Source organism: Pseudomonas sp. NPDC087614 (genome assembly GCF_044743485.1).
Classification (GTDB): domain Bacteria; phylum Pseudomonadota; class Gammaproteobacteria; order Pseudomonadales; family Pseudomonadaceae; genus Aquipseudomonas; species Aquipseudomonas baetica_A.
Window position 1 is genome coordinate 1 of the sequence record NZ_JBIUWN010000016.1, and the last position, 55,274, is coordinate 55,274.

Here is a 55,274-nt window from a genome sequence, read left to right on the forward strand (position 1 = left end):
AGCTTGCCCGGGTGGTATTTGCTCTGTTGAAAAACCAGAGCGAATACTCCCCTAAAGCGGTTTAGGGGCTAGGCATGAACCATAGAATCTCCCACATTGGTTATCGGGTGTTCTTAATGGCCGTGACTACGGCCCACATGCGAATGCTCCACCTCCGTCGCCACCACCCCGCCACTCACTTCCAGCCGCTGCAAAATCCCGCATTGATCGGCCCCCGGCCTTTCGCCACAGCGTTGGCGCAGGTCGAGCAGTTGTGTCTGCAACGCCAATAACCCGTCAATTCGTGCCTTCACATGCTGGATGTGTTCATCGATCAGCGTGTTGACGCTTTCACACTGATCCTGCGGGCTGTCACGCATGGCCAACAGGCTGCGGATTTCTTCGAGGGTCATGTCGAGGGTGCGGCAGTTGCGGATGAAGGTCAGGCGTTCGGCGTGGGCCTGGGTGTAGACGCGGTAGTTGCCGTCGCTGCGGGCGGGCTCTGGCAGCAGGTTTTCGCGCTCGTAGTAACGAATGGTTTCGACGGCGCAATCGGTCAGCTTGGCCAGTTCTCCGATCTTCATGACGGCAATCTCCAAAAGGGTGCTTGACCCTATAGTGGCTACAGGGTCTTTACTTGGCAACAGGCACCTTCATGGACGCGACCAATGAGCGATTCCCTGCACTCCCACAAACCCCACGCGGGGCACGACCACAGCCATAAATTGCAGCCTGTGCATAAACATGACCACGGCGGCGACGCTTGCTGCGCATCGAAAGCCGCCGCACCTGCACGGGTGCTACTGAGCGAAAAGACCAGCGCCGACGCCCGGCTGAGCAGCTTTCGCATCGAGGCGATGGACTGCCCGACCGAACAGACGCTGATCCAGAACAAACTCGGCAAACTGGCCGGCGTCGAGCAACTGGAATTCAACCTGATCAACCGCGTGCTCGGTGTGACCCACACGCTGCCAGGCACCGAGCCCATCACTGAGGCAATCAAATCCCTCGGCATGCACGCCGAACCGCTGGAGGCGGGCGTCGAGTCGCCAGCCCCGGCCCCCGTGAAAAAACACTGGTGGCCATTGGCGCTGTCCGGCGTCGGTGCGCTCGCCGCCGAAGTGATCCACTTCACCAACGCCGCGCCGACCTGGGTGGTGGCGATCATCGCGCTGGTGTCGATCCTCAGCGGTGGCCTCGGCACCTACAAAAAGGGCTGGATTGCCCTGAAGAACCGCAACCTCAACATCAATGCGCTGATGAGCATCGCCGTGACCGGTGCCGTGTTGATCGGCCAATGGCCGGAAGCGGCGATGGTGATGTTCCTGTTCACCGTGGCCGAGTTGATCGAAGCACGTTCGCTGGATCGTGCGCGCAACGCGATCAGCGGTCTGATGCAAATGACCCCGGAGCAGGCGACCGTATTGCAGGCTGACGGTCGCTGGCTCGAACAGGAAGTGAAAAGCGTCGAACTCGGCGCCCGCGTGCGGGTAAAACCCGGCGAGCGTATTGCGCTGGACGGTGAAGTCGTCAGCGGCCGTTCGACCATCGATCAGGCGCCGATCACCGGGGAAAGCCTGCCGGTGGAGAAAACCGTGGGCGATAAAGTCTTCGCCGGCACCATCAACCAGGCCGGTTCGCTGGAATACACGGTGACCGCAGCGGCGAACAACTCGACCCTGGCGCGGATCATTCTCGCCGTCGAGCAAGCCCAGGGTGCACGCGCACCGACCCAGCGCTTCGTCGATCAATTCTCGACAATCTACACCCCAGCGGTGTTCGTCTTGGCCCTGGCCGTGGCGATCATCCCGCCGCTGTTCATGGGCGCGGTGTGGTTCGACTGGATCTACCGCGCGCTGGTGTTGCTGGTGGTCGCGTGCCCATGTGCCTTGGTGATTTCCACCCCGGTGACCATCGTCAGCGGCCTCGCGGCGGCGGCGCGCAAAGGCATTCTGGTCAAGGGCGGCGTGTACCTGGAGGGCGGTTTCAAGCTCGATTATCTGGCGCTGGATAAAACCGGAACCATCACCCACGGCAAACCGGTGCAGACCGATTACCTGTCCCTCGATCCGACGGCCAACGCCACCGCCCCGGCGATTGCCGCCGCGTTGGCCGGCCGTTCCGATCACCCGGTGTCGCTGGCCATCGCCAACGCCGCTGTGGATAAAAACCTCGCGGCGCAGATTGTGGATAACTTCGAAGCGCTGGCCGGCCGTGGCGTCAAAGGCGAGATCAACGGCCAGGTCTACTACTTGGGCAACCATCGTCTGGTTGAAGAGCTGAACCTGTGCTCCCCGGCGCTGGAAGAAAAACTCTTCGCGCTGGAGAAACAGGGCAAATCCGTGGTGCTGTTGCTCGACAAGTCCGGACCGCTGGCGCTGTTTGCGGTGGCCGACACCGTCAAGGAGACCAGTCGCGAAGCGATCCGCCAGTTGCATGCGCTGGGCGTGAAAACCCTGATGCTCACGGGCGATAACGTCCACACCGCGCAGGCGATTGCCGCGCAGGTCGGCATCGATCAGGCTCAGGGCGATTTGTTGCCGACCGACAAGCTGCAAGCCATCGAAGCGCTTTACGCACAGGGCCACCGGGTCGGCATGGTCGGCGACGGTATCAACGATGCCCCGGCATTGGCCCGCGCCGAGATCGGTTTTGCCATGGCCGCAGCGGGCACCGACACGGCTATCGAAACTGCCGATGTCGCCCTGATGGACGACGATCTGCGCAAGATCCCCGCATTCATCAGCCTGTCTCGCGATACCGCCAGCATCCTGAAACAGAACATTGCATTGGCGTTGGTGATCAAGGCTATCTTTCTTGGGGTAACCTTCGCCGGGCTCGCCACCATGTGGATGGCGGTGTTTGCCGACATGGGCGTGAGCCTGCTGGTGGTGTTCAACGGTTTGCGCCTGTTGCGCAAATAGACGATGAGGGGTGGTTGTGCTGAGTGCCGAGCTGAAGGCGTTTTACATGGTGGCCCGTCTGGGCAGCATCACTTTGGCGGCGAAAAAACTCGGCCTCAGCCAACCGACCGTGACCACGCAGATTCGTAACCTTGAAAGCCACTATTCGGTAGAGCTGTTCTACCGTGGCGGTCGCCGATTGAGTGTCAGCGACGAAGGCGCGCGGCTGCTGCCGATGGTCAAGGCGTTGTTGCAGCAGGAAGCCGATATCGAGTTTTTCCTGCGCAACAGCGGCCAGGTGCAAGGCACGTTGCGAATCGCCGCGACCGCGCCGTATTACATCCTCGATCTGGTGAAGACTTTTCGCGAACGCCTGCCGCAGGTGGACGTGTCGGTGGAAATCGGCAACTCGCAGCAGGTGCTCGAAGCGCTGGAGGATTACCGGGTCGATGTCGCCGCGTCGTCGCAGTTGCTGGATGATGCGCGGCTGATTCGTCGGGTACTCGGCACGGATCCGCTGGTATTGGCGGTGCATCGCAATCACCCGCTGGCGGTGCATGAGCATGTGTCGCTGAGTGCGTTGGTCGGGCATACGTTGCTGATGCGCGAGTCGGGTTCGACCACGCGGCGGTTGACCGAAGAGTTGCTGGCCAGCGCCGGGGTGAGTTTCGGGCCGCTGCTGGAGATCGGCAGCCGTGAATCGATTCGCGAGGCGGTGTTGCGCAACATTGGCATCAGCATCATTGCCCGCCAGGAAGTGCCGCATGATCCGCAGCTAAAGGTGCTGACCCTTGAGCATGCGCCGCAGATTCCCGAGTACCTGTACTGCCTCAAGGAGAGGAAGGGCGCGCGGTTGCCGGCGGCGTTTTTGGGGTTGGCGCAGGAAATGTCCCCGGCCTGAGATCTTTCAGTGCCTGTGCCGGCCTCTTCGCGAGCAAGCCCCACATTGGAATGCGTTCCCCCTGTGGGAGCGGGCTGCTCGCGAAGGGGTCAGTCGCCGCAGCAAAATCCGACAGGTAAATCCCCAATCTCTGTAGGGCACTAAACCCTTTCCAGCGCAGGTGTTTAAAGACACTCGGTGTTACGCCCGTCAGCCTACAAATCCTTGCGCCGCTGCCTACGCATGCACCAGAATCCGCCGGCTTGTGCGCCTTGGGCTGGCTGCGTAACTTGGTTCGCATCACTGATTTCCAGTGATCGGGTTTAGTAGCCCGGATCAGTTGACTTACGGCTGCACAAGAATCATCCAGTCGGGCGCTTGCTTGCACTTGATGGTGGCTGTGCGCATGGCATCTTCGGGTGCGCCGGGTCTTGAGTCTTCTGCCGGTCTACTAACTTGCGCACAGCTGCCACCCCTTTCGTTTAGTAGCGAGATGGCTGCGGCTCTACTGGAGAAAGACTCAATGTTCAAACTAACGCCAAACCCGCCGATCTCCGATCCGGCATCCCCCTACGAATCGCCCGATTCAAAGAAATTCCACGAAGCCGCCGAGCGCGCCCTCGACCACTATCTCTGCCCGCCGGCCGCCGCCATCATGGCCACGTCCTACACCCCCAACACGCTCTACATGGCACACCCTGAGGCTGACACCGAATCCCTGCTGGCCGACGCCAGTGAAACCCTCGGCTCCGCCACCGTCATGCTCCACAACCACGCAGCAATGGTTGAAGGCTCGAACCGCAAAACCCTGCAAGGCATCGCCCAGGTGGTGATGCTGGCCGAGCTGGCGGTCAATCGTGTGCTGGACAGGTTAGTGCCGACCGAGTGATCAACGCGCTCAGCGGCGCATGCCCATGTGCCACTGAGTGGAGGCTAGAGGTGTCGATCGCCTGAATCTTTTGGTGAATGTCTGGGCCTCTTCGCGAGCAAGCCCCACATTGGAATGCGTTCCCCCTGTGGGAGCGGGCTTGCTCGCGAAGGCGTCAGACCAGGCAATGCAGAACCTCAGCCCAAACCAAAATCCCCGAATACCACTATCAGCCGTTTTTGCCTCACAGCCACATGACGGACGCATTACAACGCTAGGATTTGCCTCATCTGCTTGATGAGGTCTGTCCCATGAATCCTGCCATCGCAACCACCCTGACTCACCCCGGCGCACCGATGAAAGTGCGCGGCGTGCAGAAGCGCTTTGGCGCGTTCACCGCACTGGATAACGTCTCCCTCGACGTCGCGGCCGGTGAACTGGTGTGCCTGCTCGGCCCGTCCGGGTGCGGCAAGACCACGTTGCTGCGTTGCATCGCCGGTCTGGAAAAGCAGGACAGCGGCGAGTTGTACCTCGGTGACCGCAATGTCTCGAATCTCGCCCCGCAGGCCCGGGACTACGGGATTCTGTTTCAGTCCTACGCACTGTTCCCCAATCTGACGGTGGAGGCGAACATTGCCTACGGCCTCGCCGGCAGCGGTCGCGATGAAGTGCGCCGCCGCGTCGGTGAGATGCTGGAACTGGTCGGCCTCACCGGCAGTGAGAAAAAGTACCCCGGCCAATTGTCCGGCGGCCAACAGCAACGGGTGGCACTGGCCCGCGCTCTGGCCCCGGCACCGTCGCTGCTGCTGCTCGACGAACCGATGTCGGCCCTTGACGCCCGGGTGCGTGAGCATTTGTGTACCGAACTGCGCCAACTGCAACGCAACCTCGGCATCACCACCCTGATGGTCACGCACAATCAGGACGAAGCCATGCTGATGGCCGACCGCATCGCCGTGATGAATAACGGCCGGGTCGAGCAGTACGCCACCCCGCAGGACATCTACAACCGCCCGGCCACACCGTTTGTGGCCGAGTTTGTCGGGCAGGGTAACTGGCTGCCGTTCCAGCGCAGCAGCGCCAGCCACGCCCGGGTGGGCGGGATGGATGTGCGTCTGGCGGATGGCAGCGTGAGCGGCGCCTCGGGCCGATTGTTCTGCCGCCCCGAAGCGATCAACGTCAATCCGCTGGTGCACGAAGAAAACCTGTTCCCGGCCAAAGTCCGCGAGATCACCTTCCTCGGCAACCGCTGCCGCATGAGCTTCGAACTCGATCAACTGCCCGGCCACGCGCTGCTCGCCGAACTGGCGCCGGAGGCCATGCCGCGCCTCGGCGCCCAGCAGATCATGGTTGCGTTGCCGCCGCGCAGCCTGCAGGTGTTTGCCTGATGAGCAGCCACCTCGCGCTGCCGCTCCCGCATAAGCAGGTGCGTCAGACTTCTCGTGCCGAGATCGGCGACCGCATCTTCGTCGTCGGCGGCAAACTCCTGCTGCTGGTACTGCTTGGCGTTGCGGTGCTGTTGCCGTTGCTGGCGATCTTCTGGCGCGGCTTCAGTAGCGAAGCCGGGCAGGGCGGTGGCTGGCTCGCCGCGAAAGAACTGGCGACCAGCGAGAACTTTCACTGGCTGCTCGGCAACAGCCTGAAAGTTTCCCTCAGCGTCGCGGCCATCGTCGTACCGCTGGCCTACCTGTTTGCCTACGCCCTGCAACGCACGTTGATTCCGGCCAAAGGCATCTGGCGCGGGATTTCCCTGCTGCCGCTGATGGCGCCGTCGATGCTGCCGGGGATCGCGCTGGTCTATCTGTTCGGCAATCAAGGCCTGTTGCGCGGGCTGCTCTCGGACAACATCTACGGGTTCTGGGGGATTGTGCTGGGTGAGGTGATCTACACCTTTCCCCATGCGCTGATGATTCTGCTGTCGGCGCTGTCGCTGGCCGATGCGCGGCTGTTCGATGCGGCGTCGAGCATGGGCGCCAGTCCGGCCAAGGCGTTTCGCAGCATCACCTGGCCGGCGACCCGACAGGCTGTGTTCGCCGCGTTCTGTCTGGTGTTCACCCTGACCATCACCGATTTCGGTGTGCCGGTGGTGGTCGGTGGCGACTATCAAGTGTTGGCGCTGGAGGCTTATAAAGCCGTGGTCGGCCAGCAGCAATTCGGCCGTGGTGCGTTGATCGGCATGGTGCTGTTGCTGCCGGCGCTGCTGAGCTTTGGCGTCGATGCGTGGTTGCGTCGACGTCACGGCGACTCCATGAGTGGCCGCGCCCAGGTGTTCAAACCGGCGCCGTCGAAAGTGCGTGATGGCTGCTATCTGGTCATCGTCCTGCTGATCTGCGCGGCGTTGCTGCTGGTGTTCGGCATGGCGGTGTTCTCCTCGCTGGTGAAGTTCTGGCCGTACAACCTGTCGCTGTCGCTCAACCACTATCAGTTCAACGAAACCGCCGGCGGTGGCTGGCTGGCCTACAGCAACAGTTTGAAGATGGCGCTGGGTACGGCGCTGATTGGCAGTGTGCTGATCTTCACCGGCGCGTATCTGATGGAAAAAACACGCACGCAACGCGGCCTCAATCTGGCGTTGCGCATGCTCAGTTTCGTGCCGATGGCGGTGCCGGGGTTGGTGCTTGGTCTGGGTTACGTGTTCTTTTTCAACCTGACCGGCAACCCGCTGCATGTGCTCTACGGGACGATGACCCTGCTGATCGTCTGCACCATTGCGCACTATCTGACCACCGCACAAATGACCGCAACCACCGCGTTGCGCCAGCTCGATGCCGAGTTCGAAGCCGCCGCGCTGTCGCTCAAGGCGCCCCTGTATCGGCATTACCTGCGCGTGACCGTGCCGCTCTGCCTGCCGGCGTTGCTGGACATCGTGCGCTACCTGTTCGTCTCGGCGATGACCACGGTGTCGGCGGCGATCTTCCTCTACAGCCCGGACACCATTCTTGCGGCGGTGGCGGTGCTGAACATGGATGACGCCGGCAACGTCGGCGGCGCGGCAGCGATGTCGACCCTGATTCTGTTCACCTCGGCGGGCGTGTCCTTGCTGCTGGCGTGGGCTTCGCGCGGTTTGCTGCGCCGTTCCCAGGCCTGGCGGCAAACCGCGCCCGGTCACTGATGTTTCCCGTAGCCCTCAACTCAAAAAGACAGGAAAACGATCATGTTCAAGCCTATGGCCCTGGCCGCTGCTGTGCTCGCCACTTTCAGCCTGAATGCCTTCGCGGCGAAAACCGAGTTGACGGTGTACACCGCCCTCGAAGCCGAGCAACTGAAGTCCTACAAGGACGCCTTCGAAAAGGCCAACCCGGACGTCGAGATCAAATGGGTGCGCGATTCCACCGGGATCATCACCGCCAAACTGCTGGCCGAAAAGGCCCGTCCGCAGGCTGACGCCGTGTGGGGCCTGGCCGCCTCGAGCCTGGCGATCCTCGACCAGCAAGGCATGCTGCAAAGTTACGCACCGAAGGATCTGGGCAAGATCGGCGCGAACTACCGCGACGCCGCCAACCCGCCGGCCTGGGTCGGCATGGACGTGTGGGCCGCGACCATTTGCTTCAACACCGTCGAAGCCGAGAAGCAGGGCTTGAGCAAACCGGTGAGCTGGCAGGACCTGACCAAGCCTGAGTACAAAGGCAAGATTGTCATGCCCAACCCGGCGTCGTCCGGCACCGGTTTCCTCGACGTCAGCGCCTGGCTGCAAACCTTCGGCGAGAAGCAGGGCTGGGCGTACATGGACGGCCTGCACCAGAACATCGGCCAGTACGTTCACTCCGGCTCCAAGCCTTGCAAACTGGCGGCGGCGGGCGAGTTCCCGATTGGTATTTCCTTCGAATACCCGGCCGTTCAGTTGAAGCGCCAGGGCGCGCCGCTGGACATCATCCTGCCGAAGGAAGGCCTGGGCTGGGAGATCGAGGCGACTGCCGTGATCAAAGGCACGCCGCATGAAGAAGCCGCGAAGAAACTCGCCGACTTCTCCGCCAGCGCCGAGGCGATGGATCTGTACAAGGAGAACTTCGCCGTACTCGCGCAGCCGGGGATTGCCAAGCCGCAGACCGAATTGCCGGCTGATTACGAGCAGCGTTTGATCAAAAACGACTTTGCCTGGGCCTCGAAGCATCGCGACGAGATCCTGGCCGAGTGGCGCAAGCGCTATGACGGCAAGTCCGAGAAAGTCGTCGCCAAGTAAGCTCTTTATCGACTGACAGGGCCGCTTCGCGAGCAAGCCCGCTCCCACATTGGATCTTCAGTGAACACACATTCTGTGGGCACCCAAAATCCCCTGTGGCAGCGGGCTTGCTCGCGAAGGCGGTCTCCCATTCAGGGAAAATTTCCATGACACAACACAACGACCTGCTGATCGTCGGCGCCGGCATCCTCGGCCTGTCCCACGCCTATGCCGCCGCCAAACGCGGTCTCAAAGTCACGGTTTTCGAACGCACGGCCACGCCCCTCGGCGCCTCGGTGCGCAACTTCGGCCAGGCACTGGTCACCGGCCAGCCACCCGGGCCAATGCTCGAACTGGCCAAGGCCAGCCGCGAGATCTGGGGCGACTGGGCGCAGCTCGCCGGCCTGCAAATCAAGCGTAACGGCTCGTACCTGTTTGCCCGCACTGAAGCTGAAGAACACCTGCTCGAAGCCTTTTGCGCCGGCCGCGCCGTGGAACACGGTTACAACGTCGACTTGTTGCGCGGCGCCGCGTTGCGCGACCTCTACAGCGGTCAGTTCAGCCATCACCGTGCAGCCTTGCACGGGAGGGACGATCAACAGTTGTATTCGCGTGAAGCGATTCCAGCATTGATCGATTACCTGCGCCGCGACCTCGGCGTCGAATTTCATTTCTCGACGCTGGTGCGCGATGTGGAGCCGGGGCGTCTGCACAGCACGGCCGGTTCGTTCACCGCCAAACAGATCATCGTCTGCTCCGGCCATGATTATCAGACGCTGCTGGCCGAACCGATTGCCACGCTCGACCCGCAAATCTGCCGCCTGCAAATGCTCCGCGCCAAACCGCACGTCGAGCTGAACCTGCAACACGCCTTGCTCACGGGGTTGAGCGGCGTGCACTACGGCGCCTTCGCCGACTTGCCGGAAGCGGCTGCGGTGCAGGCGCAGATCCTGCGCGAACAACCGCACCTGCATGAAAACGGCATTCACCTGTTGATCAGTCCGACACCGTATGGCGAGTTGATCATCGGAGATTCGCACCACTACGGCAGCGATCCGTCGCCGTTCAACGCCGAGCAAGTCGACACCTGGATGCTCGAACTGGCCGAACACACCCTCGGCTGCAAGGTGCAAGTGATCGAGCGCTGGCAGGGTGTCTATGGCGCCCGTGGGCCGGGGCCGTTTTCGTTCCTGCGCCCGGCACCGGGGCTGAGTGTGGCGCTGATGCACACCGGCGTCGGCATGAGCGTCGGTCCGGCCATGGCCGAGCGCAATGTCGCGCAGTTGCTGGGGGACATTTGATGGCAGGTCACAAGACCTTCATTCGCGAGCAAGCCCGGGGGAATGCGTTTTTCTGTGGGAGCGGGCTTGCTCGTGAAGAGGCCGGCTCAGGCGCTACAAATCCTCAGCCAAAGACTCAATTTGCTCCTGCCGCTGCGCCTGATTCAACTTCGCATGCGGGTTGAGCGACGACCATTGCGGATGCGCCCGCGCCTTGCTCAGCGCCTCCGGCAACTTGCCCTGTCGCCAGGTTTTGTCCTGCGGTGCGGCAACCTGAACCGCGTCCAGCGCCGCATGCCCGCGCTGATCCAGGGCCAGCAGCAACTGGCGCTGGCGCAACGCCAACAGCCGCAACACGGCGTCATCCACCGTCAACTCGCGCTGGCCTTTGATCTTGCCGAGCAAGCGACTGCCATAACTGCGCGCCGTTTGCAGCGCACCGCCAGCAATTGCCCCGGCCAATGCCGCCGCGCCGAGGGTGATGCCGCCCACCAGCAAATCCACGCCAGCCCCGGCGGCTGCCCCGGCAGCGATCCCGCCCCCCACACGCACACCGAGTTGCTTCAAGGTTTCCGGGTTGAACAGGTCATCGCCCCAGCGGCCATCGAGCAACGGTAGATCACTCGCCGCCGCATCCTGCGGGCGAAACGCATACAGCTTGAGCAGCGCTTCGACGCACTTCTGTTCGCGCTGGCGCACAGCCTTGCGCAGTTCGCTGATGGCTTGCTGTTCCTGCTCGGCTTCGCTGACCACGCTGCGGCGGCACGCGGCGCAGTCGATCAGCAATTCGGCAATCAACCGCGCTGCACTGTGCTGCCGGGCGAGTCGCTGTGCCTGCTGATCTGCAATCAAGCGTTCCAGTTGCGGCCGGGCGTTTTCCAGCAACAAGGCGAGGCTTTCATACAGCCGTCGCGCACCATCCTCGGGCGGCGCCACGCTGTCGAAACGCACCAGCGCATGCAGACCAAGACGCGCCAACGCGTCACGCCAATCCGGTTCGCGGTGGTTGGCGCTGCTGACGAAATTGAGCACCGGCAGCAGCGGTTTGCCGCAACTGGCCAACACTTCCAGTTCATCGCGGTACTTGGCCAGCACCGGCTCGCGGGCGTCGATCACATACAAACCGGCGTCGGAGGCGAGCAGTTGCCGCAACACTTTGGCTTCCTGTTCGAAGCGCTGGCGCGCCTCGCTGCCGTCGAGAAACCGCGCCAGCCGCGCCGGGCCGTCGAGGCGTTCGCCGGGGCGTTCCAGACGTTCGAGAAAATCCAGCAGGGCGATGGCGTCTTCCAGCCCCGGCGTGTCGTAGAGGTCGAGCAACGGCTCGCCGTCCACCGACAGTCGCGCGCCCTCGACATGCCGGGTGGTGCTTGGCCGATGCGAGACTTCGCCGAAACCGACATCGCGGGTCAGCGTGCGCAACAGCGAAGTCTTGCCAACGTTGGTGTGGCCGACCACGGCGAGTTTCAGCGGCGCTTTGAAGGCATCAGTCATGACCGTTCTCCAGCCAGTTCAACGGCGCGCAATCAGCAAAGGGTAGTTCCAACTGTTGCAGTGCGATGTGCCAGTCGCCGAGGCGTTCGGCGTCCAGCGCTTCACCGGGCGGCGCTTGCAGCAGCCAGACGCGGGTGGCGCTGGCGTTGCGCGCCAGTTCGGCGATCAGCGCGAGGCTGCCGCGATCCGGCGAGCGCCGTGGATCGCAAGCGATAACCAGACGTGCCGGGGGGAAGCGGCTGAGTTGTTCGAGCAGTTTGTTGCGTGACTCGCGGCTGTCGAGGATGCCGGCGTTGCTGACGTTTTTCGGCAGCGCCGGCGGCCATGGGCGTTGCTCGTCGAGTTCGATCGCCACCAGCAATGCGCCTTCGCTGGCGTGTTCGCTGACGCTGCTTTCGACGCGGTGCAATTGCTCAGGCGCGGCGTCGGTGACGCCCAGGCGTTCGCTGGTCGGCATCAGGCGTTCGCGCAATTGCGCGTAGCCGGGCAGGTTCAGGTCCAGACGCAGCGAGGCTTTGCCGCTGTTCCAGCGCCAAAAACAGAAAAGCGCCAGCAACAGACGCGGCAGCACGCCGTAGATGATCAGCACGCCGACCAGCCACGTTGCCCAGGCCTGACGGGCGCTTTCAATATCCAGTGCGCCGGCACCGCTGGCGCGGATCATCTCGACCGTCGGCACGTTGAAGCCAAGGAGCGCCGGCAGCGAACCGAGGGCCTGGGTCATGTTGATGAACGTGTCGGCGCTGAGAATCGTGGTTTCCCAGACGAAGCCGTAGCGCCGGGTCGCCATCAGGGTCAGCAGCAGCATCAGCGCGCTGAGCATCGCCAGCAGCCACAGGCCGTTGACCGTTGCGCCGAGGGCCCAGCCATTGAGTTTCTTGCGTTGCAGCATCAGCAGCAGGGCCGGCGCCAGTTGCGCGGCTTTGGCATCGCGGGCCAGTTTTTCGCTGAGCCATAGCCACAGGCGCCCGAGGGTGGCGCCGTGTTCGCCGGCAAAAATCAGCCCCGTCGCCCAACTCAGCAGCAGAATCAGATTCAGCCCGAGCAGGCTGCCCAAGGCCCAGAACACATTGACCGGGGTTTGCCCAAGCGCGGCGAAGGCCAGTCCGGCGCCGCTCAACACGGCGAACATCATCAGCAGCACCAGCGCCAGACGCGCGCCTTGCAGCCAGTGCTTGAGTGCGTTGGTCAGCCCGTCACGCTCGGCCAGCCACAAGGCACGGCGTTGAATACGGCTCGGCAGATCGCCGCCAGCCGCGCGGGCCAGACGATTGGCTTCCAGATCATCCAGAGGCCCCGCGTGTTCTTCGCGCAGGCGGATGGTTTCGGTCAGCCAGAGGTTTTGCAGTGGAGTCAGTTGTGTCACGCGGCATCCCGTCGCTCAATTGAGCCGTGAGCATAACCGCTGTGGCGCTTATCGGGTCAAGCGAGGCTCTGGTATCCTCGCCGGCATGACTAAAACACTCCCCTTAAGCCTGATCGCAGCCCTCGGTGAAAACCGCGTGATCGGCGTCGATAACAGCATGCCCTGGCACCTGCCGGGGGACTTCAAATACTTTAAGGCCACGACCCTCGGCAAGCCGATCATCATGGGGCGCAAGACCTGGGATTCCCTCGGTCGTCCGCTGCCCGGGCGCTTGAACATCGTGGTCAGTCGTCAGGCCGATCTGGTGTTGGAAGGCGCTGAGGTTTATCCATCACTCGAAGCCGCGGTGGTTCGCGCCGAGCAATGGGCGAAGGAACAGGGCGTCGATGAACTGATGCTGATTGGCGGCGCGCAGTTGTATGCGCAAGGGCTGGCGCAGGCGGATCGTCTGTACCTGACCCGTGTGGCGCTGAGCCCGGAAGGCGATGCGTGGTTTCCGGCGTTCGATCTTAACCAGTGGAAGCTGGTGTCGAATGTGCCGAATGCGGCCGAAGGCGACAAACCGGCGTACACCTTCGAGGTCTGGGAAAAAGCTTAAGAGCTTCGTCGGAACGCCGCCCCGAGCAAGCCCACACACACATTGGATCTGTGATCGACACAAATCCAATGTGGAAGAGGGCAGGTCAGGCAAAGAACAACTCAAGCCTGTGCCAACTGCCCATGCTCATCGGCATCGAGCAGTGCTTTATCGGTCTGCTGCATCACCTGACTGGTGATCGCACCGGCGGTGATTGCGCCACTCACGTTCAACGCTGTACGCCCCATGTCGATCAGCGGCTCAACCGAAATCAGCAAGGCTACCAGTGACACCGGCAAGCCCATCGCCGGCAGCACGATCAGCGCGGCAAACGTCGCACCGCCACCTACGCCCGCCACACCGGCCGAACTCAGGGTCACAATCGCCACCAGCGTCGCGATCCACAGCGGGTCCAGCGGGTTGATGCCTACGGTCGGCGCTACCATCACCGCCAACATCGCCGGGTACAGGCCTGCGCAGCCGTTCTGGCCGATGGTCGCGCCGAACGATGCGGCAAAACTGGCTACCGATTGTGGAATGCCCAGACGGCGGGTCTGCGCTTCGATGCTCAGCGGAATGCTCGCTGCACTGGAACGGCTGGTGAATGCAAACGTCAGCACCGGCCAGATCTTGCGGAAGAAACGCAGCGGGTTGATCCCGGCCGCCGACACCAGCAGGCCATGAACGACGAACATCAGGCCCAGACCGAGGTACGACACCGCCACGAAACTGCCGAGTTTGATGATGTCTTGCAGGTTGGAGCCAGCCACCACTTTGGTCATCAGCGCCAGTACACCGTACGGGGTCAGCTTCATCACCAGGCGCACCAGGCGCATCACCCAGGCTTGCAGGGTGTCGATGGCGTTGATCACTTTCTGACCTTTCTCGACGTCATCCTTGAGCAGTTGCAGCGCGGCGACACCAAGGAATGCGGCGAAAATCACCACGCTGATGATTGAAGTCGGTTTGGCCCGCGCCAGATCGGCGAACGGGTTCTGCGGGATGAACGACAGCAGCAGTTGCGGCACATTCAGTTCGGCGACCTTGCCGGCGTAGTCGGTCTGAATGGTTTGCAGACGGGCCATTTCCTGGGTGCCAGCCACCAGACCTTCGGCGCTGAGGCCGAACAGGTTGGTCAGGCCGATACCGACCAGCGCCGCAATCGCGGTGGTGAACAGCAGCGTGCCGATGGTCAGGAAACTGATCTTGCCCAGCGACGAGGCGTTGTGCAGGCGGGCCACCGCGCTGAGGATCGAAGCGAACACCAGCGGGATGACGATCATTTGCAGCAACTGCACATAACCGTTGCCGACCAGATCGAACCAGCCAATCGAGGCTTTCAGCACTGGATTGCCCGCCCCGTAAACGGCGTGCAGAGCAATACCGAACGTGACGCCGAGCACCAGCGCGAGCAGGACTTTTTTCGCCAGGCTCCAATGGGTGCGGCGGGTTTGTGCCAGACCCAAGAGCAGGGCGAGGAACACCAGCAGGTTGAGAATCAACGGTAGATTCATGAGAACTCCAGGAAAGACTTTGCCAGCAGCCTTGCGGGGCTGCTGCGAACCGGCAAGCCTAACAGTTTGATTTCAAATGAATTAATACCGAAAACGCAGGGTAATAGTCGCTTTTGGAATAAGTAGGCGTCGCTCTGGGAAATGCATCTGGCGTGATGGAGACGTGGACGGTCGCTGACAGATGAAAACGGTCACACTTATTTGTTACCGTCGGTCTCTTTGATCAGGGAGAAGGGCTTATGAAGTTTGCACCGAAATTTCTGGCTGTCGCACTGACTGTGGGGTTGGGCCTGGCCGGTCAGGCATTCGCCACCGATTTGAAACACTGGCCAGCCGATCAGGCCAAGGCGCTGGACGCGATGATTGCCGCCAATGCCAACAAAGGTAACTACGCGGTGTTCGACATGGACAACACCAGTTACCGCTATGACCTGGAAGAGTCCTTGTTGCCGTTCATGGAAAACAAGGGCCTGATCACCCGCGACAAACTCGACCCCTCCCTGAAACTGATTCCGTTCAAGGACACCGCCGACCACAAGGAAAGCCTGTTCAGTTACTACTATCGCCTCTGCGAAGTCGACGACATGGTCTGCTACCCGTGGGTGGCGCAGGTGTTCTCCGGCTTCACCCTCAAGGAACTCAAAGGCTACGTCGATGAACTGATGGCTTCGGGCAAACCCGTGCCGGCGACTTATTACGACGGCGATGTGGTCAAGACGCTCGACGTCAATCCGCCGAAAATCTTCACCGGGCAGCAAGAGCTCTACAACAAGCTGATGGAGAACGGCATCGAGGTCTATGTGATGACCGCCGCGTCTGAAGAACTGGTGCGCATGGTCGCCGCCGATCCGAAGTACGGCTACAACGTCAAACCACAGAACGTGATTGGCGTGACGACGATGCTGAAGAACCGCGAGACCAACGAACTGACCACCGCGCGCAAGCAGATCACCGCCGGCAAATATGACGAGAAGGCCAACCTCGGCCTCGAACTGACGCCCTACCTGTGGACCCCGGCGACGTGGATGGCCGGCAAGCACGCCGCCATTCTGACTTACATCGACGAGTGGAAAAAACCAGTATTGGTGGGCGGCGACACCCCTACCAGTGACGGATACATGCTGTTCCACGATGTCGACGTGGCCAAGGGCGGCATTCACTTGTGGATCAACCGCAAAGACAAATACATGACGCAGTTGAACGGCATGATGGCCAAGCACGCTGCGGCGCAGGCCAAGGAAGGGTTGCCGGTGACGGCAGACAAGAACTGGGTGATCGTCAAACCCGAAGACATCCAGTAAGCCCCGATCTTCTGTGGGCGCCCGGATTCAGGGTGCACTGACAGTCCCACAGTTTTGATCTTCAGTGTCTGGGGAATCTGGCCAGACAAAAAAATGCCTCGCACTTGGCGAGGCATTTTTGTTCCTGCGATTGACGCTTACAGCCCGTCAAGCATCGCCTTGTTACGCACAGCACCTTTGTCGGCACTGGTCGCCAGCAGGGCGTAAGCCTTGAGCGCGGTGGTCACTTTGCGTGGACGCACTTCCACAGGTTTCCAGCCTTTCTTATCCTGCTCGACCCGGCGAGCCGCCAGTTCTTCGTCGCTGACCAACAGATTGATCGAGCGGTTCGGAATGTCGATCAGCACTTTGTCGCCATCGCGCACCAGACCGATCGCACCGCCAGCAGCGGCTTCTGGCGAAGCGTGGCCGATGGACAGGCCCGAAGTGCCGCCGGAGAATCGGCCGTCGGTGAGCAAGGCGCAGGCTTTGCCCAGGCCTTTGGATTTCAGGTACGAGGTCGGGTAGAGCATTTCCTGCATGCCCGGGCCGCCTTTCGGACCTTCGTAGCGAATGATGACGATGTCGCCTTCTTTCACTTCGTCGGCGAGGATGCCGCGCACGGCGCTGTCTTGGCTTTCGAAGATCTTCGCGTTGCCTTCAAACACATGGATCGACTCGTCGACACCGGCGGTTTTCACCACGCAGCCGTCCATCGCGATGTTGCCGTACAGCACGGCCAGGCCACCCTCTTTCGAGTAGGCGTGTTCGAAACTGCGGATGCAGCCATTTTCACGGTCGTCATCCAGGGTTTCCCAACGGGTCGACTGGCTGAACGCAGTCTGGGTTGGAATGCCCGCCGGGCCTGCCTTGAAGAAGTGGTGCACGGCCTCATCGGTGGTCTGGGTGATGTCCCACTTGGCGATGGCTTCTTCCATGCTGCGGCTGTGTACGGTCGGCAGATCGGTGTGCAACAGGCCGCCACGGGCCAGAGAACCGAGGATGCTGAAGATACCGCCGGCGCGGTGCACGTCTTCCATGTGGTACTTCTGGATGTTCGGCGCAACTTTGCACAGTTGTGGAACGCTGCGCGAAAGACGATCGATGTCGCGCAGGTCGAAATCGATCTCGGCTTCCTGAGCGGCTGCCAGCAAGTGCAGGATGGTGTTGGTCGAACCGCCCATGGCGATGTCGAGCATCATCGCGTTCTCGAACGCCTTGAAGTTGGCGATGTTGCGCGGCAATACCGCCTCATCGTTGTCGCCGTAGTAACGCTTGCACAACTCGACGATGGTCCGGCCGGCCTGCAGGAACAGTTGTTCGCGATCGCTGTGGGTGGCCAGGGTCGAACCGTTGCCCGGCAATGCCAGGCCCAGGGCTTCCACCAGGCAGTTCATCGAGTTGGCGGTAAACATGCCGGAGCAGGAACCGCAGGTCGGACAGGCGCTGCGCTCGTACTCGGCAACCTTCTCGTCAGAAGCGCTGGAGTCGGCGGCAATCACCATGGCGTCGACGAGGTCGAGGCCGTGGGACGCGAGTTTGGTTTTGCCGGCTTCCATCGGGCCGCCGGAAACGAAGATCACCGGAATGTTCAGGCGCAGGGCGGCCATCAGCATGCCCGGGGTGATCTTGTCGCAGTTGGAAATGCACACGATGGCGTCGGCACAGTGGGCGTTGACCATGTATTCGACGGAGTCGGCGATGATTTCACGGCTCGGCAGCGAATAGAGCATGCCGTCGTGACCCATGGCGATACCGTCATCCACCGCGATGGTGTTGAATTCTTTCGCTACGCCACCGGCGCGTTCGATCTCGCGAGCGACCAGTTGGCCCAGGTCTTTGAGGTGCACGTGGCCCGGCACGAACTGGGTGAACGAGTTGGCAATGGCGATGATCGGCTTTTTGAAGTCGTCATCTTTCATCCCGGTGGCGCGCCACAGTGCGCGGGCGCCGGCCATGTTGCGGCCGTGGGTGGATGTTTTCGAACGGTAATCAGGCATTGAAGCACTCCGGGCGGCTAATCAGGTATCAAAGGGGAAGTGAGCTTCTATTGACGTCTGGAACACCCGGTAATGGCCGTGTGTCTGGAAGTGGCCGATGACGTTGCGGGATCGCCGCTGGTCTCAGCCTGAGCTCATAAACCCGCCGGGGGATGAATGGCGATGAATCTGGCGATTCTACACCGCTGGCGTCTGGAGGGAATGGCGCAAAGTGTTGTTGCAGTGCCAGCGGCGGTTGCGGGATGACGACTGGCAGGATTATTCGCCATCCGGTTGCGCGGTCGTGTTGATCTTGAGCATGTTGGCGCGGCGGCTCACCCTCCTGTTCAACGCCAGAGCCACGCCACTGAGCAAAACAAAGCAGTAACCCAGCGTGGATTGCAGGTTGGCCGGGCTCAGGCTGATCAATGCACTGATTATTCCGCCGCAAATGAAAATGATCGTGCTGCCAGCCGAAGCCGACGTGCCGGCGTTTTCGGGAAACAGGCCCATGGCCCGCGAGGTGGCTGCCGGTCGTGCGATGGTGGTGCCGGCCGTGCAGATCAGCATCGGAATCAGAACGGTGGCTGGGGCCAGTGCATGGTTGGCCGCCAGATAAAGCATCACCAAACCTGACAGCAGGATCAGACTCAGCCCGGTGATGATCTGCCGGCCCGGCGTGATGCGTCGGTTCAGTACGGTGGCGATGATGCCACCGACGACATACGCAGCGCCGTACACCAGCAGGATCAGCGAAAAATCATAGGCCGACAGTTGCAGTTGATCCATGAAGATCAGTGGGGAAATCACGATAAAGGAGAAATGACAGGCGAATGCGAAGGCTGAAATCAGCCAGTAGCCGACAAAGTCGAAATCTCCCAGCACCCGTCGATAGGCCTTGAGGAAACCCGGGTGCGTGCCGCTGACGACAGGGCGAGTGTTCTCCAGAAACAGCCATGCCTTGATCAGCACCGTGGCGGACAGCGCGATGAACACCCCGAAACTGCCGCGCCAGCCGAGGGTGGCTTGCAGAAAGGTGCCGGCCAGCGGCGACACGGAGATAAAAATCCCGGTGGCGGTGACCATCAGAATACGCAAGCGATCACGCTCCTCGCCTTCGAACAGGTCCTGCACCAGTGCCTGGGACAGCACAAAACAGCCGCAACCCAGTGCCTGCACCACCCGGAATATCAGGAACAGCGTGTAGTCGCCGGTCAACACGCAACCGAGGGCGCCGAGCATCGATACGCTCATACCGGCGAGCAGCAAGCCCTTGCGTCCGATCACATCGGATAGCGGGCCGATCAACAACTGGGCAAATGCGATGCCCACGGCGAACAGACTGATTGAAAGCGCGATGTCCGCCGGTGTGCTGCGGAAATGCGCCGCCAGTGCCGGAAATGATGGAAGCAGGACATCCAGTGGAAACACGCCCAGCAGCACCATGGCCAGTAAAAGGCCGACAGCCCCGCGACGCTGGCGTGTGATTACCGCGTACTTTCCGTTATCCATCGATCAGTCCTGCCTTGGCAAAAAGTGTCTGGTTATGGGGCGTTGCGAAAAATCCGGCCTTGCGCAGTGCATCCAGCGTAGCGATGGAGCCTGAACGTGCGCGCGCGCGGTTGGCCTGCACCGTTGCCATGCTGGCGACAATGTCCATCACGTCGCTGTCGGCAATGCCCGCACCGCGCAGGCTCTGTTGCAGCCAGCGTTCGTCGACCTCGAAGAAAAGCCCGATGATCTCCAGCAGCGTTCTGCTTGCAAACGTGCGCTGGCGACTGTTCATCGAAAGCCAGAAGTAATGGAACACTTCGGCAAAGTAGCGGCTGTGGCGGGCTTCGTCGGCCAGGTGATCGCGCAGCATGTCGTTCACGCTGGACACCAGACTGTCGCGACAGACGTCCAGCAGCTCCCGGGCAATGATGGTCTCCGAGACGAAGCCAAGCAGAAGCCATGCCAGTGCACGGTGCTTCTGCGGGGTGCGGACGATCAGTGCGTTCATGCGAGTGATCCGCTTCGGAATCGCCGGACGTGCGCTCATCCCGTAGAACCCGGCGATCTGCTCCGCGAGACGATTGGAGAACAACGCGTGGTAGCCCTCGTCGGTATAAAGTTGCAGCGCCGCGTGTTTCATTGGCAGAGGCACGTAGATAGGCAGTTCCCGATGAACGATGACCTCAACCGCGCGATTGACGATGCGATGTTCGAGCAGGGTGGTGTAATCGAGAAAGTGCACCAGATGGTTGGCCGTCAGTCGGTGTTGCACTTCGCGTCCGGCGGCCTCGATGGCCGGGTGGGCCAGATAAGGCAAAAAGGCCGGTGGAAACCAGTAGCGGGTTTGCAGTTGCTGCAGCACATCGTCCGGCAATTGATAGTCGTGGGTACTGCTGCGTACCGAGGCGCGGCTGTCCCAATCCCCCAGGGTGAATTTGAGCGCCCATGACACCGGTACTTCGTTCGAATCCGGGATAGGGAGGGTCATGCTTGTACCTCGCGCAAGAGATCACGCATTTCCTGGCACATCACCTGTCCGTCGCTTTCTCCGCAGCCAACAAAGAACAAAGGTTGTTCAGCGCTTCCCTCGATTTTGAGGAGCGTTTCGACCTGCTTGTCGGCAAATGCACCGGTCAACCAGGTGTTGAGACCCAGTGCTGTGGCGATCAGTTGAAAGGTCTGCGACAGATGACCCGCCTCAATGAATGCCATGCGATAGGCGCGTGAGTGCTCGTACTTCCACCAGAGCCGATCGAATCGAGCGGTGATGAACAATCCCAGCGGCAGGTTGTTGATGAAGTGCTGGCCGCCCAGCAAGTCGCCCAGCGCCGGTTGAGGCAAGGGATTGACCCGGCTAATGGTGTGTTCGGCAGGGTGGTAGGCGTAAATGCCGGGCTCCAGGTCGTCGACGTTGCGCACCAGCAGAAACCCTTCGCATGCATTCAGGCCACCACCGGACGGACTGCTGCGGCGTGCGCCAAGGTCTTGGGCAATGCTGTCGTCGCGATTGAGGTCGCGTTCATGGAGGTAACCGAGAGAAAGGTAAAGCAGGGTGCCGACGTCATCGAGCGTCATCGCTGCGCCGGTGTAGGAGCGACAGGTTTTGCGCTGGAGCAGTGCGTTACTCAGGCTGTCGTCGTTCAAACTGCGCGGGAGGGGCAAAGCGATGCGCTGTCCGGCCACATGCATGGGCCGGTCTGTTGCGGGAGCCGGGGTGGCCAATACTTCGTTGCAGTGCGCCAGATATAGCCTGGACCACTCATGAATATTCTGCGGGCTGTGTTCGCAGGGAATGTTTTGAGTGCCGATGTGATAGATCTTCGACAGTTCATCCCAACCCCATGGCGGGTTGTCTATTTTTGAAACGGTTAGAATGCCGGCGCTTAATAGTTGCGTGTCTATTATGTTGTGTGGGTCGAAGAGGTCTGGGTTGTTTATTAGTTGTGCAAGGCGGGTCGAATAGTTCAGGTCAAGTTCATGTTGGGTGTGCTCTTTGTAGTTCCAGACTATTTGTCCAGGTGAGCGCGGCAATATAAATAGATAAGGGTTTATGTGCATGGTATTCATTCACTCTGGATAAAGTCGAAAGGACGCCGCGTTGCCGGCACTCCACGGCGTCCTGACTCACTTAGCGGGCTTTAGGTGCAACCAGAAAAGCCAGGTTTGCGATTTTGTTGGTTTCCAGAGAAATGCTTTTCATGATGTGAACTCCTTGTTCGTTGATAGTTGAAGTCACCTCGTGGTGACAACTTCATAATAGTTTGTAATGGAATATTGGCAAGTGGATATTAAGTAGGAATGTTCCAGTAATTTTGTCGGAACTATCTTTAGCTGGAGTTGGACTTTGTAGGGTGTTTTTCAATAATTTAAGGGCGTAAGGAAATATCCTTCACGTTAGTAGGAAAGTCCGTGTAGGAAGTCGTGATTGTTGACGTAGAGGTGACGCAGAGTTCGCCAGGGGCAGGCGTAAAGCAAACGGGGAGCCTGCTGGCTCCCCGTCATCCGCATTGATCAGCTGTTAGGCAGCAGGCGGCAGGTGATGCTCTTGATGTAGCGGGTTTCGTTGATCGCCGGGTGTACCGGGTGATCCGGGCCTTGGCCGCCGCGCTCCAGCAACTGGATGTTGCGATCCAGGTGACGTGCACTGGTCAGCAGGATGTTTTGCAGGTCATCTTCCGGCAGGTGCATCGAGCACGAAGCGCTGACCAGGATGCCGTCCTTGTTGAGCAGGCGCATGGCTTGTTCGTTCAGGCGACGGTAGGCGCCTTCACCGTTTTTCATGTCTTTCTTGCGTTTGATGAACGCCGGCGGGTCGGCCACGATCACGTCGAAGCGTTCTTCACTGGCCTTGAGCTCTTTCAAGGCTTCGAAAACGTCACCTTCGATGCAGGTCATTTTGTCGGCGAAGCCGTTCAACGCGGCGTTGCGCTCGACACCGTCAAGGGCAAAGGCCGAGGCATCGACGCAGAACACTTCGCTGGCGCCGAACGCTGCAGCCTGCACGCCCCAGCCACCGATGTAGCTATAGAGGTCGAGGACGCGTTTGCCTTTGGCGTAAGGCGCCAGGCGTGCGCGGTTCATGCGGTGATCGTAGAACCATCCGGTTTTCTGGCCTTGAATGACCGGGGCTTCGAACTTCACGCCGTTCTCTTCCAGTGCCACCCACTCCGGCACCAGGCCGAATACCGTTTCGACGTAGCGGTTGAGGCCTTCGGCGTCACGGGCGGCGGAGTCGTTCTTGAACAGAATGCCGCTTGGCTTGAGCACTTGAGTCAGTGCGGCGATCACGTCCTCTTTATGCGCTTCCATGGTCGCCGAGGCGATCTGCACGACCAGGATGTCGCCGAAACGGTCGACCACCAGGCCTGGGAGCAGGTCGGAATCGCCGTAGACCAACCGATAGAACGGCTTGTCGAACAGACGCTCGCGCAGGGACAGAGCCACGTTCAGGCGGTGCACCAGCAGCGATTTGTCCAGTGCTACCTTGATGTCGCGCGACAGCAGTCGGGCGCAGATCAGGTTGTTCGGGCTCATTGCCACGATGCCCAGCGGCTTGCCACCCGCCGCTTCGAGGATGGCCTGATCGCCGGCATTGAAGCCATGCAGTGGCGTGGCGGTCACGTCGATTTCGTTGCTGTAGACCCACAAGTGACCGGCGCGCAGGCGACGGTCGGCGTTGGCTTTGAGGCGCAAGCTAGGCAGGGACATGACGTCGCTCCGGAAAAAAGAGCGGGAGTATACCGTGTTGCGAGTTATGTCGGGTTTGATGAGCGATGAAACGCCGATGCGCCTTCGAGAGCCGCGAATTTGCCACCGAGCGGGTTTCGATTATCCGGTCGGTATCAAAAAGTCCGAAGCCAGGGCTTGAATGAAAGTTCCTGACAAATGCCCACCGAGGTGTCGTCTTGCGGTTTTTAAGCGTTAGAATCGCCGCCTGTCCCAGAGTGTGTACTTATGTCCCAAGAGCTGACCACCGAACAGATTCAACAATCCCTGCAAGGCATCAGCGTGCCCGCGCAGCCGCAGATCATGGTGGATCTGCAAATGGAGCAGTACATGCCCGATCCGGACCTGGAGGTGATCGCCAGACTGATCTCCCAGGATCCCGGCCTGTCCGGCTCGCTGCTGAAAATTGTCAACTCGCCGTATTACGGCTTGAGCAACAAGATCACTTCGATCCAGCGCGCGGTGAATCTGCTGGGCAGCCGTTCGATCGTCAATCTGATCAACGCGCAGTCGATCAAGGGCGAGCTGAACGACGACACCATCGTCACGCTCAATCGTTTCTGGGATACCGCCCAGGATGTGGCGATGACTTGCCTGACGCTGGCCAAGCGCATCGGCATTCAGGCCAGTGACGAGGCCTATGCCTTGGGCCTGTTTCACGACTGCGGTGTGCCGTTGATGCTGCAGCGCTTCCCCCATTACATGTCGGTACTGGAAAAGGCTTACGCCAATGCCAGTGCCGAATGTCGGGTGGTGGACACCGAAAACAGCGAATTCAACACCAATCATGCGGTGGTCGGTTATTACACCGCCAAATCCTGGCGTCTGCCGGAGCATGTCAGCGCGTCAATCGCCAATCACCACAATGCCTTGGCGATCTTCAGGGATGAGTCGTCGCACGACAATCAGATGAAAAACCTGCTGGCGATCCTCAAGATGGCCGAGCACATCTGCGCTTCGTACCGGGTGCTGGGCAACCAGACCGAAGACTACGAGTGGGAAAGCATCGGTCCGATGATTCTCGATTACATGGGGCTGTCGGACTACGACTTCGAAACGCTCAAACAAACGATCCGCGACCTCGGCGCGCGTTGATTCGAGGACACCATGCCTGAACTGCCCGAAGTCGAAACCACCCGCCGGGGCATTGCCCCGCACCTGGAGGGCCAGCGCGTCAGCCGGGTGATCGTGCGTGACCGCCGGCTGCGCTGGCCGATTCCCGAAGACCTCGATGTGCGCCTGTCCGGGCAGCGCATCGTGTTGGTCGAGCGGCGGGCCAAGTATCTGCTGATCAATGCCGAAGTCGGCACGTTGATCAGCCATTTGGGCATGTCAGGCAATTTGCGCCTGGTCGAGGTCGGTTTGCCGGCGCTCAAGCACGAGCATGTCGATATCGAGCTGGAGTCGGGCCTGGCCTTGCGCTACACCGATCCACGGCGTTTCGGCGCGATGCTGTGGAGCAACGATCCGCTCAATCACGAGTTGCTGATTCGTCTCGGGCCTGAGCCCTTGACCGATCTGTTCGATGGCGAGCGGCTGTTCCAGTTGTCACGCGGGCGTACGATGGCGGTCAAGCCGTTCATCATGGACAACGCGGTGGTGGTCGGGGTCGGCAATATTTACGCGACCGAAGCGCTGTTTGCCGCAGGGATCGACCCGCGCCGCGAGGCCGGTGGCATTTCCCGTGGACGTTATCTGAAACTGGCGATCGAGATCAAACGCATCCTCGCCGCCGCCATCGAACGCGGCGGTACCACGTTGCGCGATTTCATCGGGGGTGACGGGCAGCCGGGGTATTTCCAGCAGGAACTGTTTGTTTATGGTCGCGGCGGTGAACACTGCAAGGTCTGCGGCACCGGGCTACGTGAAGTGAAGCTTGGCCAGCGTGCCAGTGTTTTCTGTCCGCGCTGCCAGACCTGAAGCAGGAAGCTGAAAAAATCCCACGGTCTATAGTGAGTTGTCTCACTGTTCAGCCCGAAGGATCGTGCCATGAAGTCCTCGCAAGTGCTCCTTGTCGCATTGCTGCTGTGTTCCAGCCTGGCTGTTCAAGCCACGGAAAACGGCAGCGGTGATCCGCGCTACACCCTCCAGAACCCACCGGCCTACGCCATGATCGGCGACTTGCTGATTGCCCGACCTTTGTTGGTCGTGGCGACGGTCATCGGGGCGGGCGTGTTTGTCGTGTCGTTGCCGTTTACCGCGCTGGGTGGCGGGATAGGCGATGCAGGGCAGGCGTTGGTGGTTGATCCGGCAAAAGCGGCGTTTGTGCGGTGTCTGGGGTGTACGGGGGAGGGGTTTGAGCAGCGCGAGTGAGGTGTTCTGAATTCGGCGCGGTTGTTGATGGTCCTTTCGCGAGCAAGTCCGCTCTCACCTTTGGAATGCATTCCAGTGCGGGAGCGGGCTAGCTCGCGAAGAGGCCCGAAGAAACGCTACAAAGCGGTCAGATCAGGCCTTGCCGGTGATCTTGTTGTACTTCTCCATCAACTGTTCTTGAGTTTCAGGATGGGCTTCGTCCAGTGGAATGCAATCCACCGGGCAAACCTGCTGGCACTGCGGTTCGTCGTAGTGGCCGACGCACTGGGTGCACAGGTTCGGGTCGATCACGTAGATCTCCTCGCCTTGGGAAATCGCGGCGTTTGGGCACTCGGGTTCGCAGACGTCGCAGTTGATGCAATCGTCGGTGATGATCAGGGACATGCTCACTCCAGCCGGGGCGGCAGGCCCGGGCGCTATAAATCAATGCGCGCAATTGTGCCGCATTGGCGCCCGCAGTGCACGCGGGCGCCGTTTGAACGGTCGTTACTTCTTGAAGCGCAGGGTCAGGGCGTCTGCCACGGCTGGGTGGACGAACTTGCTGATATCGCCGCCCAACGCGGCGATTTCGCGCACCAGCGTCGAAGAAATGAATGAATAACGCTCGGACGGGGTGAGAAACAGGCTCTCCACATCCGGGGCCAATTGACGGTTCATGTTGGCCAGCTGGAATTCGTATTCGAAGTCCGACACCGCACGCAAACCACGCAGGAACACATTGGCGTTCTTCTCTTTGGCGAAATGCGCCAGCAACGTCGAGAAGCCGACCACTTCTACGTTCGGCAGGTGTTTGGTGACCTCGCGAGCCAGTTCGACCCGTTGTTCCAGCGGGAACAGCGGGTTCTTCTTCGGGCTGGCAGCGACAGCAATGATCACATGGTCGAACAGGCGCGAGGCGCGTTCGACCAGATCGCCATGGCCCTTGGTAATAGGGTCGAAGGTACCTGGGTACAACACTCGGTTCATCGCGTCGTCCTGGCGGGAGTCCGTTGGGGAGTCGGATGGTATCGCAGCCGTCCCGGTCGGCCAAGTCGCCTGTTGGGTAAGAAAGCACTATAGACGATGGGAATGATCCGGTTTTTCATGGGTTTTTCAGTCGATCGGCGAGGGACGTCGCCAATTGTGCCGTCAGCCCGTATACCGACAACTGCGGGTTGGCGCCGATGCTGGTGGGGAACAGCGAGCCGTCGTGAATCGACAGATTGGTGAGCTGATGATGACGGCCAAGGCTATCGGCGACGGCGGTTTTCGGCTCTTCGCCCATCGCACAGCCGCCCATGACGTGGGCGCTGCCCAACCGTGTGCGATACAGCTCAAGGCGCAAGCCATCGATCAACGTACGGGCCTCGGCCAGGGTCTTCACATAACGCGCGTCGGCGTGCATCGGCATCACCGCTTTGGCGCCGCCGGCGAACTGGATCTCGGCCATGCTGTGGAAGGCCCGGCGCAACCCCTCCCAGGCATAGGGCGAGACTTGATAGTCGAGCACTGGCGAGCCGTCGCCCCGCAGCTCTACGTTGCCGCCGCTGCTGTCGGGGTGAAACCCATCGCGAAGCAGCGCCAGCGTGACGTGGGTATGTGGCAGATCGGCCATGCGCTGCGCGTTGTCCTGACCAAAACCGCCGAGCAGGGTGGCCGCGAGCGCCGGTTGCAGCGGCGGCACTTCGAGTTTGTAGCCCATGGGGCCGGTGACGCCGTCCTTCCACTGGAAATGGTCGGAATAAATCGACTGCGGCGCGCCGTAGAACGGGTTGATGACGTCATCGAAGCGCCCGGCGGACATGTTCACCAAATGCAGGAATGTGCGTTTGCCCAAGGTTTTGTGTGGGTCTGGCGCGTCTGAACGCAGCAGCAGCGCCGGACTGTTGATGCCGCCGCCGGCGAGCACGTAATGCCGTGCCTTGACCGTGATGGAGCGCCCGGTCGGTTCGACGCAACGCTCGTCCATGGCGACGCATTGCAGGGCGAAAACCTTGTCGCCGGTGATCAACAGCTTTTGCACGCGGGCCAGATAAAGCAGCTCTCCGCCCTTTTCCAGGGTGGCCGGAATGGTCGTGACCATCATCGATTGCTTGGCGTTGGTCGGGCAGCCCATGCCGCAGTAACCGAGGTTCCAGCAGCCGCGCACGTTGCGTGGAATAACGTGCCAGCTATAACCGAGCTGTTCACAGCCTTTACGGATCACGTCGTTGTTGGCGTTGGGCGGAATCAGCCACGGAGCGACGCCGAGACGCTGTTCCATTTTTTCGAACCATGGCGCCATTTCGGCCGGACTGTGGCCTTTGACGCTGTGTTCTTTGGCCCAATGTTCGAGGGTTGGTTCTGGGGTGCGAAAGCTCGATGTCCAGTTGATCAGCGTGGTACCGCCGACCGCCCGGCCTTGCAGGATAGTGATCGCACCGTCCTTGCTCATGCGGCCAATGCCTTCCTGATAGAGGCTGCTGTAGGCCTTGTCTTCAAGCATTTTGAAATCGGAACTGGTTTTCAGCGGGCCTTCTTCGATCAGCAACACTTTATAGCCGGCGGCGCTGAGGATTTCTGCCGTGGTACCACCGCCAGCGCCGCTGCCGATGATCGCGACATCGGTTTCGAGGGTCAGGTCGTCCGTGAGTTGTGCGCCGTTGTAGGTTTTCCAGCCTCGGGCGAGGCCTTCGCGGAACGGGTCGGGTACTGGCATGTTCAGGCTCTCTTGTTTTTGTTGTTCCAGCGGGCCCCTTCGCGAGCAAGCCCGCTTGCACATTGAAATGCAGTCCTCGGTGGCAGCGGGCTTGCCCGCGAAGGGCGCGTCTTGGGTTCAGACAGTCGGCGGGCCGGGATAACCGCAATGCGCCCAGGACTCGGCGCGGGTGTACCAGGCCATCATCACCATTTGCTGAAGCGAGCTGTGGCCCATGCGCAACAGGCTCAACGCGCTGTTTTTCCACCGGTCGAGGAAGTGGCGCATTGCTTCAGGGCTGGCGTTTTCCCAACTGCCCCAGATGCCGGTGAGGGGCCCGCGCGTCACGGCCATGCCCAGCACGTCGAACAACTGCCGGGTAAGCTTGAGCATTTCCGGCGACAGGTGATCGAGGCTGTAGTCCAGCGCCTGGAGCGTGCCGTCGACCGCGCCGGGCATCTTCTCGACGGCCACGGCGCCGTCGAGCATTACCGGAATCAATGCGCGCAGAAACAAGAGATCGCCATCGCGCAAAACAGTGAAACCCTGGGCCGGGACGCTCGACGAACAACCACTGAGGCTGGCGCCGAGCCCGGCAGTGGCGAGAAACGCGGTGGCGCCGAGGCTGAATTTCAGCAGGCCACGGCGCGACAGGGCAGGTGTTTCAGTCAGGCTTGGGTGCATTGTTTTTATTACCCGGTGGCGATGACGAATGTTTAGCGGATGAACAGCTTCTGAATCAGTTTCTGAATGGATTTTCCGTACGGTGGGTAAATCAGCCTGGCGGCGTTGAAACGCTGTTTGATCAGTACGCCTTTGGCTTTGCTGAACGTCAGAAAGCCTTCGCGACCGTGGTAGTGACCCATGCCCGAAGCGCCGATGCCGCCGAATGGCATGTCATCCTGAGCCACATGCAGCAAGGTATCGTTCAGGCACACACCACCCGAATGGGTTTCGTGCAGCACGCGGTTCTGTTCGCGTTTGTCGTAGCCAAAGTAGTAAAGAGCCAGAGGTCGTGGCCGCTGATTGATGTAAGCCAATGCCTGCTCCAGATCCTGATACGGCACGATCGGCAGCAACGGCCCGAAAATTTCGTCCTGCATCACGGTCATCTCGTCGCTGACATTGAGCAGCACGCTGTGTGGCATGCGGCGACCCTGGCCTTGGTCGAACAACGGAATCAACAGGGCGCCCTTGCTGGTGGCATCGCTGATGTATCCGTTGAGCCGCGCCAATTGGCGATCGTTGATGATTGCGGTGTAGTCCGGGTTGTCGGCGAGGGTTGGATAAAAGCCCTGCACGGCCTGGCGATAGGCTTCGACGAACGCGCCGACGCGGTCTTGCGGCACCAGCACGTAATCCGGGGCCACGCAGGTCTGGCCGGCGTTGAGGGTTTTGCCGAAGGCAATGCGTTCGGCCGCATCCTTCAACGGTACGTCACGGGAAACAATGGCCGGGGACTTGCCGCCCAGTTCCAGGGTGACCGGGGTGAGGTTTTGCGCTGCCGCGCGCATCACCTGCTTGCCGATGCTGGTGGCGCCGGTAAACAGCAGATGATCAAAGCGCAAACGGGAAAACGCCACGCCGATATCTGCTTCGCCGAGCACCACGCACACCAGATCCTCGGGGAAGATTCGCGCCAGCAATGCCTTGAGCAACAGCCCGGTGGCCGGCGTCGATTCGCTGAGTTTGAGCATCACCCGGTTGCCCGCCGCCAGTGCGCCGACCAACGGGCCGATGGCCAGATACAGCGGGTAATTCCACGGCACGATGACGCCAATCACGCCCAGCGGCTGATACACGACTTTCGCCGAGGCGGGCTGGAAGGCCAGGCCGACCTTGCGCCGCGAGGCTTTCATCCAGCCCTTGAGGTGGCGGCTGGCGTAGTGAATGCCGTGCAGGCTGGGCATCAATTCGGCCAGCAGGGTCTCGTCGGCGCTGCGGTGGCTGAAGTCGGCACTGATCGCCTCGATCAAGGCCTGACGTTCATCGCTCAGCACATCGCGCAGGGCCTTGAGCCATTGCTGGCGCTGGGCAGCAGGCGGCATCGGGTTGGCGGCATACGCGGCCCGTTGCGCGTTGAACTGCCGATCAAGCGCTTCCAGTGGCTGTTGCAGCGTTTGCAGGTAGGCTATATCGGCAGTCATAGTGGGCTCCGGAATTATTGTAATGGGGCAATTTTTAGAGCCTATACTCTAGAAAGTCAAATGGCTTCCTTGTGCAGCTTTGTTTTATCCATTTCCGGATAGGTCGTAAGATGCCCGTCACCGCACTCTGAATTAAAGCTCAAGCCATGGCCCCACGAATAAAAACCAGCGAGCGTATCGTGCTGAACAGCCTCGAACTGTTCAATCAACAGGGCGAGCGCAGCATCAGCACCAATCATATTGCTGCTCACATGGAGATTTCTCCGGGCAACCTGTACTACCACTTCCCCAACAAGCAGGCGATCATCGCCGTGTTGTTCAGTGAGTACGAAAGCCTTGTGGACAGCTTCCTGCGCCCACCTCAGGGACGCGCCGCGACGGTCGAAGACAAGCGCTTCTATCTCAAGGAGCTGCTGTCGGCGATGTGGCGTTACCGTTTTCTGCACCGCGATCTTGAGCATTTGCTCGACAGCGATCCGGAACTGGCGGCCCGTTATCGACGCTTTTCCCAGCGCTGCGTGATTCAAGGCGCGGCGATCTACGAGGGTTTCGTGGCCGCCGGGATCCTCGACATGGACCGTGTGCAGATTGAATCGCTGACCCTCAATGCCTGGATCATCCTGACGTCCTGGGTACGCTTTCTGTGCACCACCCGTGAGAACTCCAACCACCTCAGCGAGCAAGCCATCAAACGTGGCGTGTATCAGGTGTTGGTGCTGGAAGCCGGGTTTGTCACCGAGCAGGCGCGCGATCAGGTCAATGCACTGTTCGAAGAATTCTACGTACCGCTGGCCCAGGCCCTTGAGGACGTGAAGTAAACCGTTCTGTCGAATTCCACAGGAGCCCGTTATGTCGATTGCGCAACTGATCAGCCCTACCGCACTGGATGTCCGCAAGGAGCAGCCGGGGCTGGTGATTCTCGATTGTCGTTTTGCCCTCGATGACCCGGACTACGGTCAGCGCAGCTACGCCGAGGGGCACATTGCCGGAGCGAGTTTCGCCGATCTTGAGCGTGACCTCAGCGGCAAAGTGGTCAAGGGTGTGACGGGGCGGCATCCGTTGCCTGCGCCTGCGGCGCTGGTCGAGCGTCTGCAAGCCTGGGGCATCAACGCTGACAGCGACGTGGTTTTGTACGACGACGGCCCGGGTGCCTATGCGGCCCGAGCGTGGTGGTTGCTGGCGTGGCTGGGCAAGCGTGATGGCGTGTTCATTCTCGATGGCGGGCTCAAGGCCTGGCACGCGGCGGGTCTGCCGCTGAGCCTGGATGCACCGACCACTGTCCGTGGCAGTTTCAGCGGCCAGCCGGACACGACCTTGCTGCTCAGCGCCGAGCAATTGCAGCAGCGGCTCGGTCAACCGACGCTGACCCTTCTTGACGCCCGGGCCTTGCCGCGTTTCAAGGGTGAAGTCGAGCCTATCGACCCGATTGCCGGGCACATTCCCGGCGCGCAATGTGCAGCGTTTACCGACAATCTGGGTGGTGACGGTCGGTTCCTGCCGGCCGATCAACTCAAGCAGCGCTTTGCCGCCAGGCTTGGCGAGCGTTCGCCGTCGGCACTGGTCGCGTATTGCGGCTCGGGCGTGACGGCGTGTCACAACCTGTTCGCGCTGTGCCTGGCGGGTTATCCGTTGGGGGCGTTGTATGCCGGTTCGTGGAGCGAGTGGATCAACGAGCCTTCGCGTGGAATCGCTACCGGCGAGTAATTACCACGCCCTTCCTTGTGGGGGCGAGCCTGATCAATCATGACGTCAGGCCCGCCAGCCACTGCGGGATGCGCCTTTCCAGATAATAGCCGGGCTGGCGCAACGAGCCCTCGACGAATCCGACGTGACCGCCGCGAGCCAGCAATTGGAATTCAGTCGTCGCCGACAGTTCACTGGCTTGCGGCAGGCTGTGCGGGAACACGAACGGATCGTCCGCCGCTTGAATGATCAGGGTCGGTGCGCGGATCTCGCCGAGAAAGTAACGGCTCGACGCGCGGCGATAGTAATCCTCGGCATCGGTGAACCCGTGCAGTGGCGCGGTCACCCGGCCATCGAAATCCCAGAACGTGCGCATGTTTTCCAGCGAGCCGAGCGCCGCCAGTGCGGCCATACCGTCCTCGCGTCCGTCGTGCTGGAATTGCCTTTGCTTGTTCTTGATGTAGGCGACCATCTCGCGCATGAAGTGCGCCTGATAGACCCTGGAAAAACCCTGGCCGATACGATCGGCGCATTGGTCGAGGCGAAACGGCACCGACACGGCCACCGCACCACACACACCGCTGGTGTTGCCGGTTTCCCCGAGGTGCTTGAGCAACACATTGCCGCCCAGGGAATAACCGACCGCATACAGCGGCGCCAGTGGTCGTTTGGCGCGCAGGTGCCGAATGGTTTCGGCGAGGTCCTCGCTGGCACCGGAGTGGTAACTGCGCGGCAGCAGATTCGGTTCGCCTGAGCAGCCGCGCCAGTTCAGGGCGACACTGGCCCAGCCTTGCGCGGCGAGCGCGGCTTGAAGGCCGGCAACGTATGGCGAGTTCGAGGAACCGGTCAGCCCGTGCAGCACCAATACCAACGGAGCTTTGGCACTGTGAGGGCCGTGCCAGTCGAGGTCGAGGAAATCGCCATCTTCAAGCCACAGGCGTTCACGCTGGCGATCAAGATGGACGGTTTTACGCCACAACGGACCCCACAGGGTTTGCAGGTGTGGATTGCCCAGGCCAAAGGCCGGACGGAAACGAAGGGCGGGGGAAGGTGAACGTGGTTGCACGGCAAATCTCGACTAGGTCTTGCGCAAAGCAGCAGACGCCGGTCGTCTGCTGCTTTTCAATTTAAAACCTAACTTGCCACAAAGCCTGCTACGGCGCGACACATGCACTGGAAGATGTGCCTGGCGGTGTGGCCGGTGGTGCAGGCAACGGCTGCTGATCGACGGTTGCACCGATCGTCACCACGCGCCACTGATCGGCAGCCAGGTGTCGGTTCAGCGCCTCTTTGATTTGCTTGAGCGTCAGGCGTTGCACCTGCTGGGCGATGTAATCGATGTCGAGTGGCAGATCATGGCGATTGATGTCCACCAATTGCTTGAGTATTTGTTTGTTGCTGGCGCTGTCCAGGGCGACCATGTTGGTCACTCTAAGCTTGATCTGGTCGAGCTCTTGTTGCGTCGGGCCATCGCGCAGATAGTCGCGGAACATTGATCGGGTCAACGCCAGAATGCCTGCGCTCAATGACGGGCTGACTTGCAGGGAAATTGTCATCAAGCCCGCGCTGGCCCAGTGACTGTTTTGTGAATGCACGTCGTACACCAACCCGCGCCTTTCCCGTAGTTCGTTCATCAGTCGGCTGTTTGCCGTGCCACCAAAAATCAGGTTGGCCGCGTACAGCGCGGCATAGTCCGGATGCTGGCGCGACACACCGAGCTGGCCCAGTATCAACGAGGTCTGGGTCAGTGGCTGCTCCTCATGGAAGGTCCGTTTGGTGCCCAGCGGTCTTAGCGCAGGCATCGGCGTAGCCCCCGTGCCCGCAGGCATGACCGGTAATGCGTGGCTGACTTGCAGGCTGATGGCTTTTGCCTGGTCCAGCGTCAGGTCACCGACCAGCGTAATCTGTGCATGACTGGCGCCGTAGAAACGTTGGTGGAAGTCTTTGACTGCCTGGCGGCTCAGCGACTGCAAGCCTTGATCCGTGCCATAGAACGGCAGCGAATAGGGGCTGCCCGGGGCAAGCAATGCCTTGACCGACTGCTCGGATGAATTGCCTGCCTGCTCCGACCTGAACAGGAGGTGCTCACGCAGTTCGTTTTTTACCCTCTGTAAAGCCTCGTCGGTCAGCAACGGTTCGCCGAGTATCTGAGTAAACAGGTGCAGTGCCGGGGTGCTTTTTTGAGCATCGCTCAAGCTGCGCAACACCAGGTTGGCACGTTCGTGATCGATCGTCATTTCGAGCTGCGCACCGAGGCCGTCGAAGGTTTCGACGATGGCAGGCAAGTCTTTGCCTGGCACGCCTTCGTTAAGCATGCCAAACGTGGCGGCGGCGAGCCCCGGCGTGCCGCCGTCCCGCGCACTGCCCGCCGCGAAGCTGACATGCAGATCGAACATCGGTAATGCCGTGGTGCGGATGAACAACACCTTGGTGCCGGTCAGGGTCTTCCAGCCCTTGATGGACAGCCCCCGTGGCGTGGCCGGATCAGAAACCGGCACCCGGAGAGACTCCAGGCGTGGCGCGGGGAAGTTTGCCGGCGCAACAATCGAAGTGTCTGCAAACGTTCGGGCGCCGTACAGACAGGCGATCAGGCCGAGACCTGACAATGCGACCCAGGTAGGCCAACGGTAGTCGTTCATGGGCGGGTCTCCTTGAACACATGCGCAACACTCAGGCGTTCGCGGGTCAAAAAGGTCATGGCGGCCTGCTGTATATCAGTGGGTGTCACCTGTGCCAGCTCGTCCGCATCCTGATCCAGCAACTGCCAGGGTTGGCCGATACTCTGCAATGCGGCTAACCCCTGGGCCTGCTCTACGATGGAGTCTTGCGCGTAGATCTGCCGGGCAATCAACTGAGTGCGGGCACGTTCCAGCTCATCGGCGGCTGGCGGGCTGGTTCGCAATTCTTCGATCATTTGCCAGACTCGCTGTTCGGCAGCCTCAAGATCGTCAGGGTGGGCGCTGGCAAGATTGGCGGTCAGCAATAGCAGGCTGTCACCGCGTGTGAGGGTGTCGTAAGAGGTTGCCACCTCGCTGAACAACTGCTCGGTAAATTGCAGGCGCTTTTGCAGACGTGCACTGTTGGCACCGCCCAGCAATGTGTCGATCAGGCGCAGAGCGTGCACGGTTCGCCGATTTTCGGCGGTGACCAACCCCGGCACATTAAAGGTCATGATCAGTTGGGGGGCGGGGACGGGCAGATGCAGGATCAGTCTGCGCTCGCCGGGCTGTTTCAGCTCCGTGGGCCTTAACGCGCCCGGAACGGCTCTTGCTTGCAGATGGCCAAAGTAACGCTGCGCCAACTGCTTGACCTGATCGAGCGTCACGTCACCGACAACGACCAGCGTGGCGTTGCCGGGCGCATAGCGGGTTTCATACCAATGGCGCAGATCGCTGGCATTGAGTTGGTTCAGGTCATGCATCCAGCCAATAGTCGGCGTGCGATAGCTGCTGGCCAAATGCGTCACGGCGGTGAGACGCTCAAGTGCCAGGCCGCTGGGGTCGTCTTCGGTTCGCGAACGCCGTTCTTCGCGAATCACCGCCAGTTCCGGGGTCAGGTCTTCATCGCGCAGGTGTGCAGTTGACATCAGATCGGCCATCAGCTCGAACGCAACACCCAGGTACCTGGGGGTCAGGGTTTGGTGATAGGCGGTGACATCTTTGCTGGTGAAAGCGTTTTCCCGGGCGCCGAGCGATTGCAGAATCGCCGTGGCCTCGCCGGCGCAAGTCTTGCTACTGCCTTTGTAGAGCATGTGTTCGAGCGTGTGGGAGAGCCCGCTCTGGCCCGGTGCTTCGTCGGCGGAACCGACCTTGAACCAGAGTTGTGAGGTCACCAGCGGCGCGCGATGATCTTCGCGCACGAGCACCTTAAGGCCATTGTCCAGAGTGAAGTGGTGAGTCGGTGGGGGCGGGGCGGCCAGGGACATCAGGGGCGCCAGGCAAAGAAAGAGCAGCATCCGGCTGCAAAATGTGTCCATACGTGAATCGTCCTCGGTGGTTAACGCAGATTGCGGCAACCACTGTGGCGAGATTCGGAGGGGGCTGTGCGGTATCTATTTATCGCAGATCAGCTAACGCATGTTGCTTGTGATCAGGCGCTGCGTTGCCACAGCGCGTAATAGACACGGCCGGATTTCTGCTCGCGGTGCAGACGCCAGTTGGCCGGCAGGCCGAGGGTCGACGGCGCCGTTTCGCTTTCGGTGTACACCCAGGCGTCGTCGGCCAGCCACTGACGCTCTTCCAGCAGCGTGCAGACGGCGGGCAGCAGGTTCTGATTGAACGGCGGGTCGAGGAATACCAGGTCGAAAGCGCTGGCGGTCTGGGTTTCCAGATAACGCAGGGCGTCGGCCGTCTGCACCTGTCCGTTGGTGCAGCGCAGGGTGCCGAGGTGTTCCTTGAGGCTGGATACTGCGATATTGCTCGCATCCAGCGCCTGCCCCATGGCGGCGCCACGGGACAGGGCTTCGAGAAACAGCGCACCACTGCCGGCGAACGGGTCGAGGACCTTGGCTCCCTCCACATAGGGCGCCAGCCAGTTGAACAGCGTTTCACGCACGCGATCCGGCGTCGGGCGCAGGCCGGGCGCGTCGGGAAAGCTCAGCTTGCGGCTGCGCCACTGGCCGCCAATGATGCGTAGCTGGTTCACGCCGTTGTGGACGTTGTGGGCGGGTTTTTTAGGTGCTCGAGTCGCCATTAATGCTCCGGAACCCCGAGCGGTTGCTCGGCAGGTTTATCAGAAGGGGCCGGTAACGGCTTTTGCGGCACGGTCGGGCCAGCGGTGACGATGACCATTTTATCCGTGCTCAGGTGTTTGTTCAGGGCGTCGCGCACTTGCTCCACCGTCAGGCTCTGCGACTGACGCATGAAGTCGTCCAGATAGCTCAGCGGCAGATTATAGAAGCCCATCGCGCCAAGTTGGCCGACGATATCGGCATTGCTCGCGGTAGACAGCGGGAAGCTGCCGGCCAGTTCGCGTTTGGCGTCGTCGAGCTCTTTCTGGGTCGGGCCGGTTTTCAGATAGTCGGCGAGTACGTCCTGCACCAGTTTCAGGGTGCCCTCGCTCATTTCTGCGCGGGTCTGCAGGTTGATCATGAACGGGCCACGGGCCTGCATCGGGCTGAAACCCGAGTAGACGCCATAAGTCAGGCCACGTTTCTCGCGGACTTCACTCATCAATCGAGTACCGAAACCACCCCCACCGAGGATCTGATTGCCCATCGACAGCGCCGCGTAGTCCGGATCGTCACGGTCGATGCCCAGTTGCGCGAGCATCAGGTTGGTTTGTTTGGACGGGAACTCGATGTGGCTGATGCTGGCCTTCGGTTCCTGCGGCTGAGCGATTTTCGCCAGCGCCGGGCCTTTGGGCAGGGCGGCGCTAACCTGATTGGCAATGGCCTCGGCGTCAGCGCGGGACAAGTCCCCGACCAGCGCGATCACCACGTTGCCAGCGGCGTAGGCCTTGGCATGGAATTCACGCAATTGCGCGAGGGTGATCTGCGGGACGCTCTGCGCATTGCCGTCGCTCGAATGAGCGTACGGGTGATCGCCGTATAGACGCTTCATCAGTTCCAGGCTGGCGAGTTTGCCGGGGTTCTGTTTCTGGTACTCGAAACCGGCCAGCATCTGGTTTTTGATGCGCGCGAACGAGTCGGCAGGGAAGGTCGGCTTGCCCACCACTTGCGAGAACAGCTTCAGGGCCGGCTCGCGCTTGTCGGCAGCACTCAGGCTGCGCAGCGAGGCCAGCGCCATGTCCTTGAAGGCGCCGTTGCCGAAATCAGCCCCCAGCCCTTCAAAGCCTTGCGCAATGGCGCCGACGTCCTTGCCGGCGACACCTTCGTTGAGCATGGCGTTGGTCAGCACCGCCAAACCCGGTGTGTTGCCGTCCTGGCTGCTGCCAGCGGCGAAGATCAGGCGCATGTCGAACATCGGCAGTTCATGCGCCTCGACGAACAGCACCTTGGCACCTTCGGCAGTGTTCCAGGTTTGCACGTCGAGTTTGCGGCTGGCCGGGGCTTTGCCGTCGAGTTCGGTCAGCGATTGCAGCTTTTGGCTGGTCCTGGCCTTGTCCAGCGCTTCGCTGGCGTCGGTTTTAGCGCCGGGCGTCAGGACAAACGCCGCAGAGCCGATTACCGCGATGGCGATCAGACCGAGCAACAGGCGTGGGGGTTTACGCTCACTCATGAGTCGTCTCCAGAGGCAGGACGTGGGCGACGCTGAGACGTTCGCGGGTGAAATACAGCTTGGCGGCGTTCTGGATGTCTTGCGGGGTCACGCTTTCCAGGTCGGCGAGTTCAGTGTCCATCAGTTTCCACGACAGACCGACCGTCTCAAGCTGGCCGATGGCGGTGGCCTGGCTGGTGATCGAATCCCGCTCGTAGACCAGACCGGCAATCACTTGCGCACGTACGCGTTCCAGTTCTTCGACGGTCGGCGCGGTGGTTTTCAGTTGTTCCAGCAGTTTCCAGAGACCGGCCTCGGCTTGGGCGATGGTTTTTTTCTTCTGGGTGTTCGGCGTGGCCGACAGGGTGAACAGGCTGTCGCCACGGGTGTAGGCGTCGTAGCTCGACGACCCGCCGGACACCAATTCTTCGCCGCGCTCCAGTTGCGTTGGAATGCGCCCACTGTAACCGCCGTCAAGCAGCGCCGAGATCAGGCGCAGGGCATTGACCGAGCGTTTGTCTTCAGTCGTGGCGATGCTTGGCACGTTGAAGCCGAGCATCAGGCTAGGCAGTTGGGTCTGCACATGCAGGGTGATCTGCCGTTCGCCGGGTTCTGCCAGTTCCAGCGGTTTTTTCGCCGGTGGCACGTCGCGCCTGGCGATTGGCCCGAAGTAGCGCTGGGCGAGGGTTTTCACTTCGTCAGGGGTGACGTCACCGACCACCACCAGCGTGGCGTTGTTCGGCACGTACCAGGATTGATACCAGTGACGCAGCTCTTCGACCTTCATCCGGTCCAGATCAGCCATCCAGCCGATGGTCGGCGTGTGATAACCGCTGGCCGGGTAAGCCATCGCCTTGTAGCGCTCGTAAGCCTTGGACATCGGCTTGTCATCGGTGCGCAGGCGGCGCTCCTCCTTGATGACTTCGATTTCCTTGGCGAACTCGTCGGCCGGCAGGCGCAGGTTGGCCATGCGGTCGGCTTCCAGCTCAAAGGCGACGCCCAGACGATCGCGGGCCAGCACTTGGTAATAAGCGGTGAAGTCGTCGCTGGTGAACGCGTTCTCTTCGGCGCCGAGGTCGCGCAGGATCAGCGAGGCTTCGCCGGGGCCGACTTTCTCACTGCCCTTGAACATCATGTGCTCAAGGGCGTGGGACAGACCGGTCTGGCCCGGGGTTTCGTAGCTGGAACCGACCTTGTACCAGACCTGCGACACCACTACTGGCGCGCGATGGTCTTCGCGAACGACGACCTTGAGGCCGTTGTCGAGGGTGAATTCGTGGGTCGGTTGCGGGTCGGCCGCCAGGGCCGAAAGAGGCAGGCAGACTGTGCTGAGCAGCAGGCCAGCAGCGCGGCGGGCTAGAGCATTCATTCGTTTTTTAACCTGTTGGGCTGCCCGCTTGGTCTTAGCCTAGGCGGGCGAGGAGGTGCTAGGATACTGATCCGTTTTACCGGCGACCACGCCTATCAGGTTTTCAGGCCTGATCCGGCTGCATGGGTTTGCGGCAGAAAGCTGCGGTGTATCGACTAAACTACGCTTTTTCGCCGATTTTGCCGGTTTAGTCCTTCGTTAATACGATTCTTTGGGGTGCCGCTGGTGCCTCGACAAAATGTTGCGCGTGAACAAGCTGGGTGAAACACAGTCTGTTCTGCATCGAATATTTATTTGCCGGGGCGCCCTTATGGCGCGTCGCTACTGTGAGATAGCCGTCCTCCATGTTTGGTTCCAACGACGACAAGAAGACCCCAGCTGCGGCTGGCGAGAAGAAAAGCCTGTTCGGATGGCTGCGTAAAAAACCGCAGGAACCCGTCGTCGAACAGCCGCCCGCGATTCCTGAACCGGTCAACGCACCCGCTCCTGCAATAGAAGAAGAGCCGGCGCCGACCATTCTGCCGATTGCCGAGCCAGTGTTAGAACCGGCGGCCGAGCCAGAGCGGGCGCCGGAGGTGGTTGCCGAGTTGCCGCTGACCCCGGTTGCAGAGCCGTGGCTCACCTTGCCAGTGGCCGAAGAGCCGGTGGCGCTGGTGGAAGAAGCCGCCCCTCACGTCACGCCGCCCATTCCAGCGCCAGCCGCGTTCGTTGCCGAGTTGGCTCCGGCGCCTGTGGTTGAGCCGGTTGTCGAGCCTGCGCCGGTTGTTCCTGAGCCTGTTGCGCCCGTGGTTGTTGAGCCAGTTGCTCCAGTCGTCCAGCAACCAGAGCCAAAACCCGCGCCAGGTGTTGCCGCGCCAATCGTTGCGGCGGACGCTGCGCCCGCGCCAGTGTCGGCCGAAGCCCCGCGCACCGAAGAAACCAAAGCCGGCTTCTTCGCCCGTCTCAAACAAGGCTTGTCGAAGACCAGCGCCAGCATCGGCGAGGGCATGGCCAGCCTGTTTCTCGGCAGGAAGACCATCGATGACGAGCTGCTCGACGACCTCGAAACCCGTCTGCTGACGGCCGACGTTGGTGTCGAAGCCACCACGCAGATCATTCAACGCCTGACCCAGAAGGTCGCCCGTAAAGAGCTGGCTGACGCCGACGCACTGTACAAATCCTTGCAGGCTGAACTGGCCGCTATGCTCAAGCCAGTTGAGCAACCCTTGAAAATCGTTTCGCAGAACAAGCCGTTCGTGATTCTGGTGGTGGGCGTCAACGGCGCCGGCAAAACCACCACCATTGGCAAACTGGCGAAAAAACTGCAACTGGAAGGCAAGAAAGTCATGCTCGCCGCCGGTGACACCTTCCGCGCCGCGGCCGTGGAGCAATTGCAGGTCTGGGGCGAGCGCAACAAGATCCCGGTGATCGCTCAGCACACCGGCGCCGACTCGGCCTCGGTGATCTTCGACGCCGTGCAGGCCGCCAAGGCCCGTGGTATCGACGTGTTGATCGCTGATACCGCCGGTCGTCTGCACACCAAAGACAACCTGATGGAAGAGCTGAAAAAGGTTCGCCGCGTCATTGGCAAACTCGACGCCGACGCCCCGCACGAAGTGCTGCTGGTGCTCGACGCCGGTACCGGCCAGAACGCCATCAACCAGGCCAAGCAATTCAACCAGACCGTCACACTGACCGGCCTGGCGCTGACCAAGCTCGACGGCACCGCCAAGGGTGGGGTGATTTTTGCCCTGGCCAAGCAGTTTGGTCTGCCGATCCGCTACATTGGCGTCGGTGAAGGCATCGACGACTTGCGTACCTTTGAAGCCGAACCCTTTGTCCAGGCGCTGTTTGCCGAGCGGGAGCGTTCATGATTCGTTTCGAACAGGTCGGTAAACGCTACCCGAACGGTCACGTCGGCTTGCATGAGCTGAGCTTTCGAGTCCGTCGTGGCGAGTTCTTGTTTGTCACCGGCCATTCCGGTGCGGGTAAATCCACCTTGTTGCGCCTGTTGCTGGCGATGGAGCGTCCGACCAGCGGCAAACTGCTGCTGGCCGGGCAAGATCTGAGCACCATCAGCAACGCGCAGATTCCGTTTCTGCGCCGGCAGATTGGTGTGGTGTTCCAGAACCATCAGTTGCTGTTCGACCGCACCGTTTTCAACAATGTCGCGTTGCCACTGCAGATTCTCGGCCTGTCCAAGGCCGAAATCGCCAAGCGGGTCGACTCGGCGCTGGAGCGTGTGGCGCTGTCGGATAAAACCGATCTGTACCCGGGCGACCTGTCCACCGGTCAGCAACAGCGCGTCGGCATCGCCCGCGCCATCGTTCACCGCCCAGCGTTACTGCTGGCGGACGAACCGACCGGTAACCTCGACCCGCGTCTGGCGGCCGAGATCATGGGGGTGTTTGAAGACATCAACCGACTGGGCACCAGCGTGCTGATCGCCAGTCACGACCTGGCGCTGATTGCGCGCATGCGTCATCGCATGCTGACCTTGCAACGCGGCCGATTGATCGGCGACGGGGAGGCCGGCGTATGAGTGCGACACGCAGTCCGAAGGTTTCCGAGCGCGTGGCCCCGAAAGCCGCCGATCCACAACCGCCAAAAAAGAAAAAGCACGACGATGACGACGGCCCGGACTTCGCCACGCTGTTTCGCGCCTGGGTCGAAAGCCACCGTGCCAGTCTGCTCGACAGTTTGCGTCGTCTGGGCAAGCAGCCGATCGGCAGTTTCTTCACCTGCATGGTGATGGCCGTGGCGCTGAGCCTGCCGATGGGCCTGTCGTTGTTGCTCAACAACGTCGAGCGTCTTGGCGGTTCGTGGCAGCGTGCGGCGCAGATCTCGCTGTACCTGCAACTCGATGCCAGCCCAGAGCAGGGCGAGTCGCTGCGCGAGCAGATCAAAGCCATGCCCGGTGTAGCTGATGCTGAATATGTTGGCCGTGACCAGGCGCTGGAAGAGTTCCAGCAGCAGTCGGGATTGGGCGAAGCCCTGCGTGAGCTGCCCGAAAACCCGCTCCCGGGCGTAGTGCTGGTGACGCCGGACGAGGTCGATAAAGCGACGCTGGAAGCATTAAGACAAAAACTTTCCGAACTGCCCAAGGTACAACAGGCGCAACTTGATCTAGTCTGGGTCGAGCGTCTGGCCGCCATCCTCAAGCTCGGTGATCGTTTTGTCTTCGGCCTGACGGTGCTTTTGGTGTCTGCATTACTTTTGGTGATAGGCAATACCATTCGTCTTCATATTGAAAACCGCCGCACCGAGATAGAAGTGATTAAACTCGTCGGCGGCACTGACAGCTATGTGCGCCGTCCTTTCCTTTATATGGGCGCGCTGTATGGCTTCGGTGCGGGGCTGTTGTCCTGGGGAGTATTGGCGTTCGGCCTGAACTGGCTGAACGATGCGGTGGTTGGACTGGCCGGCTTGTACGGCAGTGATTTCGCACTGGCCGGAGTGCCAGTTGCCGACGGTCTGTCGCTCTTGCTTGGCGCGGTGCTGTTGGGTTATATCGGTGCATGGATTGCAGTAGCACGCCATCTCAGGGAGCTGGCGCCGAAGTAGAATCTTTTTGCGCGTGATTGGCCTTACGGTTTTTTTGGGAACTTGTACCTGAGTTCCCGGTCAATTTTTCGCAGTGCTGAAAGGCACAAGTATGTAAGCCGGAGGTTTTTTCGTATGACCAATTCTTTGCAACCTGCGTACGCGTTGGTTCCGGGTGCGAACCTGGAAGCCTATGTGCACACCGTCAACAGCATTCCATTGCTGACGCCGGAGCAGGAGCGTGAACTGGCCGAGAGTCTCTACTATGAGCAGGATTTGGGGGCGGCTCGGCAGATGGTGCTCGCCCACCTGCGTTTTGTCGTACACATTGCCCGTAGCTATTCCGGCTACGGTCTGGCTCAGGCTGACCTGATCCAGGAAGGTAACGTCGGCCTGATGAAGGCCGTAAAACGTTTCAACCCGGAAATGGGTGTGCGCCTGGTGTCGTTCGCTGTGCACTGGATCAAGGCGGAAATTCACGAGTTCATCCTGCGCAACTGGCGCATTGTGAAAGTCGCGACCACCAAGGCCCAGCGCAAGCTATTCTTCAACCTGCGCAGCCAGAAGAAACGTCTGGCGTGGCTGAACAACGAGGAAGTCCACCGTGTGGCGGAAAGCCTCGGCGTCGAGCCGCGGGAAGTGCGAGAGATGGAAAGTCGCCTGACCGGCCATGACATGGCCTTCGACCCGGCTGCCGAAGCCGACGATGACAGCGCCTTCCAGTCGCCAGCCAACTATCTGGAAGACCACCGGTACGACCCGGCGCGTCAACTGGAAGATGCCGACTGGAGTGACAACTCCAACCACAACCTGCACGAAGCACTGGAAGTGCTGGACGAGCGTAGCCGTGACATCCTCTACCAGCGCTGGCTGGCAGAAGAGAAGGCCACGCTGCACGACCTGGCGCAGAAGTACAATGTGTCGGCCGAGCGTATCCGTCAGCTCGAAAAGAGTGCGATGAACAAGCTCAAGTTGTCGATTGCCGCGTAACCGCCCTACAGGCAATAAAAAACGCCCCGATCAGTAATGATCGGGGCGTTTTTTATGGTTCAGTGCAAACCAAATGTGGGAGCGAAAGCGGTAGATCATTGAACATAGATGTTGTCTGACTCCACGCCTTCGCGGGCAAGCCTGGCTCCCACAGGGGCCTTCAGGGCGCTAAGACGACGTTTTGTCATTCGGACCAAGGCGCCCGACGCGAATCATTGAGCCCGAGCAGATAGCTCGTCCCGCCCAGTTGCCTCATCTGCTGGCGAATCCATCCCGCTCGCCGCGAGACATACGCGGTCGGATGGCTTGCGCTCCAAACCCGTGGGTTCGGCAATACGGCTGCCAGATAACTCGCCTGCTGGCGGGACAGCGACCTGGAGCTCACACCAAAGTGATGCCGGGCCGCCGCTTCGGCGCCAAACACCCCGTCATCCCACTCGGCGCTGTTCAGATACACCTCAAGAATTCGCTGCTTGGGCCAGAACACCTCGATCAGCGCGGTAAACCACGCTTCCAGGCCTTTACGCAGATAGCTGCGGCCGGACCACAGAAACAGGTTTTTCGAGACTTGCTGGCTCAAGGTACTTGCGCCACGGATCGAGCCGCCGAGTTCGTTATGGGCCAGCGCTGCCTGAATGGCGCCAAAGTCAAAACCCCAATGCTCGGGAAATTTCTGATCCTCACCGGCCATGACTGCCACTTTGAGATCGTCGGAGATTTCGTTCCACGGCTTCCACGTGCGCTGCAGGTCAATCGGCTCACCATCGACCCACGATTCAATCTTGCGTTCGACCATCAATGCCGTACCCGGCGGCGGTACGAAACGAAACACCAACACCAGCAAGACGCTGCCGCTGGCGAACCAGAGCAGGGCCTTCGTGAGACGACGGAAAATAGAACGCAGCATAGAGATGGCTTGGCCGAACCGGTGGAGCGGGCCATTATACAGACCCTGCCGATCGAGTCTGAATGGAGTTCCCAATGTTGCGTGGCTTTCTGATGCTGGCCGCTTTCTTTGGTTTTACTGGCGTAGCCTTGGGCGCGTTCGCCGCTCATGGCCTGAAAAGCCGCCTGACGCCCGAGTACCTTGCGATTTTCCACACGGGCGTGACCTATCAACTGCTGCACACCTTGGCGCTGTTTGGTGTGGCGCTGCTGGCCACGCAGATTCAGGGGCGGCTGGTGACCTGGGCTGGCGTTTCGTTCGCTGTCGGTATCGTGTTGTTCTCCGGCAGTCTGTACGTGCTGACCACCACCGGCATCAGCAAGCTCGGCATCATCACCCCATTTGGTGGCCTGGCGTTTCTGGTCGGTTGGGTATGCCTGGGCCTCGCCGCCTGGCGCTTGCAACCAACCGCTTGACGCTTGGTGCTGACCTTTAGGTCATGATCGGGCTAGAATGCCAGCCCCTAAAAATGATGGCGGCGTTACGCATGCGCATTCAGTTGAACGGCGAATCCCTTGAACTGCCCGACGGCGAGACCGTTGCGGCCCTGATCACTCGTCTGGAACTGACCGGGCGTCGAGTGGCAGTCGAACTCAATCTGGATATCGTCCCGCGCAGCCAGCATGCCGACACCACGCTCAACGACGGCGATAACGTCGAAGTGGTGCACGCTATCGGCGGCGGCTGATCGCCCGGTCCGCAAGGGCACAGAATTCTGCAAGACCCTCACCCCTAAAGAGGATTCCCCATGAGCATCGTTCGCAGCGACAAGCCTTTTGTGCTGGCCGGTCGTACTTACCAGTCGCGTTTGCTGGTCGGTACCGGCAAGTACCGTGACATGGAAGAAACCCGTCAGGCCATCGAAGCCTCGGGTGCCGAGATCGTTACCTTCGCCGTGCGCCGCACCAACCTGGGCCAGATCGAAGGCGAGCCGAACCTGCTCGACGTGCTGTCGCCGGATCGCTACACCTTCCTGCCGAACACCGCCGGTTGCTACGACGCGATAGAAGCCGTGCGTACTTGCCGCCTGGCCCGCGAGCTGCTCGATGGCCACAATCTGGTGAAGCTGGAAGTGCTGGCCGACCAGAAGACGCTGTTCCCCAATGTGATCGAAACCCTCAAGGCCGCCGAAACGCTGGTCAAGGAAGGCTTCGACGTGATGGTGTACACCAGCGATGACCCGATCATCGCCCGCCAACTGGCGGAAATCGGCTGCATCGCGGTCATGCCGCTGGCCGGTCTGATTGGTTCCGGTCTGGGGATCTGCAACCCTTACAACCTGCAGATCATCCTCGAAGAAGCGAAAATCCCTGTGTTGGTCGATGCCGGTGTCGGTACCGCTTCCGACGCCACTATCGCCATGGAGCTGGGCTGCGACGCCGTACTGATGAACTCGGCCATCGCCCACGCCCAGCAGCCGGTGATGATGGCCCAAGCCATGAAACACGCCATCGTTGCAGGCCGTCTGGCCTACCTCGCTGGCCGTATGCCGAAAAAACTCTATGCCAGCGCCTCTTCGCCGCTGGATGGTCTGATCAAGTAAGAGCCATTGATGACTGAATCGAACGACACGCCTATCCAGACGGAAGAAGGCGACGAGCGCCAACACCGCCGCATCAAGAGCTTCGTGATGCGCGCCGGGCGCATGACCGAAGGCCAGCAACGCGGTCTGGATCAGGGCGCGCCGCTTTACGTGCTGCCGCTGGCCGACGCGCCGGTGGATTACGATCAAGTGTTCGGCCGTTCGGCACCGCGCTCGCTGGAGATCGGTTTCGGCATGGGCCACTCGCTGCTCGAAATGGCCGCAGCGGCGCCAGAGCAGGATTTCATCGGCGTTGAAGTTCACCGTCCGGGTGTCGGCGCGCTGCTCAATGGCGTGCTGACCCAGGGCCTGACCAACCTGCGCGTCTACGATTGCGACGCGATCGAAGTGCTCAACCGCTGCATCGCCGACAACAGCCTCGATCGCCTGATGCTGTTCTTCCCGGACCCGTGGCACAAGAGCCGTCACCACAAGCGTCGTATCGTTCAGGCGTCGTTCGCTGAACTGGTACGCAGCAAGTTGAAGGTCGGCGGCATTCTGCACATGGCCACCGACTGGGAACCGTATGCCGAGTACATGCTGGAAGTGATGAACGTCGCCCCGGGCTACCGCAACCTCGCTGAAGACGGCAAGTGCGTGCCACGCCCGGCCGAACGCCCGATCACCAAGTTCGAACGCCGCGGCGAACGACTGGGCCATGGCGTGTGGGACCTGAAGTTCGAAAAACTCGCTTAACCATCACGCAATACCCAATGTGGGAGCGGGCTTGCTCGCGAAGGCGCCGTAACAGTCGATATCAATGTCGATTGATCTAACGTCTTCGCGAGCAAGCCCGCTCCCACAGTTGTTTTGTGTGTGTTGAAAATCAGCGGCGGTCGGCGACTACGCCGATCAGCACCAGCACCACCAACAGTACCGGCGCCAGACTGTAGTTGTTGAACTGGCTCAACCCCTTGATCACCCAGGGCGTGGCGTAGATCAGTGCGGCGCCACTGCCGATCATGCACAGCAGGGCCATCAGCGGTACGCGCAGGGCGCCGGCGATGCTGCCCAGGCGTTGTTCGACCCAGCCTTTGAAGTCGGCGCCGAACAGCACCAGCAGGCAACCCACCAGGGCCAGGGCGATTTCCGAGAGGTTGCTGCGGCTCCAGCGGGAGACGGTGGCGAGCAGGTCGAGTATCAAATCCATGCGTTTTCCCTTTGGGCTGAAGTCAGTTCAGAAATTGTTGCAGCAAATCGTTTAGAAACAGTTGTCCGCGCTCGGTGGCCGCCAGGCGTGACGGTTCGACCTGCAACAGACCGCTTTGTTCTGCCGCCGCCCGGCCTTCGGCGAGGCTTTCCAGCGACAGCCCCGTGCGCTGCGGGTACAGGCGCGATTCCACACCCGCAGTGAGGCGCAGAGCGTTCATCAGAAATTCGAACGGCATTTCATCATTGGTCAGTGCCTTTTCGCCAGCCTGAAAATTTTTCGCCGGGTTGAGATAGTCCTTCGGCAGGCGCGTCTTCCAGGTACGCACGATGCGCCCGTCCGGGTGGCTGAGTTTGCCGTGGGCGCCGGCGCCGATGCCGATGAAGTCACCGAAACTCCAGTAATTGAGGTTGTGCCGCGCCGGGCGACCGGGCAGGGCATAGGCCGAGACTTCGTATTGCGCGTAACCGTGTTCGGCCAGCAGCGCTTGCCCGGCTTCTTGAATGTCCCACAGCGTGTCGTCTTCCGGCAGCACAGGCGGCTGGTTCCAGAACACCGTGTTCGGTTCCAGCGTCAGTTGATACCAGGAAATGTGCGTGGGCTTGAGTTCAATGGCCTGGCGCAGATCGCTCAAGGCATCGTCCAGCGACTGATCCGGCAAGCCGTGCATCAAGTCGAGGTTGAAGTTATCGAAACCCGCCTGCCGCGCCATGCCTGCCGCGCGCACGGCTTCATCGCCGTTGTGGATGCGGCCCAAGGCCTTGAGTTTTTCCTGCTGGAAGCTCTGAATGCCGATCGACAGGCGATTGATCCCCTGTTTGCGATACGCAACGAACTTCTCTTGCTCGAACGTCCCGGGATTGGCTTCCAGAGTGATTTCGATGTCGGCGGCGAACGCAATGCGCTGCTCGACGCCTTCCAGCAAACGGCCGAGGGCGTCGGCACTGAACAGGCTGGGAGTGCCACCACCGAAGAAAATCGAACTCAACTCACGACCGTAAACGGCGTGCAGATCCTCATCGAGATCGGCCAGCAACGCGTCGACGTATTCCTGCTCCGGCAGCACTGGGCTGGCGGTGTGCGAGTTGAAATCGCAATACGGGCATTTGCGCACACACCACGGAATGTGGATGTACAGCGCCAAGGGTGGCAGCGTGGGTAGCGGTGCCCGAGGCGAAGAGGCGCCGCCGCCGATGATCAGCGACGACGCAGAGGGGGTGTCGGTCATTTCAGGCCCAGACGCTGGCGCAGCAGATCCATTGCACGGGCGCGGTGGCTGATCTGGTTCTTGTCGGCAGGGGTCAGTTCGGCGCTTGAGCAATCGCGCTCCGGCACCCAGAACAGCGGGTCGTAGCCGAAACCGTGCTCGCCGCTGGCGGCGGTCAGCATGCGCCCGTGCCACAGCCCTTCGCAGAGGATCGGCAACGGATCATCGGCGTGACGCACCAGCGCCAGGACGCAGACGAATTGCGCGCCGCGTTCGGCTTCAGGTACGTCTTTGAGGGCGTCGAGCAATTTGGCGTTGTTCGCCGCATCGCCCTTGCCGTCGGCATAGCGCGCCGAGTAGATGCCCGGCGCACCGCCGAGGAAATCCACTGCCAGACCGGAATCGTCGGCCAGCGCCGGCAGGCCGGAAATGCGTGCAGCATTGCGCGCCTTGAGGATCGCGTTCTCGACGAACGACAGGCCGGTTTCCTCCGGCTCAACCGTGCTCCACTCGCCGATCGAGCGCAGTTGCACCGATTCGCCGAGCATGGCCTGGAGTTCCTTGAGTTTGCCGGCGTTATGGCTGGCCAGTACGAGTTGCTTGAGGTTCATCATTCGCCGGGAAAAAGTTCTTGGTTGAAATTGATGGTGTCGATCTTGTCACCGGTCTGCACCTTGATTTCAAAGGTGCGGGTTTCCTGCTGAGGTACCGGGTATTGGGCGATGTAGTAGATCGCGCCCTGTTCGGTGACTTGCTTGAAATTCAGCGACACGCTCTGGCTGGTCAGGTCTTTGACCGTGCCGGTGACGCTGGCGCTCAGAGGTTTGCCGTCCTTGATCACCGAGACATTGATCACGCCCTGGTTCTTGCTGCGGATCAGTTCGGCAGCCTTGGCGATGTCGGGCGTCAGGAAGGTGGAGTTGAAGGTGTTGTAATGCACGGTGACATCACCGAACACTTCCTTGCGCTCACTCTTGATGGCATCGGCAGCCATCGCGGTGGCGCTCAGGCAGGCAGTGAATAACAACAGCGCTAAACGGCCCATGATCGTTCTCCTCGGATTGTCGTGGCTCAGACCGCGACCTTGTGGTCAGCCAGCACGGGGCTGCTGACGCGGTAGATACCAATTTCACCTAACAGATTAGGCCATAGCTTACTGGCCCACCCGTGGCGGTGCTGTTGATCTACGGCAAGCCGATCAATGACCTTCGCGTCACGTTCGCGACAAAGTTCTTCAAAGTCTTCAAAGGTGCAGAAGTGGATGTTCGGCGTGTTGTACCAGGTATAAGGCAGAAACTCGGAAACCGGCATGCGGCCCTTGCTCGCCAGGTACCAGCGGCAGCGCCAGTGGCCGAAGTTCGGGAACGTAATGATGCACTGACGACCGACACGCAGCATTTCGTCGAGGATCTTGTCCGGGTAATGCACCGCCTGCAGGGCCTGGGTCATCACCACGATGTCGAAGCTGTTGCTGGCGAAGTTGCCCAGCCCCTTGTCCAGATCCTGCTCGATGACGTTGACGCCTTTGGCCACACACTCGGCGATGTTGTTGGCGTCGTTTTCCAGGCCATAACCGGTGACCTGTTTATGGTCGCGCAGCCAACTCAGCAACTCGCCGTTACCGCACCCGAGGTCGAGGACGCGGCTGCCAGCGGGGATCCATTCCTGGATGATTTCCAGATCAGCTCTCATGGCTTTCTCACAGCGTGATTCGGTTCATGTAATTGCCGAACGCCTGCAAGTAGCGGGGGATCGGAATCAGGAAGGCGTCGTGGCCCTGTGGCGCGTCGATTTCCAGGTAGCTGACGTCTTTGCGCGCCGCCATCAGGGCATCCACCAGTTCCCGCGAACGGGCCGGGGAGAAGCGCCAGTCGGTGGTGAACGACATCACGCAGAACTTGGCCGTGGCGTTCTCGAAGGTTTTCGCCAGGTTATCGTCGAAGTTCGCCGCCGGATCGAAGTAGTCCAGCGCCTTGGTCATCAGCAGATAGGTGTTGGCGTCGAAACGTCCGGAGAACTCTTCGCCCTGATAGCGTAAATAGCTTTCGACCTGGAACTCGACACTGTGGAAGTCGTAGTTGAGCTTCTCGCTCTTCAGGCCGCGGCCGAATTTCTCGCCCATGGAGTCGTCGGACAGGTAGGTGATGTGCCCGACCATCCGCGCCAGCATCAGCCCGCGCTTGGGGATCACACCCGCTTCCTGGAACGAACCGCCGTGAAATTCCGGGTCGGTGAGGATCGCCTGGCGCGCCACTTCGTTGAAGGCGATGTTTTGCGCCGACAGCTTGGGGGCCGAAGCGATGGCCAGGCAATGGCGTACGCGATCGGGGTAGGTGATGGTCCATTGCAGCGCTTGCATGCCGCCCAGGCTACCGCCGATCACCGCTGCCCATTGGCCGATGCCCAGCAGGTCGGCCAGACGCGCCTGGCTGTGTACCCAGTCTTCGACGGTCAGCACCGGGAAATCGGCGCCAAATGGCTTGCCGGTTTCCGGGTTGAGGCTGCTCGGGCCGGTGGAGCCGTTGCAGCCGCCGAGGTTGTTCAGGCTGACCACGAAGAACTTGTGGGTGTCGATCGGTTTGCCGGGGCCGATGCAGCTGTCCCACCAGCCGGGCTTGCGGTCGTCTGGGCTGTGATAGCCGGCAGCATGATGATGGCCGGACAAGGCATGGCAGATCAGTACAGCGTTGCTCGCCTGCGCGTTCAGCGTGCCGTAGGTTTCGTAGATCAGGTCATAGGCCGCCAGCGAACGGCCACAGGCCAAAGCCAGAGGTTCGCTGAAGTGCGCCGTGTGCGGCGTCACCAGACCAACAGAATCGGGGGGGAAGGCAGTTGGCATCGACCCTGCTCTCGTTGAAATGAGGCGTAAGTCTAAAGACCGCTGGGGTTAGCGGCAAGCAACGATCAGGGGCGGCAGAGCCCCGGCAAATCCGGCAACTTCTTCGGCGAGCAGATCTTCACCCGCTTCTGCCGATTCAGCTCACCACTGAGCAAACTGACCTGGCTCTTGGAAACCCCAAAAGCCTTGGCCAGAAAACCCATCAGATAGGCATTGGCCTTGCCCTCGACCGGCGGCGCGGTCAGGCGGATCTTCAAACGATCACCATGCAGCCCGGCGAAATCATCGCTACGGGCCGCCGGTTGAAGATGACATTCGAGGATCAGGTCGTCCCCGTCCCAGCGAAACCAGCTCACATCAGCAGGCGCAGGATTTCCGGCATCATCGTCATCGCCGCGAGGTTGTTGATCACCAGCATGTCGATCAGTTTCAACGCGAGGAAGGCGAAGATCGGCGACAGGTCCAGGCCACCCATGCTTGGCAGGAAGCGACGGAACGGCGCCAGGGCCGGTTCGCAGATCTGGTTGACCAGTTCGGCACCCGGGTTGTGGCTGCCCGGAGCGACCCACGACAGGATCACGCTGATGATCAGGGCGAAGAAGAAGATCTTCAGAAACAGCGCGGTCACGCCAATGATCGACCAAATGAACAGTTGCAGCGGGTTGCCAGTGGTGCCGTAAGTCAGCAGCAGGGTCAGCGCCATCAGCGCCAGTTGCACCAGAATCGCCAGCACCAGCGACGACATGTCGAGACCGAACACGCTCGGGATGATCCGGCGCAGAGGCTTGAGCAGTGGCTGGGTGGCCTTGACCACGAACTGGCACAGCGGGTTGTAGAAATTCGCCCGCACCAGTTGCAGGACGAAGCGCAGCAGTACGATCAGCAGGTACAGGCTGCCGAGGGTTTGCAGCACGTAAACCGCTGCGGTGTTCAATCCAATCATGTAAGGCTCCTTATTTGCCCAGTTGTTCGGCCATTTCGGCCGAGCGGTGCGCGGCGGCGCCGAGTGCTTTTTCAACCAGGGCTTCGAAACCACCGGCCTGGAACGATTTGATTGCAGCTTCTGTGGTGCCGGCCGGCGACGTCACGCGGCGGCGCAGTTCGGCGGCATCAACGTCGCTGGAAGCGGCCATGTGCGCGGCGCCGAGGGCGGTTTGCAGGGTCAGTTGTTCAGCGGTTTCTTTTGGCAGGCCGAGTTTGACGCCAGCAGCGGTCATCGCTTCGATCAGCAGGAAGAAATACGCCGGGCCGGAACCGGACACCGCAGTGACCGCATCCAGTTGTTGTTCTTCGTTCAGCCACAGCGCCATGCCGACGGCGGACAGTAGCTCTTCGGCTTGCTGACGCTGCTCGGCGGTCACTGCGTCGGTGGCGTACAAACCGCTGACGCCCTGACGCAACAGCGCCGGGGTGTTCGGCATGCAGCGCACAATCGGCTGTTCGCCGAGCCAGGCGGTCATGCTGGCGCAGGTGATGCCAGCGGCAATCGAAACCACCAGTTGATTGGGTTTCAGGCTCGGGCGGATGGCTTCGCACACGGCTTTCATTGCCTGAGGCTTGACCGCGAGAACGACGACGTCGACGCCGTCGATGGCTTGGGCGTTGTCGGCAAATGTTTCGATGCCATGCGCGGCGCTGACCTTGGCGCGGGTTTCTTCACCCGGATCGCTGGCGCGGATGTGCGTGGCTTCCAGACCCTTGGCCCGCAGGCCGCCGATGAGGCTGGCGGCCATGTTGCCGGCACCGATAAAGGCAATGCGTGTGTTGCTCATGTCAGGTCCTTATCTGGAAATGTTCAGGATTGGGAATAATCTCGGGCGCCAAACAGGGCCGTACCGATACGAACCCAGGTGGCGCCTTGGGCGATAGCCGACTCAAGATCGTGGCTCATGCCCATCGAAAGTGTGTCGAGCGGCAGATTCAGGCTTTCCTGCAAACGTTGCACGGCGGCAAAAGCGGCGTCCTGTTCGGCGCGCTCTTCGGTTGGCTCGGGAATGGCCATCAGTCCGCGCAGCTTCAGGTGCGGCAGGGCGCTGATGGCCAAGGCCAGTGCCGGCAGGTCGGCCGGGGTGCAGCCGGACTTGCTGGCTTCACCGCTGACGTTGACCTGAATGCAGATGTTCAGCGGCGGCAGGTCGGCCGGGCGCTGCTCGGACAGGCGTTGGGCGATTTTCAGGCGATCCACGGAGTGCACCCAGTCGAAATGCTCGGCGATGGCGCGAGTCTTGTTCGATTGAATGGGGCCGATGAAGTGCCAGATCAAGGGCAGGTCGGCCAGTTCGAGCTGTTTGCCCAAGGCTTCCTGCAGGTAGTTCTCGCCAAAGTCACGCAAGCCGGCGGCATGCGCTTCGCGCAGGGCCTGGGCGGGTTTGGTTTTGCTTACCGCCAGCAGTTGGACGCTGTTTTCATCGCGCTTTGCAGCTTTTACCGCTGCCTGGATGCGCGAACCAACCAGTTGGATGTTGTCTGCTATCGTGGACATCAAGAGGCGCCAGCGGTCTGAAGGTTCGCGGCATTCTACTGGAATTGAGGAGCGCTATGGATATCACTGAACTGCTGGCCTTCAGCGCCAAACAGGGCGCGTCCGACCTGCACCTGTCGGCCGGTCTGCCGCCGATGATCCGCGTCGATGGCGATGTGCGACGGATCAATCTGCCCGCGCTGGATCACAAGCAAGTGCACGAATTGATCTACGACATCATGAACGACACCCAGCGAGTCGACTTCGAGAAACACCTGGAAACGGATTTCTCCTTCGAAGTCCCTGGCGTGGCGCGCTTTCGGGTCAATGCGTTCAACCAGAACCGTGGCGCCGGGGCGGTGTTTCGCACCATTCCCTCGAAAGTGTTGAGCATGGAAGACCTCGCCATGGGCGACGTCTTTCGCAAGATCACCGATGCGCCACGCGGGCTGGTGCTGGTCACCGGGCCGACCGGTTCCGGCAAGTCGACCACGCTGGCGGCGATGATCGATTACCTCAACACCCATCGCCATCACCACATCCTGACCATCGAAGATCCCATCGAATTCGTTCACGAATCGCGCAAATGTCTGATCAATCAGCGTGAAGTCCACCGCGATACCCGCAGTTTCGCCACCGCGTTGCGTTCAGCGTTGCGGGAAGACCCGGATGTGATCCTGGTGGGCGAGATGCGCGACCTGGAAACCATTCGCCTGGCGCTGACCGCGGCTGAAACCGGGCATCTGGTGTTCGGC

54 protein-coding genes (1 of these 54 running past the window's edge) are annotated in these 55,274 nt (G+C 60.8%); 23 read left to right on the forward strand and 31 right to left on the reverse strand.

All coding sequences use genetic code 11. From position 1 onward, the window contains the following. Positions 1-113: 113 nt before the first annotated feature. A complete protein-coding gene (gene cadR, locus ACIOWA_RS08830; RefSeq protein ID WP_339430384.1) occupies positions 114-563 on the reverse strand; it encodes a Cd(II)/Pb(II)-responsive transcriptional regulator in 450 nt (149 codons plus the stop codon). Between the two features lie 84 nt (positions 564-647). Between cadR and ACIOWA_RS08835 the strand changes: the two genes are divergently transcribed. The 7 genes from ACIOWA_RS08835 (at position 648) to ACIOWA_RS08865 (ending at position 10,090) form a co-directional block, all read left to right on the forward strand. Continuing rightward, positions 648-2,903, forward strand: a complete 2,256-nt coding sequence (locus ACIOWA_RS08835) for a heavy metal translocating P-type ATPase (RefSeq protein WP_401159325.1) — start codon at positions 648-650, stop codon at positions 2,901-2,903. A gap of 16 nt (positions 2,904-2,919) precedes the next feature. After that, positions 2,920-3,783, forward strand: a complete 864-nt coding sequence (locus tag ACIOWA_RS08840; RefSeq protein WP_339539156.1) for a LysR family transcriptional regulator — start codon at positions 2,920-2,922, stop codon at positions 3,781-3,783. Positions 3,784-4,285: 502 nt separating this feature from the next. Next, on the forward strand, positions 4,286-4,651 hold the full coding sequence (locus tag ACIOWA_RS08845; RefSeq protein WP_401159327.1) for a DUF6124 family protein: 366 nt from the start codon (positions 4,286-4,288) through the stop codon (positions 4,649-4,651). 290 nt (positions 4,652-4,941) lie between these two features. Then, complete coding sequence (locus ACIOWA_RS08850) at positions 4,942-6,018, forward strand: putative 2-aminoethylphosphonate ABC transporter ATP-binding protein (protein ID WP_401159329.1); 1,077 nt, start codon at positions 4,942-4,944, stop codon at positions 6,016-6,018. Further along, positions 6,018-7,742: a putative 2-aminoethylphosphonate ABC transporter permease subunit gene (locus ACIOWA_RS08855; protein ID WP_401159332.1), complete on the forward strand. Its 1,725-nt coding sequence runs from the start codon at positions 6,018-6,020 to the stop codon at positions 7,740-7,742. The genes ACIOWA_RS08850 and ACIOWA_RS08855 overlap by 1 nt, the downstream gene beginning before the upstream one ends. A gap of 42 nt (positions 7,743-7,784) precedes the next feature. Next, positions 7,785-8,810, forward strand: coding sequence for a putative 2-aminoethylphosphonate ABC transporter substrate-binding protein (locus ACIOWA_RS08860; RefSeq protein WP_401159334.1), 1,026 nt, complete (start codon positions 7,785-7,787; stop codon positions 8,808-8,810). A 146-nt stretch (positions 8,811-8,956) separates the two neighbouring features. Continuing rightward, on the forward strand, positions 8,957-10,090 hold the full coding sequence (locus tag ACIOWA_RS08865; RefSeq protein WP_401159337.1) for a TIGR03364 family FAD-dependent oxidoreductase: 1,134 nt from the start codon (positions 8,957-8,959) through the stop codon (positions 10,088-10,090). A 93-nt stretch (positions 10,091-10,183) separates the two neighbouring features. On the opposite strand, the gene ACIOWA_RS08870 is transcribed toward ACIOWA_RS08865, so the two are convergent. Both ACIOWA_RS08870 and ACIOWA_RS08875 read right to left on the reverse strand, forming a co-directional pair. Further along, entirely contained in the window at positions 10,184-11,560 is a 1,377-nt protein-coding gene (locus ACIOWA_RS08870) for a GTPase/DUF3482 domain-containing protein (protein ID WP_339430378.1), read from the reverse strand. Further along, positions 11,553-12,926 (reverse strand): DUF2868 domain-containing protein, encoded by a 1,374-nt coding sequence (locus ACIOWA_RS08875; protein WP_401159339.1) that lies wholly within the window; start codon positions 12,924-12,926, stop codon positions 11,553-11,555. Before ACIOWA_RS08875 ends, ACIOWA_RS08870 begins: the two co-directional genes overlap by 8 nt. A gap of 85 nt (positions 12,927-13,011) precedes the next feature. On the opposite strand from ACIOWA_RS08875, the gene ACIOWA_RS08880 reads away from it, so the two are divergent. Continuing rightward, positions 13,012-13,524, forward strand: coding sequence for a dihydrofolate reductase (locus tag ACIOWA_RS08880; protein ID WP_339430376.1), 513 nt, complete (start codon positions 13,012-13,014; stop codon positions 13,522-13,524). Positions 13,525-13,625: 101 nt separating this feature from the next. On the opposite strand, the gene ACIOWA_RS08885 is transcribed toward ACIOWA_RS08880, so the two are convergent. After that, on the reverse strand, positions 13,626-15,017 hold the full coding sequence (locus ACIOWA_RS08885) for an L-cystine transporter (RefSeq protein ID WP_339430375.1): 1,392 nt from the start codon (positions 15,015-15,017) through the stop codon (positions 13,626-13,628). Positions 15,018-15,256: 239 nt separating this feature from the next. Between ACIOWA_RS08885 and ACIOWA_RS08890 the strand changes: the two genes are divergently transcribed. Then, positions 15,257-16,318: a haloacid dehalogenase-like hydrolase gene (locus tag ACIOWA_RS08890; RefSeq protein WP_339430374.1), complete on the forward strand. Its 1,062-nt coding sequence runs from the start codon at positions 15,257-15,259 to the stop codon at positions 16,316-16,318. 137 nt (positions 16,319-16,455) lie between these two features. Here the strand turns inward: ACIOWA_RS08890 and ilvD are convergent, their stop codons facing one another. From ilvD to ACIOWA_RS08915, 5 genes are all read right to left on the reverse strand, one after another. Further along, positions 16,456-18,297: a dihydroxy-acid dehydratase gene (gene ilvD, locus ACIOWA_RS08895; RefSeq protein WP_339430373.1), complete on the reverse strand. Its 1,842-nt coding sequence runs from the start codon at positions 18,295-18,297 to the stop codon at positions 16,456-16,458. Between the two features lie 258 nt (positions 18,298-18,555). After that, a complete protein-coding gene (locus tag ACIOWA_RS08900) occupies positions 18,556-19,788 on the reverse strand; it encodes an MFS transporter (RefSeq protein WP_401159343.1) in 1,233 nt (410 codons plus the stop codon). Then, positions 19,781-20,758 carry a diiron oxygenase gene (locus tag ACIOWA_RS08905; protein ID WP_339464683.1) on the reverse strand — a complete coding sequence of 326 codons (978 nt, stop codon included), beginning with the start codon at positions 20,756-20,758 and terminating at the stop codon, positions 19,781-19,783. The genes ACIOWA_RS08900 and ACIOWA_RS08905 overlap by 8 nt, the downstream gene beginning before the upstream one ends. Continuing rightward, positions 20,755-21,828, reverse strand: coding sequence for a SagB family peptide dehydrogenase (locus ACIOWA_RS08910; RefSeq protein ID WP_339430499.1), 1,074 nt, complete (start codon positions 21,826-21,828; stop codon positions 20,755-20,757). The genes ACIOWA_RS08905 and ACIOWA_RS08910 overlap by 4 nt, the downstream gene beginning before the upstream one ends. A 453-nt stretch (positions 21,829-22,281) precedes the next feature. Next, positions 22,282-23,478: a class I SAM-dependent rRNA methyltransferase gene (locus ACIOWA_RS08915; protein ID WP_339430370.1), complete on the reverse strand. Its 1,197-nt coding sequence runs from the start codon at positions 23,476-23,478 to the stop codon at positions 22,282-22,284. Between the two features lie 300 nt (positions 23,479-23,778). Between ACIOWA_RS08915 and ACIOWA_RS08920 the strand changes: the two genes are divergently transcribed. From ACIOWA_RS08920 to ACIOWA_RS08930, 3 genes are all read left to right on the forward strand, one after another. Beyond that, a complete protein-coding gene (locus tag ACIOWA_RS08920) occupies positions 23,779-24,591 on the forward strand; it encodes an HDOD domain-containing protein (protein ID WP_401159396.1) in 813 nt (270 codons plus the stop codon). Between the two features lie 12 nt (positions 24,592-24,603). Continuing rightward, positions 24,604-25,416 (forward strand): bifunctional DNA-formamidopyrimidine glycosylase/DNA-(apurinic or apyrimidinic site) lyase, encoded by an 813-nt coding sequence (gene mutM / locus ACIOWA_RS08925; protein ID WP_221732413.1) that lies wholly within the window; start codon positions 24,604-24,606, stop codon positions 25,414-25,416. A gap of 69 nt (positions 25,417-25,485) precedes the next feature. Continuing rightward, the gene (locus tag ACIOWA_RS08930; RefSeq protein ID WP_221732412.1) at positions 25,486-25,809 is read left to right on the forward strand and encodes a multidrug transporter; all 324 of its coding nucleotides are present in this window, start codon (positions 25,486-25,488) and stop codon (positions 25,807-25,809) included. Between the two features lie 132 nt (positions 25,810-25,941). Here ACIOWA_RS08930 and ACIOWA_RS08935 read toward each other — a convergent pair whose 3' ends face one another. The 5 genes from ACIOWA_RS08935 to ACIOWA_RS08955 all read right to left on the reverse strand — a co-directional run bounded on the left by ACIOWA_RS08935 (position 25,942) and on the right by ACIOWA_RS08955 (position 30,612). Continuing rightward, positions 25,942-26,193 carry a YfhL family 4Fe-4S dicluster ferredoxin gene (locus ACIOWA_RS08935; RefSeq protein WP_221732411.1) on the reverse strand — a complete coding sequence of 84 codons (252 nt, stop codon included), beginning with the start codon at positions 26,191-26,193 and terminating at the stop codon, positions 25,942-25,944. Positions 26,194-26,295: 102 nt separating this feature from the next. After that, positions 26,296-26,775, reverse strand: coding sequence for a pantetheine-phosphate adenylyltransferase (coaD, locus tag ACIOWA_RS08940; RefSeq protein ID WP_221732410.1), 480 nt, complete (start codon positions 26,773-26,775; stop codon positions 26,296-26,298). A 115-nt stretch (positions 26,776-26,890) separates the two neighbouring features. Further along, a complete protein-coding gene (locus ACIOWA_RS08945) occupies positions 26,891-28,486 on the reverse strand; it encodes a GMC family oxidoreductase (RefSeq protein ID WP_339430368.1) in 1,596 nt (531 codons plus the stop codon). 117 nt (positions 28,487-28,603) lie between these two features. Next, positions 28,604-29,149 (reverse strand): twin-arginine translocation pathway signal protein, encoded by a 546-nt coding sequence (locus ACIOWA_RS08950; protein ID WP_401159346.1) that lies wholly within the window; start codon positions 29,147-29,149, stop codon positions 28,604-28,606. A 32-nt stretch (positions 29,150-29,181) separates the two neighbouring features. Beyond that, entirely contained in the window at positions 29,182-30,612 is a 1,431-nt protein-coding gene (locus ACIOWA_RS08955) for a coniferyl aldehyde dehydrogenase (RefSeq protein ID WP_339430366.1), read from the reverse strand. 146 nt (positions 30,613-30,758) lie between these two features. Here ACIOWA_RS08955 and ACIOWA_RS08960 point away from each other — a divergent pair, with 146 nt between their 5' ends. Together ACIOWA_RS08960 and ACIOWA_RS08965 are read left to right on the forward strand one after the other, a co-directional pair. Further along, positions 30,759-31,430, forward strand: a complete 672-nt coding sequence (locus ACIOWA_RS08960; RefSeq protein WP_221732406.1) for a TetR/AcrR family transcriptional regulator — start codon at positions 30,759-30,761, stop codon at positions 31,428-31,430. Positions 31,431-31,461: 31 nt separating this feature from the next. Next, positions 31,462-32,316 (forward strand): sulfurtransferase, encoded by an 855-nt coding sequence (locus ACIOWA_RS08965; RefSeq protein ID WP_339464684.1) that lies wholly within the window; start codon positions 31,462-31,464, stop codon positions 32,314-32,316. 37 nt (positions 32,317-32,353) lie between these two features. Here the strand turns inward: ACIOWA_RS08965 and ACIOWA_RS08970 are convergent, their stop codons facing one another. The 6 genes from ACIOWA_RS08970 to ACIOWA_RS08995 form a co-directional block, all read right to left on the reverse strand. Continuing rightward, positions 32,354-33,361 carry a hydrolase gene (locus ACIOWA_RS08970; protein WP_401159348.1) on the reverse strand — a complete coding sequence of 336 codons (1,008 nt, stop codon included), beginning with the start codon at positions 33,359-33,361 and terminating at the stop codon, positions 32,354-32,356. Between the two features lie 88 nt (positions 33,362-33,449). Continuing rightward, positions 33,450-34,934: a M16 family metallopeptidase gene (locus tag ACIOWA_RS08975; RefSeq protein WP_401159350.1), complete on the reverse strand. Its 1,485-nt coding sequence runs from the start codon at positions 34,932-34,934 to the stop codon at positions 33,450-33,452. Next, complete coding sequence (locus tag ACIOWA_RS08980) at positions 34,931-36,271, reverse strand: pitrilysin family protein (protein WP_339430362.1); 1,341 nt, start codon at positions 36,269-36,271, stop codon at positions 34,931-34,933. The genes ACIOWA_RS08975 and ACIOWA_RS08980 overlap by 4 nt, the downstream gene beginning before the upstream one ends. A 113-nt stretch (positions 36,272-36,384) precedes the next feature. Further along, a complete protein-coding gene (gene rsmD, locus ACIOWA_RS08985; protein WP_221732401.1) occupies positions 36,385-36,987 on the reverse strand; it encodes a 16S rRNA (guanine(966)-N(2))-methyltransferase RsmD in 603 nt (200 codons plus the stop codon). Then, positions 36,987-38,474 carry a pitrilysin family protein gene (locus tag ACIOWA_RS08990; RefSeq protein WP_339430361.1) on the reverse strand — a complete coding sequence of 496 codons (1,488 nt, stop codon included), beginning with the start codon at positions 38,472-38,474 and terminating at the stop codon, positions 36,987-36,989. The genes rsmD and ACIOWA_RS08990 overlap by 1 nt, the downstream gene beginning before the upstream one ends. Then, positions 38,467-39,822 carry a pitrilysin family protein gene (locus ACIOWA_RS08995; protein ID WP_339430360.1) on the reverse strand — a complete coding sequence of 452 codons (1,356 nt, stop codon included), beginning with the start codon at positions 39,820-39,822 and terminating at the stop codon, positions 38,467-38,469. Before ACIOWA_RS08995 ends, ACIOWA_RS08990 begins: the two co-directional genes overlap by 8 nt. A gap of 344 nt (positions 39,823-40,166) precedes the next feature. Here ACIOWA_RS08995 and ftsY point away from each other — a divergent pair, with 344 nt between their 5' ends. From ftsY to rpoH, 4 genes are all read left to right on the forward strand, one after another. After that, entirely contained in the window at positions 40,167-41,675 is a 1,509-nt protein-coding gene (ftsY, locus tag ACIOWA_RS09000) for a signal recognition particle-docking protein FtsY (protein ID WP_401159353.1), read from the forward strand. Continuing rightward, positions 41,672-42,343 carry a cell division ATP-binding protein FtsE gene (gene ftsE, locus ACIOWA_RS09005; protein WP_003229148.1) on the forward strand — a complete coding sequence of 224 codons (672 nt, stop codon included), beginning with the start codon at positions 41,672-41,674 and terminating at the stop codon, positions 42,341-42,343. Before ftsY ends, ftsE begins: the two co-directional genes overlap by 4 nt. After that, entirely contained in the window at positions 42,340-43,365 is a 1,026-nt protein-coding gene (gene ftsX, locus ACIOWA_RS09010) for a permease-like cell division protein FtsX (protein WP_221732397.1), read from the forward strand. Before ftsE ends, ftsX begins: the two co-directional genes overlap by 4 nt. 114 nt (positions 43,366-43,479) lie before the next feature. Continuing rightward, entirely contained in the window at positions 43,480-44,334 is an 855-nt protein-coding gene (gene rpoH / locus ACIOWA_RS09015) for an RNA polymerase sigma factor RpoH (RefSeq protein ID WP_003229146.1), read from the forward strand. 184 nt (positions 44,335-44,518) lie between these two features. Here rpoH and mtgA read toward each other — a convergent pair whose 3' ends face one another. After that, positions 44,519-45,241 carry a monofunctional biosynthetic peptidoglycan transglycosylase gene (mtgA, locus tag ACIOWA_RS09020; protein WP_401159356.1) on the reverse strand — a complete coding sequence of 241 codons (723 nt, stop codon included), beginning with the start codon at positions 45,239-45,241 and terminating at the stop codon, positions 44,519-44,521. A gap of 74 nt (positions 45,242-45,315) precedes the next feature. Here mtgA and ACIOWA_RS09025 point away from each other — a divergent pair, with 74 nt between their 5' ends. The 4 genes from ACIOWA_RS09025 to trmB all read left to right on the forward strand — a co-directional run bounded on the left by ACIOWA_RS09025 (position 45,316) and on the right by trmB (position 47,558). Then, on the forward strand, positions 45,316-45,696 hold the full coding sequence (locus ACIOWA_RS09025; protein WP_339430357.1) for a DUF423 domain-containing protein: 381 nt from the start codon (positions 45,316-45,318) through the stop codon (positions 45,694-45,696). Positions 45,697-45,767: 71 nt separating this feature from the next. Then, a complete protein-coding gene (gene thiS, locus ACIOWA_RS09030; protein ID WP_122604433.1) occupies positions 45,768-45,968 on the forward strand; it encodes a sulfur carrier protein ThiS in 201 nt (66 codons plus the stop codon). Between the two features lie 60 nt (positions 45,969-46,028). Then, positions 46,029-46,823 (forward strand): thiazole synthase, encoded by a 795-nt coding sequence (locus ACIOWA_RS09035; RefSeq protein WP_339464690.1) that lies wholly within the window; start codon positions 46,029-46,031, stop codon positions 46,821-46,823. 9 nt (positions 46,824-46,832) lie between these two features. Beyond that, entirely contained in the window at positions 46,833-47,558 is a 726-nt protein-coding gene (gene trmB, locus ACIOWA_RS09040; RefSeq protein WP_007913622.1) for a tRNA (guanosine(46)-N7)-methyltransferase TrmB, read from the forward strand. Between the two features lie 130 nt (positions 47,559-47,688). On the opposite strand, the gene ACIOWA_RS09045 is transcribed toward trmB, so the two are convergent. The 10 genes from ACIOWA_RS09045 to ACIOWA_RS09090 form a co-directional block, all read right to left on the reverse strand. Then, positions 47,689-48,012 carry a DUF3392 domain-containing protein gene (locus ACIOWA_RS09045; RefSeq protein WP_095186985.1) on the reverse strand — a complete coding sequence of 108 codons (324 nt, stop codon included), beginning with the start codon at positions 48,010-48,012 and terminating at the stop codon, positions 47,689-47,691. 22 nt (positions 48,013-48,034) lie between these two features. Then, complete coding sequence (gene hemW / locus ACIOWA_RS09050; protein ID WP_401159359.1) at positions 48,035-49,240, reverse strand: radical SAM family heme chaperone HemW; 1,206 nt, start codon at positions 49,238-49,240, stop codon at positions 48,035-48,037. Further along, a complete protein-coding gene (gene rdgB / locus ACIOWA_RS09055) occupies positions 49,237-49,833 on the reverse strand; it encodes an RdgB/HAM1 family non-canonical purine NTP pyrophosphatase (RefSeq protein ID WP_339430354.1) in 597 nt (198 codons plus the stop codon). Before rdgB ends, hemW begins: the two co-directional genes overlap by 4 nt. Then, the gene (locus ACIOWA_RS09060; protein WP_401159361.1) at positions 49,830-50,264 is read right to left on the reverse strand and encodes a DUF4426 domain-containing protein; all 435 of its coding nucleotides are present in this window, start codon (positions 50,262-50,264) and stop codon (positions 49,830-49,832) included. Before ACIOWA_RS09060 ends, rdgB begins: the two co-directional genes overlap by 4 nt. 26 nt (positions 50,265-50,290) lie before the next feature. Beyond that, positions 50,291-50,911, reverse strand: a complete 621-nt coding sequence (gene metW, locus ACIOWA_RS09065; protein WP_339430353.1) for a methionine biosynthesis protein MetW — start codon at positions 50,909-50,911, stop codon at positions 50,291-50,293. A gap of 7 nt (positions 50,912-50,918) precedes the next feature. Next, complete coding sequence (locus tag ACIOWA_RS09070; RefSeq protein ID WP_339430352.1) at positions 50,919-52,058, reverse strand: homoserine O-acetyltransferase; 1,140 nt, start codon at positions 52,056-52,058, stop codon at positions 50,919-50,921. Positions 52,059-52,123: 65 nt separating this feature from the next. Further along, positions 52,124-52,414 carry a DUF167 domain-containing protein gene (locus tag ACIOWA_RS09075; protein WP_169432301.1) on the reverse strand — a complete coding sequence of 97 codons (291 nt, stop codon included), beginning with the start codon at positions 52,412-52,414 and terminating at the stop codon, positions 52,124-52,126. Further along, the gene (locus tag ACIOWA_RS09080; protein ID WP_096817605.1) at positions 52,411-53,001 is read right to left on the reverse strand and encodes a YggT family protein; all 591 of its coding nucleotides are present in this window, start codon (positions 52,999-53,001) and stop codon (positions 52,411-52,413) included. The genes ACIOWA_RS09075 and ACIOWA_RS09080 overlap by 4 nt, the downstream gene beginning before the upstream one ends. Positions 53,002-53,011: 10 nt before the next feature. After that, on the reverse strand, positions 53,012-53,830 hold the full coding sequence (proC, locus tag ACIOWA_RS09085; RefSeq protein WP_339430350.1) for a pyrroline-5-carboxylate reductase: 819 nt from the start codon (positions 53,828-53,830) through the stop codon (positions 53,012-53,014). A 23-nt stretch (positions 53,831-53,853) separates the two neighbouring features. Then, positions 53,854-54,540 carry a YggS family pyridoxal phosphate-dependent enzyme gene (locus ACIOWA_RS09090; protein ID WP_339495455.1) on the reverse strand — a complete coding sequence of 229 codons (687 nt, stop codon included), beginning with the start codon at positions 54,538-54,540 and terminating at the stop codon, positions 53,854-53,856. Between the two features lie 56 nt (positions 54,541-54,596). Between ACIOWA_RS09090 and ACIOWA_RS09095 the strand changes: the two genes are divergently transcribed. Then, a protein-coding gene (locus tag ACIOWA_RS09095; RefSeq protein ID WP_339430348.1) for a type IV pilus twitching motility protein PilT crosses the window boundary here: on the forward strand, positions 54,597-55,274 show its 5' portion. 357 nt of this gene lie beyond the right edge of the window; 678 of the gene's 1,035 nt are visible here — the first part of the coding sequence; it begins with the start codon at positions 54,597-54,599; the stop codon falls past the right edge of the window.

Excerpts from the sequence above, each read along its gene's own strand:
- ftsE (WP_003229148.1), top strand. The coding sequence starts at position 41,672 with ATGATTCGTTTCGAACAGGTCGGTAAACGCTACCCGAACGGTCACGTC.
- ftsX (WP_221732397.1), top strand. The coding sequence starts at position 42,340 with ATGAGTGCGACACGCAGTCCGAAGGTTTCCGAGCGCGTGGCCCCGAAA.
- ACIOWA_RS08855 (WP_401159332.1), top strand. The coding sequence starts at position 6,018 with ATGAGCAGCCACCTCGCGCTGCCGCTCCCGCATAAGCAGGTGCGTCAG.
- ACIOWA_RS09035 (WP_339464690.1), top strand. The coding sequence starts at position 46,029 with ATGAGCATCGTTCGCAGCGACAAGCCTTTTGTGCTGGCCGGTCGTACT.
- coaD (WP_221732410.1), bottom strand. The coding sequence starts at position 26,775 with ATGAACCGAGTGTTGTACCCAGGTACCTTCGACCCTATTACCAAGGGC.
- cadR (WP_339430384.1), bottom strand. The coding sequence starts at position 563 with ATGAAGATCGGAGAACTGGCCAAGCTGACCGATTGCGCCGTCGAAACC.
- ilvD (WP_339430373.1), bottom strand. The coding sequence starts at position 18,297 with ATGCCTGATTACCGTTCGAAAACATCCACCCACGGCCGCAACATGGCC.
- hemW (WP_401159359.1), bottom strand. The coding sequence starts at position 49,240 with ATGACCGACACCCCCTCTGCGTCGTCGCTGATCATCGGCGGCGGCGCC.
- ACIOWA_RS08865 (WP_401159337.1), top strand. The coding sequence starts at position 8,957 with ATGACACAACACAACGACCTGCTGATCGTCGGCGCCGGCATCCTCGGC.
- thiS (WP_122604433.1), top strand. The coding sequence starts at position 45,768 with ATGCGCATTCAGTTGAACGGCGAATCCCTTGAACTGCCCGACGGCGAG.
- ACIOWA_RS08910 (WP_339430499.1), bottom strand. The coding sequence starts at position 21,828 with ATGCACATAAACCCTTATCTATTTATATTGCCGCGCTCACCTGGACAA.
- ACIOWA_RS09025 (WP_339430357.1), top strand. The coding sequence starts at position 45,316 with ATGTTGCGTGGCTTTCTGATGCTGGCCGCTTTCTTTGGTTTTACTGGC.
- ACIOWA_RS08835 (WP_401159325.1), top strand. The coding sequence starts at position 648 with ATGAGCGATTCCCTGCACTCCCACAAACCCCACGCGGGGCACGACCAC.
- ACIOWA_RS09090 (WP_339495455.1), bottom strand. The coding sequence starts at position 54,540 with ATGTCCACGATAGCAGACAACATCCAACTGGTTGGTTCGCGCATCCAG.
- ACIOWA_RS09070 (WP_339430352.1), bottom strand. The coding sequence starts at position 52,058 with ATGCCAACTGCCTTCCCCCCCGATTCTGTTGGTCTGGTGACGCCGCAC.
- ACIOWA_RS08915 (WP_339430370.1), bottom strand. The coding sequence starts at position 23,478 with ATGTCCCTGCCTAGCTTGCGCCTCAAAGCCAACGCCGACCGTCGCCTG.
- ACIOWA_RS08870 (WP_339430378.1), bottom strand. The coding sequence starts at position 11,560 with ATGACTGATGCCTTCAAAGCGCCGCTGAAACTCGCCGTGGTCGGCCAC.
- ACIOWA_RS08955 (WP_339430366.1), bottom strand. The coding sequence starts at position 30,612 with ATGACTGCCGATATAGCCTACCTGCAAACGCTGCAACAGCCACTGGAA.
- ACIOWA_RS08975 (WP_401159350.1), bottom strand. The coding sequence starts at position 34,934 with ATGAACGACTACCGTTGGCCTACCTGGGTCGCATTGTCAGGTCTCGGC.
- metW (WP_339430353.1), bottom strand. The coding sequence starts at position 50,911 with ATGAGAGCTGATCTGGAAATCATCCAGGAATGGATCCCCGCTGGCAGC.
- ACIOWA_RS09045 (WP_095186985.1), bottom strand. The coding sequence starts at position 48,012 with ATGGATTTGATACTCGACCTGCTCGCCACCGTCTCCCGCTGGAGCCGC.
- ACIOWA_RS08980 (WP_339430362.1), bottom strand. The coding sequence starts at position 36,271 with ATGGACACATTTTGCAGCCGGATGCTGCTCTTTCTTTGCCTGGCGCCC.
- ACIOWA_RS08930 (WP_221732412.1), top strand. The coding sequence starts at position 25,486 with ATGAAGTCCTCGCAAGTGCTCCTTGTCGCATTGCTGCTGTGTTCCAGC.
- ACIOWA_RS08905 (WP_339464683.1), bottom strand. The coding sequence starts at position 20,758 with ATGACCCTCCCTATCCCGGATTCGAACGAAGTACCGGTGTCATGGGCG.
- ACIOWA_RS08890 (WP_339430374.1), top strand. The coding sequence starts at position 15,257 with ATGAAGTTTGCACCGAAATTTCTGGCTGTCGCACTGACTGTGGGGTTG.
- ACIOWA_RS08935 (WP_221732411.1), bottom strand. The coding sequence starts at position 26,193 with ATGTCCCTGATCATCACCGACGATTGCATCAACTGCGACGTCTGCGAA.
- mtgA (WP_401159356.1), bottom strand. The coding sequence starts at position 45,241 with ATGCTGCGTTCTATTTTCCGTCGTCTCACGAAGGCCCTGCTCTGGTTC.
- ACIOWA_RS08995 (WP_339430360.1), bottom strand. The coding sequence starts at position 39,822 with ATGAATGCTCTAGCCCGCCGCGCTGCTGGCCTGCTGCTCAGCACAGTC.
- ACIOWA_RS08885 (WP_339430375.1), bottom strand. The coding sequence starts at position 15,017 with ATGAATCTACCGTTGATTCTCAACCTGCTGGTGTTCCTCGCCCTGCTC.
- ACIOWA_RS08950 (WP_401159346.1), bottom strand. The coding sequence starts at position 29,149 with ATGCACCCAAGCCTGACTGAAACACCTGCCCTGTCGCGCCGTGGCCTG.
- ACIOWA_RS08845 (WP_401159327.1), top strand. The coding sequence starts at position 4,286 with ATGTTCAAACTAACGCCAAACCCGCCGATCTCCGATCCGGCATCCCCC.
- ACIOWA_RS08990 (WP_339430361.1), bottom strand. The coding sequence starts at position 38,474 with ATGAGTGAGCGTAAACCCCCACGCCTGTTGCTCGGTCTGATCGCCATC.
- ACIOWA_RS08850 (WP_401159329.1), top strand. The coding sequence starts at position 4,942 with ATGAATCCTGCCATCGCAACCACCCTGACTCACCCCGGCGCACCGATG.
- ACIOWA_RS08860 (WP_401159334.1), top strand. The coding sequence starts at position 7,785 with ATGTTCAAGCCTATGGCCCTGGCCGCTGCTGTGCTCGCCACTTTCAGC.
- ACIOWA_RS08880 (WP_339430376.1), top strand. The coding sequence starts at position 13,012 with ATGACTAAAACACTCCCCTTAAGCCTGATCGCAGCCCTCGGTGAAAAC.
- mutM (WP_221732413.1), top strand. The coding sequence starts at position 24,604 with ATGCCTGAACTGCCCGAAGTCGAAACCACCCGCCGGGGCATTGCCCCG.
- ACIOWA_RS09060 (WP_401159361.1), bottom strand. The coding sequence starts at position 50,264 with ATGGGCCGTTTAGCGCTGTTGTTATTCACTGCCTGCCTGAGCGCCACC.
- rdgB (WP_339430354.1), bottom strand. The coding sequence starts at position 49,833 with ATGATGAACCTCAAGCAACTCGTACTGGCCAGCCATAACGCCGGCAAA.
- ACIOWA_RS08900 (WP_401159343.1), bottom strand. The coding sequence starts at position 19,788 with ATGGATAACGGAAAGTACGCGGTAATCACACGCCAGCGTCGCGGGGCT.
- rpoH (WP_003229146.1), top strand. The coding sequence starts at position 43,480 with ATGACCAATTCTTTGCAACCTGCGTACGCGTTGGTTCCGGGTGCGAAC.
- ACIOWA_RS09080 (WP_096817605.1), bottom strand. The coding sequence starts at position 53,001 with ATGATTGGATTGAACACCGCAGCGGTTTACGTGCTGCAAACCCTCGGC.
- ACIOWA_RS08960 (WP_221732406.1), top strand. The coding sequence starts at position 30,759 with ATGGCCCCACGAATAAAAACCAGCGAGCGTATCGTGCTGAACAGCCTC.
- trmB (WP_007913622.1), top strand. The coding sequence starts at position 46,833 with ATGACTGAATCGAACGACACGCCTATCCAGACGGAAGAAGGCGACGAG.
- rsmD (WP_221732401.1), bottom strand. The coding sequence starts at position 36,987 with ATGGCGACTCGAGCACCTAAAAAACCCGCCCACAACGTCCACAACGGC.
- ACIOWA_RS08945 (WP_339430368.1), bottom strand. The coding sequence starts at position 28,486 with ATGCCAGTACCCGACCCGTTCCGCGAAGGCCTCGCCCGAGGCTGGAAA.
- proC (WP_339430350.1), bottom strand. The coding sequence starts at position 53,830 with ATGAGCAACACACGCATTGCCTTTATCGGTGCCGGCAACATGGCCGCC.
- ftsY (WP_401159353.1), top strand. The coding sequence starts at position 40,167 with ATGTTTGGTTCCAACGACGACAAGAAGACCCCAGCTGCGGCTGGCGAG.
- ACIOWA_RS08965 (WP_339464684.1), top strand. The coding sequence starts at position 31,462 with ATGTCGATTGCGCAACTGATCAGCCCTACCGCACTGGATGTCCGCAAG.